The 56,721-nt window shown below is 66.8% G+C and carries 51 protein-coding genes, 3 tRNA genes and 2 riboswitches (1 of these 56 only partly in view); of the genes, 39 read left to right on the forward strand and 15 right to left on the reverse strand.

The window, feature by feature from the left end:
• Together BM372_RS15390 and BM372_RS15395 are read left to right on the forward strand one after the other, a co-directional pair.
• Positions 1-183 (forward strand): IS30 family transposase (locus BM372_RS15390; protein ID WP_143111494.1); only part of this gene is annotated, 183 nt, incomplete at its 5' end.
• A 119-nt stretch (positions 184-302) separates the two neighbouring features.
• Positions 303-2,021 (forward strand): SulP family inorganic anion transporter, encoded by a 1,719-nt coding sequence (locus BM372_RS15395; RefSeq protein ID WP_090956339.1) that lies wholly within the window; start codon positions 303-305, stop codon positions 2,019-2,021.
• 94 nt (positions 2,022-2,115) lie between these two features.
• Here BM372_RS15395 and BM372_RS15400 read toward each other — a convergent pair whose 3' ends face one another.
• Together BM372_RS15400 and BM372_RS15405 are read right to left on the reverse strand one after the other, a co-directional pair.
• Positions 2,116-2,787, reverse strand: coding sequence for a response regulator (locus BM372_RS15400; protein ID WP_090956340.1), 672 nt, complete (start codon positions 2,785-2,787; stop codon positions 2,116-2,118).
• Positions 2,780-4,564, reverse strand: coding sequence for a sensor histidine kinase (locus BM372_RS15405; RefSeq protein WP_256214314.1), 1,785 nt, complete (start codon positions 4,562-4,564; stop codon positions 2,780-2,782). The genes BM372_RS15400 and BM372_RS15405 overlap by 8 nt, the downstream gene beginning before the upstream one ends.
• Positions 4,565-4,734: 170 nt before the next feature.
• Between BM372_RS15405 and BM372_RS15410 the strand changes: the two genes are divergently transcribed.
• The 4 genes from BM372_RS15410 to gatB all read left to right on the forward strand — a co-directional run bounded on the left by BM372_RS15410 (position 4,735) and on the right by gatB (position 9,733).
• Entirely contained in the window at positions 4,735-6,210 is a 1,476-nt protein-coding gene (locus BM372_RS15410; protein ID WP_090956341.1) for a CitMHS family transporter, read from the forward strand.
• Between the two features lie 151 nt (positions 6,211-6,361).
• Positions 6,362-6,658 carry an Asp-tRNA(Asn)/Glu-tRNA(Gln) amidotransferase subunit GatC gene (gene gatC / locus BM372_RS15415; RefSeq protein WP_090956342.1) on the forward strand — a complete coding sequence of 99 codons (297 nt, stop codon included), beginning with the start codon at positions 6,362-6,364 and terminating at the stop codon, positions 6,656-6,658.
• 4 nt (positions 6,659-6,662) lie between these two features.
• The gene (gene gatA / locus BM372_RS15420) at positions 6,663-8,228 is read left to right on the forward strand and encodes an Asp-tRNA(Asn)/Glu-tRNA(Gln) amidotransferase subunit GatA (RefSeq protein ID WP_090956343.1); all 1,566 of its coding nucleotides are present in this window, start codon (positions 6,663-6,665) and stop codon (positions 8,226-8,228) included.
• A complete protein-coding gene (gatB, locus tag BM372_RS15425; protein WP_090956344.1) occupies positions 8,228-9,733 on the forward strand; it encodes an Asp-tRNA(Asn)/Glu-tRNA(Gln) amidotransferase subunit GatB in 1,506 nt (501 codons plus the stop codon). The genes gatA and gatB overlap by 1 nt, the downstream gene beginning before the upstream one ends.
• Positions 9,734-9,743: 10 nt before the next feature.
• Here the strand turns inward: gatB and BM372_RS15430 are convergent, their stop codons facing one another.
• Positions 9,744-10,649 carry a LysR family transcriptional regulator gene (locus BM372_RS15430; RefSeq protein ID WP_090956501.1) on the reverse strand — a complete coding sequence of 302 codons (906 nt, stop codon included), beginning with the start codon at positions 10,647-10,649 and terminating at the stop codon, positions 9,744-9,746.
• A 158-nt stretch (positions 10,650-10,807) separates the two neighbouring features.
• On the opposite strand from BM372_RS15430, the gene tdh reads away from it, so the two are divergent.
• From tdh to BM372_RS15445, 3 genes are all read left to right on the forward strand, one after another.
• On the forward strand, positions 10,808-11,854 hold the full coding sequence (gene tdh, locus BM372_RS15435; RefSeq protein ID WP_090956345.1) for an L-threonine 3-dehydrogenase: 1,047 nt from the start codon (positions 10,808-10,810) through the stop codon (positions 11,852-11,854).
• 68 nt (positions 11,855-11,922) lie between these two features.
• Positions 11,923-13,134, forward strand: a complete 1,212-nt coding sequence (locus BM372_RS15440) for a glycine C-acetyltransferase (RefSeq protein WP_090956346.1) — start codon at positions 11,923-11,925, stop codon at positions 13,132-13,134.
• Between the two features lie 184 nt (positions 13,135-13,318).
• On the forward strand, positions 13,319-13,564 hold the full coding sequence (locus tag BM372_RS15445; RefSeq protein WP_256214317.1) for a PLD nuclease N-terminal domain-containing protein: 246 nt from the start codon (positions 13,319-13,321) through the stop codon (positions 13,562-13,564).
• 55 nt (positions 13,565-13,619) lie between these two features.
• On the opposite strand, the gene BM372_RS15450 is transcribed toward BM372_RS15445, so the two are convergent.
• Positions 13,620-14,060, reverse strand: coding sequence for a hypothetical protein (locus tag BM372_RS15450; RefSeq protein WP_090956348.1), 441 nt, complete (start codon positions 14,058-14,060; stop codon positions 13,620-13,622).
• Between the two features lie 550 nt (positions 14,061-14,610).
• Here BM372_RS15450 and BM372_RS15455 point away from each other — a divergent pair.
• Together BM372_RS15455 and BM372_RS15460 are read left to right on the forward strand one after the other, a co-directional pair.
• A complete protein-coding gene (locus tag BM372_RS15455) occupies positions 14,611-15,705 on the forward strand; it encodes an NAD(P)/FAD-dependent oxidoreductase (RefSeq protein ID WP_090956502.1) in 1,095 nt (364 codons plus the stop codon).
• A gap of 11 nt (positions 15,706-15,716) precedes the next feature.
• Entirely contained in the window at positions 15,717-16,961 is a 1,245-nt protein-coding gene (locus BM372_RS15460) for an amidohydrolase family protein (RefSeq protein WP_090956349.1), read from the forward strand.
• A 72-nt stretch (positions 16,962-17,033) separates the two neighbouring features.
• Here BM372_RS15460 and BM372_RS15465 read toward each other — a convergent pair whose 3' ends face one another.
• Positions 17,034-17,714 carry a histidine phosphatase family protein gene (locus tag BM372_RS15465; RefSeq protein ID WP_090956350.1) on the reverse strand — a complete coding sequence of 227 codons (681 nt, stop codon included), beginning with the start codon at positions 17,712-17,714 and terminating at the stop codon, positions 17,034-17,036.
• Positions 17,715-17,823: 109 nt separating this feature from the next.
• Between BM372_RS15465 and BM372_RS15470 the strand changes: the two genes are divergently transcribed.
• A complete protein-coding gene (locus BM372_RS15470) occupies positions 17,824-18,591 on the forward strand; it encodes a CPBP family intramembrane glutamic endopeptidase (protein ID WP_090956351.1) in 768 nt (255 codons plus the stop codon).
• A 185-nt stretch (positions 18,592-18,776) separates the two neighbouring features.
• Here BM372_RS15470 and BM372_RS15475 read toward each other — a convergent pair whose 3' ends face one another.
• Positions 18,777-19,415, reverse strand: a complete 639-nt coding sequence (locus tag BM372_RS15475; protein WP_090956352.1) for a VOC family protein — start codon at positions 19,413-19,415, stop codon at positions 18,777-18,779.
• A 229-nt stretch (positions 19,416-19,644) separates the two neighbouring features.
• Positions 19,645-19,760: riboswitch (SAM riboswitch) on the forward strand.
• Positions 19,761-19,821: 61 nt separating this feature from the next.
• On the opposite strand from BM372_RS15475, the gene BM372_RS15480 reads away from it, so the two are divergent.
• The 3 genes from BM372_RS15480 (at position 19,822) to BM372_RS15490 (ending at position 24,150) form a co-directional block, all read left to right on the forward strand.
• Positions 19,822-21,138: a bifunctional o-acetylhomoserine/o-acetylserine sulfhydrylase gene (locus BM372_RS15480; RefSeq protein ID WP_090956353.1), complete on the forward strand. Its 1,317-nt coding sequence runs from the start codon at positions 19,822-19,824 to the stop codon at positions 21,136-21,138.
• A 189-nt stretch (positions 21,139-21,327) separates the two neighbouring features.
• A riboswitch (SAM riboswitch) is annotated at positions 21,328-21,443 on the forward strand.
• Between the two features lie 11 nt (positions 21,444-21,454).
• Positions 21,455-22,597, forward strand: coding sequence for a homoserine O-acetyltransferase MetX (locus tag BM372_RS15485; protein WP_090956354.1), 1,143 nt, complete (start codon positions 21,455-21,457; stop codon positions 22,595-22,597).
• Between the two features lie 170 nt (positions 22,598-22,767).
• Entirely contained in the window at positions 22,768-24,150 is a 1,383-nt protein-coding gene (locus BM372_RS15490; RefSeq protein WP_090956355.1) for an MFS transporter, read from the forward strand.
• 91 nt (positions 24,151-24,241) lie between these two features.
• On the opposite strand, the gene BM372_RS15495 is transcribed toward BM372_RS15490, so the two are convergent.
• Positions 24,242-25,141, reverse strand: coding sequence for a LysR family transcriptional regulator (locus tag BM372_RS15495; RefSeq protein ID WP_090956503.1), 900 nt, complete (start codon positions 25,139-25,141; stop codon positions 24,242-24,244).
• A 153-nt stretch (positions 25,142-25,294) separates the two neighbouring features.
• Here BM372_RS15495 and mmsB point away from each other — a divergent pair, with 153 nt between their 5' ends.
• From mmsB to BM372_RS15510, 3 genes are all read left to right on the forward strand, one after another.
• Positions 25,295-26,197, forward strand: a complete 903-nt coding sequence (mmsB, locus tag BM372_RS15500; RefSeq protein WP_090956356.1) for a 3-hydroxyisobutyrate dehydrogenase — start codon at positions 25,295-25,297, stop codon at positions 26,195-26,197.
• Positions 26,198-26,237: 40 nt separating this feature from the next.
• Positions 26,238-27,722, forward strand: coding sequence for a CoA-acylating methylmalonate-semialdehyde dehydrogenase (locus tag BM372_RS15505; protein WP_090956357.1), 1,485 nt, complete (start codon positions 26,238-26,240; stop codon positions 27,720-27,722).
• 154 nt (positions 27,723-27,876) lie between these two features.
• The gene (locus tag BM372_RS15510) at positions 27,877-28,437 is read left to right on the forward strand and encodes an isochorismatase family protein (RefSeq protein ID WP_090956358.1); all 561 of its coding nucleotides are present in this window, start codon (positions 27,877-27,879) and stop codon (positions 28,435-28,437) included.
• Here BM372_RS15510 and BM372_RS15515 read toward each other — a convergent pair.
• Positions 28,424-28,966 (reverse strand): hypothetical protein, encoded by a 543-nt coding sequence (locus tag BM372_RS15515; RefSeq protein ID WP_256214348.1) that lies wholly within the window; start codon positions 28,964-28,966, stop codon positions 28,424-28,426. The two genes, BM372_RS15510 and BM372_RS15515, sit on opposite strands and share 14 nt — an antisense overlap.
• Before the next feature lie 114 nt (positions 28,967-29,080).
• Here BM372_RS15515 and BM372_RS15520 point away from each other — a divergent pair, with 114 nt between their 5' ends.
• A complete protein-coding gene (locus BM372_RS15520) occupies positions 29,081-29,737 on the forward strand; it encodes an alpha/beta hydrolase (protein ID WP_090956360.1) in 657 nt (218 codons plus the stop codon).
• A gap of 55 nt (positions 29,738-29,792) precedes the next feature.
• On the opposite strand, the gene BM372_RS15525 is transcribed toward BM372_RS15520, so the two are convergent.
• A complete protein-coding gene (locus tag BM372_RS15525; protein WP_090956361.1) occupies positions 29,793-30,029 on the reverse strand; it encodes an RNA-binding S4 domain-containing protein in 237 nt (78 codons plus the stop codon).
• A 33-nt stretch (positions 30,030-30,062) separates the two neighbouring features.
• On the opposite strand from BM372_RS15525, the gene BM372_RS15530 reads away from it, so the two are divergent.
• From BM372_RS15530 to BM372_RS15540, 3 genes are all read left to right on the forward strand, one after another.
• Complete coding sequence (locus tag BM372_RS15530; RefSeq protein WP_090956362.1) at positions 30,063-31,028, forward strand: DMT family transporter; 966 nt, start codon at positions 30,063-30,065, stop codon at positions 31,026-31,028.
• A 160-nt stretch (positions 31,029-31,188) separates the two neighbouring features.
• On the forward strand, positions 31,189-32,574 hold the full coding sequence (locus BM372_RS15535) for a glycine--tRNA ligase (protein WP_090956363.1): 1,386 nt from the start codon (positions 31,189-31,191) through the stop codon (positions 32,572-32,574).
• Positions 32,575-32,576: 2 nt separating this feature from the next.
• Complete coding sequence (locus BM372_RS15540) at positions 32,577-33,575, forward strand: GNAT family N-acetyltransferase (protein WP_090956364.1); 999 nt, start codon at positions 32,577-32,579, stop codon at positions 33,573-33,575.
• 84 nt (positions 33,576-33,659) lie between these two features.
• On the opposite strand, the gene BM372_RS15545 is transcribed toward BM372_RS15540, so the two are convergent.
• The 3 genes from BM372_RS15545 to BM372_RS15555 form a co-directional block, all read right to left on the reverse strand.
• Positions 33,660-35,099, reverse strand: a complete 1,440-nt coding sequence (locus BM372_RS15545; RefSeq protein WP_256214321.1) for a short-chain fatty acid transporter — start codon at positions 35,097-35,099, stop codon at positions 33,660-33,662.
• Between the two features lie 69 nt (positions 35,100-35,168).
• Positions 35,169-35,984, reverse strand: coding sequence for a DUF1295 domain-containing protein (locus tag BM372_RS15550; RefSeq protein WP_090956366.1), 816 nt, complete (start codon positions 35,982-35,984; stop codon positions 35,169-35,171).
• Entirely contained in the window at positions 35,984-36,736 is a 753-nt protein-coding gene (locus tag BM372_RS15555) for an alpha/beta hydrolase (protein ID WP_090956504.1), read from the reverse strand. Before BM372_RS15555 ends, BM372_RS15550 begins: the two co-directional genes overlap by 1 nt.
• A gap of 266 nt (positions 36,737-37,002) precedes the next feature.
• Here BM372_RS15555 and BM372_RS15560 point away from each other — a divergent pair, with 266 nt between their 5' ends.
• The 6 genes from BM372_RS15560 to BM372_RS15585 all read left to right on the forward strand — a co-directional run bounded on the left by BM372_RS15560 (position 37,003) and on the right by BM372_RS15585 (position 43,446).
• Entirely contained in the window at positions 37,003-38,523 is a 1,521-nt protein-coding gene (locus BM372_RS15560; RefSeq protein ID WP_090956367.1) for a YibE/F family protein, read from the forward strand.
• Between the two features lie 101 nt (positions 38,524-38,624).
• Positions 38,625-39,803 (forward strand): tRNA dihydrouridine synthase DusB, encoded by a 1,179-nt coding sequence (dusB, locus tag BM372_RS15565; protein WP_090956368.1) that lies wholly within the window; start codon positions 38,625-38,627, stop codon positions 39,801-39,803.
• Positions 39,796-41,085 (forward strand): deoxyguanosinetriphosphate triphosphohydrolase, encoded by a 1,290-nt coding sequence (locus BM372_RS15570; RefSeq protein WP_090956369.1) that lies wholly within the window; start codon positions 39,796-39,798, stop codon positions 41,083-41,085. Before dusB ends, BM372_RS15570 begins: the two co-directional genes overlap by 8 nt.
• A gap of 52 nt (positions 41,086-41,137) precedes the next feature.
• Entirely contained in the window at positions 41,138-43,111 is a 1,974-nt protein-coding gene (gene dnaG, locus BM372_RS15575; RefSeq protein ID WP_090956370.1) for a DNA primase, read from the forward strand.
• Between the two features lie 53 nt (positions 43,112-43,164).
• A tRNA-Asn gene (locus BM372_RS15580) sits at positions 43,165-43,237 on the forward strand.
• 136 nt (positions 43,238-43,373) lie between these two features.
• Positions 43,374-43,446, forward strand: a tRNA-Asn gene (locus BM372_RS15585).
• 164 nt (positions 43,447-43,610) lie between these two features.
• Here BM372_RS15585 and BM372_RS15590 read toward each other — a convergent pair.
• Together BM372_RS15590 and BM372_RS15595 are read right to left on the reverse strand one after the other, a co-directional pair.
• Entirely contained in the window at positions 43,611-44,018 is a 408-nt protein-coding gene (locus tag BM372_RS15590; protein WP_090956371.1) for a hypothetical protein, read from the reverse strand.
• Between the two features lie 519 nt (positions 44,019-44,537).
• Positions 44,538-45,761, reverse strand: coding sequence for a multidrug effflux MFS transporter (locus BM372_RS15595; RefSeq protein WP_090956372.1), 1,224 nt, complete (start codon positions 45,759-45,761; stop codon positions 44,538-44,540).
• A 184-nt stretch (positions 45,762-45,945) separates the two neighbouring features.
• Between BM372_RS15595 and BM372_RS15600 the strand changes: the two genes are divergently transcribed.
• The 6 genes from BM372_RS15600 (at position 45,946) to BM372_RS15625 (ending at position 51,469) form a co-directional block, all read left to right on the forward strand.
• Positions 45,946-46,845 carry a phage holin family protein gene (locus tag BM372_RS15600; protein WP_090956373.1) on the forward strand — a complete coding sequence of 300 codons (900 nt, stop codon included), beginning with the start codon at positions 45,946-45,948 and terminating at the stop codon, positions 46,843-46,845.
• Positions 46,846-46,900: 55 nt separating this feature from the next.
• Complete coding sequence (locus BM372_RS15605) at positions 46,901-47,524, forward strand: CDP-alcohol phosphatidyltransferase family protein (RefSeq protein ID WP_090956374.1); 624 nt, start codon at positions 46,901-46,903, stop codon at positions 47,522-47,524.
• Positions 47,524-48,426 (forward strand): DMT family transporter, encoded by a 903-nt coding sequence (locus BM372_RS15610; RefSeq protein WP_090956375.1) that lies wholly within the window; start codon positions 47,524-47,526, stop codon positions 48,424-48,426. Before BM372_RS15605 ends, BM372_RS15610 begins: the two co-directional genes overlap by 1 nt.
• A gap of 101 nt (positions 48,427-48,527) precedes the next feature.
• Positions 48,528-49,724 carry a glycosyltransferase gene (locus BM372_RS15615; RefSeq protein WP_177236036.1) on the forward strand — a complete coding sequence of 399 codons (1,197 nt, stop codon included), beginning with the start codon at positions 48,528-48,530 and terminating at the stop codon, positions 49,722-49,724.
• 268 nt (positions 49,725-49,992) lie between these two features.
• Positions 49,993-50,066 (forward strand) — tRNA-Ile (locus BM372_RS15620).
• Positions 50,067-50,278: 212 nt separating this feature from the next.
• Positions 50,279-51,469, forward strand: a complete 1,191-nt coding sequence (locus BM372_RS15625) for an acyl-CoA dehydrogenase family protein (protein WP_090956376.1) — start codon at positions 50,279-50,281, stop codon at positions 51,467-51,469.
• 1 nt (position 51,470) lies between these two features.
• Here the strand turns inward: BM372_RS15625 and BM372_RS15630 are convergent, their stop codons facing one another.
• On the reverse strand, positions 51,471-52,028 hold the full coding sequence (locus BM372_RS15630; protein ID WP_090956377.1) for a M23 family metallopeptidase: 558 nt from the start codon (positions 52,026-52,028) through the stop codon (positions 51,471-51,473).
• A gap of 607 nt (positions 52,029-52,635) precedes the next feature.
• Between BM372_RS15630 and rpsB the strand changes: the two genes are divergently transcribed.
• The 5 genes from rpsB to BM372_RS15655 all read left to right on the forward strand — a co-directional run.
• Entirely contained in the window at positions 52,636-53,517 is an 882-nt protein-coding gene (gene rpsB / locus BM372_RS15635; RefSeq protein WP_090956378.1) for a 30S ribosomal protein S2, read from the forward strand.
• Between the two features lie 143 nt (positions 53,518-53,660).
• Complete coding sequence (gene tsf, locus BM372_RS15640; RefSeq protein ID WP_090956379.1) at positions 53,661-54,497, forward strand: translation elongation factor Ts; 837 nt, start codon at positions 53,661-53,663, stop codon at positions 54,495-54,497.
• Between the two features lie 160 nt (positions 54,498-54,657).
• Complete coding sequence (pyrH, locus tag BM372_RS15645; protein ID WP_018774549.1) at positions 54,658-55,395, forward strand: UMP kinase; 738 nt, start codon at positions 54,658-54,660, stop codon at positions 55,393-55,395.
• Positions 55,396-55,540: 145 nt separating this feature from the next.
• Positions 55,541-56,098, forward strand: a complete 558-nt coding sequence (gene frr / locus BM372_RS15650; protein WP_090956380.1) for a ribosome recycling factor — start codon at positions 55,541-55,543, stop codon at positions 56,096-56,098.
• Positions 56,098-56,721, forward strand: the 5' portion of a protein-coding gene (locus BM372_RS15655; protein WP_090956381.1) for a phosphatidate cytidylyltransferase. Its footprint extends 309 nt past the window's final position; 624 of the gene's 933 nt are visible here — the first part of the coding sequence; its start codon is at positions 56,098-56,100; the stop codon falls past the right edge of the window. Before frr ends, BM372_RS15655 begins: the two co-directional genes overlap by 1 nt.

Genomic DNA, 56,721 nt, shown 5'->3' on the forward strand with positions numbered 1-56,721 from the left:
CGCGGCTCGAACGAAAACACGAACGGACTGCTGCGCCAGTACTTCCCCAAAGGCACCGACCTGTCCGCCTACGGGCCAGAGGATCTCGAGCTCGTCGCCCAGAAACTCAACGGCCGCCCACGCAAAACGCTCGACTGGGATACCCCAGCCGAGCGCCTGCGTGATCTACTACTAACGACCTAAGCCGCCAAACGTGTTGCAACGACCACTAGAAACCGCCACTCCTAATGGGCCGTAAGTGACCCCGCGTTGCTCGAACCGGGACTCTGGCGGAACGGCTGGACTTGGAGTATGAAGAGCGCATGACCAAGGCGCAAGGGCAGAGGCCTTCCAGGGTCCCGCTCGTCGGCCAGTTCCGCTCGTACGACCGTGGGTGGCTGCGCGGCGATCTGATCGCCGGGGTAACCGTCGCGGCCCTGATCGTTCCGAAGAATCTGGGCTACGCAGGAATCGCCGGGATACCGCTGCAGAACGGCTTGTATGCCGCGGCCGCCGGCGCCATCGTCTACGCGATCTTCGGCACGTGCCGGCAGATCTCGATGGGGCCGAGCTCGGGCCTGGCGGCGGTGGCCGCGAGTGCCGTGCTCGCGGCAGGCATCATTGGCGAGCAGGATGTCGCCTCGTTCGTTGCCGGAATCACCCTTGCCTCCGGAATCCTGTTCCTGATTCTTGCCGTCTTCAAGATGGGCTGGATTGCGCAGTTCCTCTCGAAGGCCGTGGTCACCGGCTTCCTTTTCGGCGCGGCGATCGACGTCGTCATCGGGGAACTGCCCAAACTCACCGGGACCGAGGTCACCGGCTCCAACCCGATCCAGGAACTGTGGTCCTGGCTGGGAACCCTAGGCGAGGCGCAGCCGGCCACCGTCGTGGTGGGCGTCATCGCGCTTGCCGTTGTCTTCGGGCTGAAAGCCGTCGCTCCCCAAGTCCCGGGCGCCTTGGTCCTGGTGGTGGGCGGGTTGCTGGCTGCGGCGCTGTTCGATCTCGGGGCCAAAGGCGTGGCCCTGGTGGGCGACGTGCCCAGCGGCCTGCCCTCGCTTCAGGTCCCGGACGGCCAGCTGATGTGGGACCATGTGGGCACCGTGGCCCTCGCGGCGGTGGCACTGGTCCTGATCGGCTTCTCCCAAACCGCCGGGGATGCGAGGGCCTTTGCCGCCAAACACCGCTACCAGATCGACATCAACCAGGAATCCATTGCACAGTCGATGGCCAACATTGCGTCAGGACTGTTCAAGGGGATGCCCGTCTCGACGAGTCTGTCAGCGAGCTCGCTGAACGACCACTCCGGGGCGAAGACCGGACTTGCCTCCCTCACGTCGGGGGTCACAGTCTTGCTCACGCTGCTCTTCCTGGCGCCGCTGTTCTCGATCCTGCCGAAGCCGGTGCTGGCGGCGCTGATCATCGAGGCCGTCGTCATGGGCATGATGAACTTTCCGGAGCTGCGGCGGCTGGCGCGGGTGCAGAGGTTCGACTTCTGGATTGCGATCGCAGCGATCATCGGCACCCTCATCTTCGGCGTGCTCGCGGGCGTCGTGATCGGGATCGGCCTCTCGATCTTCTGGCTCGTCCTGGTGGCCACCCATCCGCAGATGCCCTCGCTCGGCCGCGAACCGGGCACCCAGGTCTTCCGTGAGGCCGACGAGCACCCCGGCGACGAGATCGTTCCAGGCGTTGCCGTGATCCGCTTCGACGGTGGCCTCTTCTTCGCCACCGCCGACGCACTGGAGGACCGTCTGCGCGAAGTCATCCAGTCAACGCCGGGGCTCACGGGGATTGTGCTCGACTGCGGCGGGATCAACTTCGTCGACTCCCAGGGTGCAGCGAAGCTGGCGGATATCGTGGTCCTCGCCCGCGAGTCGGACGTCAACCTGCGCCTGACCCGGCTCAAGCCTGCGGTTCGGGCGGTCCTGGAGCGCGACGGCGCGATCGAGCGCATCGGGGCGGACATGATCCACGGCAACATCCACCGGGCCGTTCAGGCGGAGCAGGCGGCGGCCCGGAAAGAGCGTGACGGCACCACCTAGAAGCAACGCGGGGTCACTTACGGCCCATTCCGGCACCCAACATGGGCCGTAAGTGACCCCGCGTTGCCCGTGTCCCGGTGCTGCCCAGCCGGCGCTAGCGGCCGGTTCCTGCGGGGAGCCCGTAACGGTGCTCGGGCCGGCCGGTGGTGCCGTAGCGCAGTTGAATGTCGACGGCGCCGTCATCTGCCAGCGAGGACAGGTACCGCTGGGCGGTGGCCCGGGACACTCCCACCCGGGCGGCGACGTCGGCGGCCGAATACTGTTCGCCGGGAACCAAGGATTCCAGCACCGCGGCCTCGGTGGCGGACCGGGGCCGCGCCGTAACGGCGACGTCGCCCGGGATCAAGGCGCGCTTGGCGCGTTCCACCGTCTCTTGGTTGACCGAGCCCGGCTGCGCCAGGATTCGGCGGTAGCGGGCGTAGGAACGCAGCTGCTGGGAGAGGGATTCGGCCGTGAAGGGCTTGAGCAGGTAGCCCAGGGCGCCCCGGCGGAAGGCGAGCCGGAGCGAGGCCGTGTCCGAGGCTGCGCTCAGGATCACGGTGTCCACGTCCAGCTGGTGCAGCAGGTCCAGTCCCGAAGCGTCCGGCAGGTAAACATCCAGCAGCACCAGGTCCGGGCGCAGGCTGTGGATGGCCTGCAGCGCCTGCGACGCCGAGCCGGCCGGCGGCAGCGCCAGGAAGCCGGCCACTGAATCCACATAGGCGGCGTGCAGCTTCGCGACGTGGAAATCATCGTCGACAATCAGCACCCGTAAATCCTCAGACATCGTTGTCCCTTCCGGTTGGCTCAGTGGTCCCGGGCAGCGTGGTTCTCAGTTCAGTCGTCCCGGGCAGCGTGGTTCTCAGTTCAGTCGTCCCAGGCAGCGTGGTGCCCGGCAGCGTGGCGACGAACACGGCGCCCGGGCCGCCGGGGGAGCCGGGGTCCAGCACCCGCACGTCCCCGCCGCGCCGGCGCGCGAGCTGCCGGGACAACGCCAGCCCCAGGCCCTGCCCGGCGCCCGCCCGCGCCGGCCGTTCCGACGTCGTATAGCCTTCCGCGAAGACCGCCTCCGCGCCCGCGGCGCTGGCGCCGGCGCCCAGGCCGTCGCCGGAATCCGCGACGACGATATGCAGGGTGCCCGGGCCGCCGTCGGCGCCGGGTTCGTCCAGCACTTCCACTTCCACCCAGCGCTCGGCCGCGGAACCGGCGACGGCGGCGTTCACGGCGTTGTCAATCAGGTTGCCCAGGACGGTGGTGACATCCTGCGGCTCGGTGACGTGGCCGCGGACCACGGATTCAGGGCCGAGACGCAGGCTCACACCGCGCTCGTCGGCCTCGACCCCCTTGGCGCCGAGGAAGGCCTGCAGGTAGGGGTCCTGGAGTAATTCGGCCTGGTCCACCGGGAACGCCAGCGGCCCGGTGCCCGCGAGCTTGGCCAGATAGTCCTGGGCCTGCTGCGGCTGGCCGATGCTCATGAACCCGGCGATCGTGTGCAGCTGGTTGGCGAACTCGTGGCGCTGCGCCCGCAGGGCAGCGGACATGGTGCCGACGGCGTCGAGCTGGCGGGTCAGCTGCTGCAGCTCGGTCCGGTCCCGCAGCATCACCACCCAGCCCAGGTCCTCGCGGCCATGCAGGGCCTTGCGGGCACTGACCACCAGGACCCGGCCGCCGGCCACGAGTTCCACCGCGTCGCCCTCCGCCGCGTCGGCCTTGGTCAGGGCCTTCAGCTGGGCCGGGACGGGCGCCGTGCTCCAGGCGGTGCCCGTGAGATCGGGAACGCCGAGCAGCCGCTGGGCGGCGGCGTTGAAGACGCTGATCCTGCCGTCGGCCGCGACGCCGATCACGCCGTCGTCGACGCCCTGCAGCACGGCCACCTGGTCGTGCACCAGGGTGCTGATTTCCTCTGGTTCCAGTCCGAGCGTCAGCCGCTGAAGCCGCCGCCGGAGCAGAAAGGAGGCCAGCACGCCGGCCAGCAGTGCGCCGGCGGCCGTGGCGGCGATGGGGACGATGTCCCGGCCCAGGCTCTGGCTGATGGTTTCGGTGGAGTAGCCCACGCTCACTTCACCCACGATTTTGGTGGAGTCCGGGCCAAAGACAGGGACCTTTGCACCTGCCGAGGGGCCCAGCGTGCCCGTGTTGCGGGTGGTGACCTCCTTGCCGGCGAGGGCCTCGGAGGGGTCGGTGCTGACCTTTTCGCCCAGCCGGTCGGCATCCGGATGTGCCAGCCGGATGCCGGTTTCGTCCGTGATGACGACGAACAAGGCGCCGGTGCGGCTGCGGGCTCCCTCCGCGGCGGCCATCAGCGGCCCGGCCAGGAGTTCGGCGGCCGGAGGAGCGGCAGGAAGGGCGCTGATGGACTGCACGTCCGCCCGGACGGCCGGGTCTGAGGCAACGGTCCGCGCCAGGGTAAGCGCCTGGTTCTCGGCCTCGCGGCCCAGCCGGTCGTAGGTCAGCCAGGCATGGACGGCGCCGCTCAGGAGCACGACGAGCACCACCACACCCAGCTGCAACAGCAGTGTCTGGGTGGAAAAGCGCAGGGCCGGCAGGGCTGTGCGGCGCTTCATCGGGGCTCCTGGCTGGGGTTCGGACGGGTGTGAGCACAATGCGCAAAATGCATCCAATAAGCAGTATGCCAATCAATTGAACCAAAGACCCGGCAGTGACGGACGCCACTCTAATGTCTGTAGTGCGCATCACACCGCAGTGGTGCCATTCAATGAAGAAGGAGCCGGCCGTGCTGGTATTACTCGGATTCGCCATGATCGCGGTATTCATGGTGCTGATCATGACGAAGAAGTTGACGCCTGTGCTGGCGCTCATCATCGTTCCCACAATTTTCGGACTTTTCGCCGGCGCAGGCCTCGGCATCGGCCCCATGGTGATGGATTCCATGAAGTCCATGACCTCCACGGCCGCGCTGCTGATGTTCGCCATCATCTACTTCGGCCTGATGATCGACGTCGGGCTCTTTGACCCGCTGGTCCGGTTCATCCTGCGCAAGCTCGGCAACGACCCCGCCAAGGTGGTCCTGGGCACCGCGATCCTCGCCGCCGCAGTATCCCTGGACGGTGACGGCTCCACCACCTTCATCCTCACCACCGCCGCGATGCTGCCGGTCTACCTTCGGCTGAAGATGAGCCCCGTGGTTCTGACCTGCGTGGCCGGCCTGGCCAACGGCACCATGAACATCCTGCCCTGGGGCGGTCCCACCGCCCGCGCAGCAACCGCACTGAAGATCGACGTCAACGATGTCTTCGTTCCCATGGTCCCGTCCCTCATTGCAGGCCTCATTGTGGTGCTGGTCTTCTCCTGGCTGCTCGGTCTGCAGGAACGCAACCGCCTCCGCGCCGTCGCACCGGAAATCTGGGGCACCCCGGATTCAGCTGCACCGTTCGACGGCGATGTCGACGGCGGCGCAGCCGGCGGCAGCACGGCCGGTGGTTCCGGCCGCGGCCGCAGCGGATTCGGCCCCACCGGGACCTCGCCCGCCGGCGGCGGTTCGGTAGCCGTCCTGGAGCGCACCGAGACCCTCGTTGATGACCGCGACTCCGCCATGGCCGACACCGCCCTTGACCCCAACCGCAAGACCCTCCGCCCCAAGCTGTTCTGGTTCAACCTCGGCCTGACGGTTGCAGTCATGGTGACGCTGGTCGCCAACATCATCCCGCTCCCGTTCGTCTTCATGGTCGGCTCCGCCATCGCCCTGCTGGTCAACTTCCCGAAGGTCAAGGACCAGGGCGCCCAGCTGATCGCCCACGCACCCTCGATCGTCGCCGTCGTCAGCATGGTCATGGCCGCCGCGGTCCTGACCGGTGTCCTCAACGGCACGGGCATGGTCAAGGCCATGTCGGAATGGCTGGTCCAGATCATCCCCGCCGACATGGGGCCGTTCATGGCCATCATCACCGGCGTCCTCAGCATCCCGATGACGTTCTTCATGAGCAACGACGCCTTCTACTTCGGCGTCCTGCCGGTCCTCAGCGAAACGGCCGCCCACTACGGTGTCAGCGCCGCCGACATGGCACGGGCCTCCATCACCGGCCAGCCCTTCCACCTGCAGAGCCCGCTGGTCCCGGCCATCCTGCTCCTTGTCTCCCTCGCCAAGGTGGATCTGGGTGACCACCACAAGAAGGTCCTCTGGCGCACCGCCGTCATCTCCCTGGTCATGCTCGGCGTCGGAGTGGCAACCGGAGCCATCGGCATCGGCTAACCCCACCAACGCAACACCAAGAACAACTGCAAGAAACCAACGCGGGGTCACTACGCGCCCAATCCGGTCCGCCGGATGGGCCGTAAGTGACCCCGCGTTGCTTGTTAGTAGACTGGGACGGAAAATAATCCTTACCTTGCAGGGGAGATCCATGGCTGCGATCAACCGCGACGACGTTGCGCATCTCGCTCGTCTCGCGCACATCGAGATGAGCGCCGAAGAGCTCGACAGGATGGCCGGCGAACTCGCCGTCATTGTCGAATCCGTGAAGTCCGTCAGTGAAGCGGCCGGTGATGACGTCCCGGCCACGTCGCACCCGATCCCGCTGACCAATGTGTTCCGCGAGGATGTTGTGGGACACACATTCACCGCCGAGCAGTCCCTCTCCGGTGCCCCCGACGGGTATGAAGGCCGCTTCAAGGTCCCGGCAATCCTGGATGAGGACTAAGAACATGACTGAGAACAACGAACTGATCCGCCTCTCCGCCGCCGTGCTCGCCGAGAAACTGGCTGCCCGCGAGGTCACCGCCGTCGAGGTCGTCCAGGCCCACCTGGACCGCATTGCCGCCGTCGACGGCAAGGTCCACGCCTTCCTGCACGTCAATGCCGAGGAGGCGCTCGCCGTCGCCGCCGAGGTGGACGCGATCCGCGCCGCCGGCGGCGCCGCCGCCGAGGAACTCCACGTCCTCGCCGGCGTGCCGATTGCCGTCAAGGACCTCATCGTCACCATCGGGCAGCCCACTACGGCCGGCTCGAAAATCCTCGAAGGCTGGCACAGCCCCTACGACGCCACCGTCGTGGAGCGCCTGCGCGCCGCCAAGATGCCGATCCTGGGCAAGACCAACCTCGACGAATTCGCCATGGGCTCCTCCACCGAGCACTCCGCCTACGGTCCCACCCGCAACCCGTGGGACCTGGACCGCATCCCCGGCGGCTCCGGCGGCGGGTCCGCCGCCGCCGTCGCGGCCTTCGAGGCCCCGCTGGCCCTCGGCACCGACACCGGCGGCTCCATCCGCCAGCCCGGCGCCGTCACCGGCACGGTCGGCGTCAAGCCCACCTACGGCGGGGTCTCCCGCTATGGCGCCATCGCCATGGCCTCCTCGCTGGACCAGATCGGCCCGGTCTCCCGCACCGTGCTGGACTCGGCCCTGCTGCACCAGGTCATCGGCGGCCACGATCCCCGCGACTCCACCTCGCTGCCGGACCCGCTTGAGGACCTCGTGGCCGCGGCCCGGACCGGCAACGTCGAGGGCATGAAGATCGGCATCATCAAGGAACTCCACGGCGAGGGCTACCAGGCCGGCGTCGAGAACCGCTTCAACGAGTCCCTCGACCTGCTCAGGAGTGCCGGCGCGGAAATCATCGAGGTCTCCTGCCCCAACTTCAAGTACGCCCTGGGCGCCTACTACCTGATCATGCCCTCGGAGGCCTCCTCCAACCTGGCCAAGTTCGACGGCGTCCGCTACGGCCTGCGGGTCCTGCCCGAAGAGGGACCGCTGACGATCGAACGCGTCATGGGCGCCACCCGCGCCGCCGGCTTCGGCGACGAGGTCAAGCGCCGCATCATCCTGGGCACCTACGCCCTGAGCGCCGGCTACTACGACGCCTACTACGGCTCGGCCCAGAAGGTGCGCACCCTGATCCAGCGCGACTTCGAGGCCGCGTTCGCCCAGGCGGACGTACTGATTTCCCCGACGGCGCCCACGACGGCGTTCAAGCTGGGCGAGAAGCTGAACGACCCGCTGGCGATGTACCTCAACGACGTCGCCACCATCCCCGCCAACATGGCCGGCGTCCCCGGGCTGTCCCTGCCCGGCGGCCTGGCCGACGAGGACGGACTGCCCGTCGGCATCCAGCTGCTGGCCCCGGCCCGCCAGGACGCCCGGCTGTACCGCGTCGGGGCTGTCCTGGAGTCCCTGCTCGAGGCGCAGTGGGGCGGCCCGCTGCTGGAGAAGGCTCCCTCGCTGACGTCCGCTTCGCTCACTGACACTCTCGCGAGCCACGGAGGTTCACACTAATGACTGACGCAACCCTGAGCTTCGACGAGGCCATGGAGAAGTACGATCCCGTCCTGGGGTTCGAGGTCCACGTGGAGCTCAACACCAAGACCAAGATGTTCTCCTCCGCGCCCAACGTGTTCGGCGATGAGCCCAACACGAACGTCAACGAGGTGGATCTGGGCATGCCCGGCGTCCTGCCGGTGGTGAACAAGACCGCGATCGAGTCCTCGATCAAGATCGGCCTCGCGCTGAACTGCAAGATCGCCGAAACCTGTCGCTTCGCCCGGAAGAACTACTTCTACCCGGACACCCCGAAGAACTTCCAGACCTCGCAGTACGACGAGCCCATCGCGTATGACGGGTACCTGGACATCGAGCTCTCCGACGGCGAGGTCTTCCGCGTGGAGATCGAGCGCGCCCACATGGAAGAGGACGCCGGCAAGCTGACCCACATGGGCGGCGCCGCGGGCCGCATCCAGGGCGCGGAGTACTCCCTGGTGGACTACAACCGCTCCGGTGTGCCGCTGGTCGAAATCGTCACCAAGCCCATCCAGGGCGCCGGCAGCCGGGCCCCGGAACTCGCAAAGGCCTATGTGGCCGCCGTCCGCGAGATCGTGAAGAACCTAGGTGTCTCGGACGCCAGGATGGAGCGCGGCAACGTCCGCTGCGACGCCAACGTCTCGCTGCGCCCGCACGGCCGCGAGCGTTTCGGCATCCGTTCCGAGACGAAGAACGTGAACTCGCTGCGCGCCGTCGAACACGCCGTCCGCTACGAGATCCAGCGGCACGCCGCCGTCCTGGATTCCGGCGAGCCGGTCACCCAGGAAACCCGGCACTGGCACGAGGACACCCGGACCACGACGTCGGGCCGGGCCAAGTCCGACGCCGACGACTACCGTTACTTCCCGGAGCCGGACCTCGTCCCGGTGGTCGCCTCACGTGAGTGGGTCGAGGAGCTGCGGGCCACCCTGCCCGAGCCGCCGGCGGCCCGCCGCAAGCGGCTGCAGGCTGACTGGGGCTACTCGGACCTGGAGTTCCGCGACGTCGTCAACGCCGGCGTCCTGGACGAGATTGAGGAAACCATCGCCGCCGGTGCCACCGCCACGGTGGCCCGCAAGTGGTGGATGGGTGAGATCGTGGGACGGGCCAAGAACGCCGACGTCGATCCCGGCCAGCTGGGCGTCCAGCCGGCCACCATCGTGGAACTGAGCAAGATGGTCGAGGATGGCAAGATCAACAACAAGATGGCCTCCGAGGTCCTGGACGGCGTGCTCGCCGGCGAGGGTACGCCCGCGGAGATTGTCCAGAAGCGCGGCCTGGCTGTGGTCTCGGACGACGGCCCCCTGCTCGAAGCCATCGACGCGGCCCTTGCCGCTCAGCCGGGCGTCGCGGACAAGATCCGCGGCGGCAAGGTCCAGGCCATCGGCGCGATCGTGGGTGGCGTCATGAAGGCGACCCGAGGGCAGGCCGACGCCGGCCGTGTCAAGGAGCTGATCCTGGAACGCCTCGGCGTCGAGGCCTAAAGCCCGCGCCTCAGGTGACCAGCTCGGTCATGATGGTCTGCAGTGCTTCGCAGACCATCATGACCGAGGTGCGCTTAAGGTTCTCCGGCCGGGCCAGGACATCGATCCGGCGCCGGGTGCTGATGCCCTCCAGCGGGCGCAGCACAATCTCCGGATTCAACACGGGCCGCGCGGTGTACCGCGGGAGCAGGCCGATCACGCCGCCCGCCGCCACGAGCGCCGCCACCGTCGAATAGTCATTGATCCGGTGCGCGATGTTCAGTTCGCGGCTGGACACCGCTGCGAGGGCGGAGAGCACGTCGGCGGGGGAGTAGCCGGCGCGGCTGGTCACCCACGCTTCGCCGACGACGTCGTCCGCCGTCACCGCGCGCTGGCCGGCGAGCCGGTGCCCCGCCGGCAGCGCCACGTCCAGCGGCTCATGGGCGAGCGGGATCACCGCGACGCGCTCCTTGGGCCACCGCGGGCTGTGATCCATCCGGTGCGCGAGCACCAGGTCATAGCGTGCCGTCAGGGCCGGGAAATCCTGCTGCGCCACGTCCTCGTCGAAGAGCAGGACCCGCGGCTGGCCGGGCGCGTCCAGGAGCCGGGCCAGGGGAGCGAAGAGCGCCTGCCCCGCGCTGTGGAAACCGCTCAGCGTCACCGGCGCCACGGTCGAGCCGTGGTAGGCGCCGATCGCCATCTTCGCGTCCGCCATCGCGCTGACGACGGCGGCGCCGGCGTCCGCCAGCACCTGCCCCGCCTCCGTGAGCACCAGGTTCCGGCCCTCCTTGCGGGTCAGCGGAACCTCCACGGTCTTCTGCAGCGCGGCCAGCTGCTGGGACACGGCCGACGGCGTCACGAGGAGGGTTTCCGCGACGGCCTTGACGCTGCCCAGCGCGCCGAGCTCGCGCAGCATTTCCAGCTGGTGGATTTCCATGCCAGCCATTCTATGCAACAGCTATTCCTAAATCGTCGATTGAGAAGAATTCGGTTGTGCTAATGCTTTGGGGTGGGTCTAATGGGGTGAGTTGTCCTCCGCGGCCGGCGCGGCCGCGTGCAAAACACCGCGAGCAAACCACACAGTGAGGAAGGCCCATGAAGGCTCTCTACAAGGCCGGCGCCCACGCAGGATTCGAACTCGTCGACCGCCCCGAGCCGGAGACCGGCCCGGGCGACGTCAAGATCCGCGTCATGACCACGGGCATTTGCGGCACGGACTTGCACATCCAGTCCTGGGACGCCTGGGCGCAGGGCATGATCAACGCCCCGCTGATCGCCGGCCACGAGTTCTACGGCGAAGTCGTCGAGATCGGCGAGGACGTCCGGGACGCCAAAGTCGGGGACCGGGTCTCGGGCGAAGGCCACATCGTCTGCGGGATCTGCCGCAACTGCCGCGCCGGCCGCCGGCAGATGTGCATCCACACCGTCAGCGTCGGCGTCCAGCGCGACGGCGCCTTCGCCGAGTACGTGGTGATCCCCGAGACCAACGTCTGGGTCCACCAGGACCCCTCCGTCACCCCGGAACTGGGTGCGATCTTCGATCCCTTCGGCAACGCCGTCCACACCGCCCTGAGCTTTCCGCTGGTCGGCGAGGACGTGCTGATCACCGGGGCCGGGCCGATTGGTCTGATGGCGATCGCCGTCGCACGGCACGCCGGTGCCCGCAAGATCGCCATCACCGACGTCTCCGCGCCCCGGCTGGACCTGGCCCGGAAGCTGGGCGTCGACCTCGCGATCGACGTCTCGAAGATGCGGGTCAGGGACGCCCAGCGGGAGCTCGGGATGCGTGAGGGCTTCGACATCGGCATGGAAATGTCGGGACACCCCACCGCCCTGCCTGAGATGATCGACAACATGAACCACGGCGGCCGGATCGCAATGCTGGGACTGCCCAGCCAGTCCATCGACATCGACTGGGGCAAGGTGGTCACGCACATGCTGACCATGAAGGGCATCTACGGCCGCGAAATGTTCGAGACCTGGTACGCGATGAGCGCCATGCTCTCCTCCAATCCGGTCCTGCACGCCAACATCTCGGCCGTGGTCACGGACTCGCTGCCCGCGACGGACTGGGAAAAGGGCTTCGAAGTGGCCCGCGCAGGGGCCGGCGGCAAAGTTGTCCTCGACTGGACCGTCTTCTAGACCGCTCTCCAGAGCACCCCAGACCCCGCCCACTGCCCCGAATCCACCCAGCTGAGGAGCCAACCTAAATGTATTCAGCCATCAAGGACCAGCTGCAGCACGAACTCGACGAGATCCGCAGCGCCGGCCTGTACAAGACCGAGCGGCACATCGACTCCCCGCAGGCCAACCGCATCACCGCCGGCCAGATCGGCGAGTCCGGCGCGGACGTGCTGAACTTCTGCGCCAACAACTACCTCGGCCTCGCCGACCACCCAGACATCATCACCGCCGCCAAAGCCGCCATGGACGAACGCGGCTTCGGCATGGCCAGCGTCCGCTTCATCTGCGGCACCCAGGACCTGCACCTGGCCCTGGAGCAGCGCGTCTCGGCGTTCCTCGGCACCGAGGACACCATCTTGTTCTCCAGCTGCTTCGACGCCAACGGCGGCGTGTTCGAATCCCTCTTCGGCCCGGAAGACGCCGTCATCTCCGACGCCCTGAACCACGCCTCCATCATCGACGGCATCCGGCTGTGCAAGGCCCAGCGCTTCCGCTACGCCAACCAGGACATGGCTGACCTCGAAGCGAAGCTGGTCGAGGCCAGCACGCAGGAGAACCCCGCCCGCCGGATGATCATCGTCACGGACGGCGTCTTCTCGATGGACGGCTTCCTGGCCCCGCTGGAAGCGATCTGCGACCTCGCCGAAAAGTACGACGCCCTGGTCATGGTGGACGACTCGCACGCCGTGGGCTTCATGGGCGCCACCGGTGCCGGCACCCCGGAACACGCCGGCGTCTCGGAGCGCGTGGACATCTACACCGGCACCTTCGGCAAGGCCCTCGGCGGCGCGTCCGGCGGCTACGTCTCCGGCCGCCGCGAAGTGATCGCCATGCTCCGCCAGAAGGCCCGCCCCTACCTGTTCTCCAACTCGCTGGCCCCGGCGATCGTCGCGGCCACGCTCAAGGCCCTGGACCTCGTGGAAAACTCCGGCGAGCTGCGCAGCAAGCTTTTCGCCAATGCCGAGCTCTTCCGCAACCGGATGAGCGAGGAAGGCTTCGAGCTGCTCCCGGGCGAACACGCGATTGTTCCGGTGATGTTCGGTGACGCCGTCATGGCGGCCAAGGTCGCTGACGCCATGCTGCACAACGGGGTCTTCGTCACGGCGTTCAGCTATCCGGTGGTGCCCAAGGGCGCTGCCCGGATCCGCGTCCAGCTCTCCGCCGCGCACAGCTCCGACGACGTCGAGGCCTGCGTCCAGGCGTTCGTCCGCAGCCGCGCGGCCGTGGCCGCAGCCTAGGGCGGATCCCCGAGGCCGGGCCCCACGCATGGGTCCGGCCTCACGGTCGGGATCTTCAAGCGCAACGAGTCGGGCACGCAGGCTGTGACTGTGGTCAGGGCGAGGTCAGTGGTACCGTTTGCGGCAGAACGCGGGCCATGTTTGGGAATCGGGGGAAGAAAAGTTGCTAGCCGGATCCGAGAGCGTGAACCCGATCGTTCCTACTGCCTGGGAAGGCATGGTCATTGTTGCGGGCATCATCTGTGCCGCAATGTTCATTGGTGCGCTGATCGGCATCGCACGGAGCAGGAACCACACGCCTGCCGGCAGAGCGCTCTGGCTATTGATTGTGTTGGCGCTGCCAGTTTTCGGCCCAATGCTCTGGTTCCTCACGGTACGAACGTCGTTCAAGTTCAACAACGATGTCCATTCGGTTGAGCACAGGCATTGAGGCCCTACAGGAGACGCATGAACGACCGTAACTGACGGTAAAAGGGCCGGTCACTTCATCCGCGGAAATCGGGGCCGAGGTTCAACAACCAGGAATTGTCATTCCATCTGAGTGAAAATTTAACCTCCGCAGGGTTTCCGGATGGGTCCGTGGTGTTGACTCGCACGGCAGTGACGTCCGGGGAAAGTTCCGAAGAATAGACTGGGGTGTATCCAGAGTCGTTGACTCCGCCCCACTCCGAAATCATCAACTGGGCGTTAGAGTCCGCAGTTTGCGGGCCGGGCTGTGCAAGCTTGACCAGCTGGTCCTTGTCTTGGGCATTCAGAGCCTGCATAACCGAGGAGACCACCGCATCGCGTTTACCGAGATCGGGTGCCGGTCCGCTCGTGCAGCCGCTAAGTGATGTAGCCGAGAAGAGCAGGACAACGCATGCCATAAAGGTCGTGGCCAGCAAACGGATTTTCATCGTCTCGATCCTGTAGTTCTCAATGCCCACCAGTTCTGCCCTGGATCTGCATCCTACATATTCCCGGATAGATCCTCCATGAACGCGCTGCTGAAATGGGTGAAGACGGCGAGGCCGAGCGGGCGAGCGTTATCCCATCAAAGACGGGACGGGCAGGAGGGCCGGATGGGTCCCTTGCGGGTCCGGCCGCGGCGTCAATAGCGTGGATCGGGACCCGCCCCACGAGCCAAGGACTGAAATGCCCCACCTGCCGTCACGGACCCACGCTCCGCTCCTGCCACCGGCAGCCGGATGCCCCTCCGAACAGTCCTGACCTCCCGGCTCCGCTGGGATCTACCTGTTTCCCTTGTGGTGTTTCTCGTTGCGGTCCGGATTGCGGACCGGCGAGCTGCACCTGAGAGGGCTGTTCTATGACGTTGCCACGGCCCAGGTCCTGCAGGTGATCACCGCCGTCGTCAGCCACCTGGACCCTGTTCCGCGGACCATCGACAACATCGACACACTGATAACACTGTGGAGGCCGCTCGCCCGGGCGCAGGTCACGGCGCGGCCCGACACGACAATCTGCAAGGATGGGACCATGTCAGCTCATTACGATGTCGTAATTGTCGGCGGCGGTATCGCCGGCCTGTCCCTCGCCTCAGCCCTGGCCGGAAAATGCAGCGTGGCGCTGGTCGAAGCGGAGCAAACCCTGGCGTACCACACCTCGGCCCGCTCGGCCCGGCAACTGATCCCCAGCTACGGCCCGCCCGTGGTCCAGGAACTCACGGTGCGGACCCTGGAACTGATCGCCGGCCAGGACGCCGGCCGGCCGGAACCGGTGCTCTCACCGCGCAGCTTTCTGCTGATCGGGGACGAGGCCACCGTCCGGGCCCAAGCAAGCGGCCACATGCGCCGGATCACCCACGCCGAGGCACTTGATCTTTGCCCGGCCCTGGTCCCGGATTCCTTCGCCGCCGCCGGCCTGGACACCGGCTCCTTCGCCTGCAACGCGCCGGTGCTGCTCGAGGACCACCGCCGGCGCGCCGAAGCCGGCGGCGTGGACATCATCACCGGCGCCAGGGTGCACTCGGCCCAGCGCCTCGGCTCCGGCTGGGAACTCGGCGCCGGGCAGGAAGGCTTCCAGGCCGCCGTCGTGGTCAACGCCGCCGGCGCCTGGGCGGACGAACTTGCCGTGCTCAGCGGGGTCGAAAAGGTCCAGCTGCAGCCGTACCGGCGCACCGCGGCGATCGTCGACGTCGAGCATCCCCTCCCGGAAATCTGCCCCATGGTGGCCGCCGCAGACGACAGCTTCTACTTCCGGCGCGACGGCGAACAGGTCCTCATCTCGCCGTCGGAGCACGAACCGAGTGGCCCCGAGGACGCGCAGCCGCACCCCGGGGACATCGAACGGCTCGTCGCCCGGCTCAACACCCTCACCACGCTGGGCATCCGGGGTGTCCGCACATCCTGGACCGGACTGCGGACCGAAGCGGCCGACGGCGTCCCGGTGGTGGGGTTCGACGCCGAAGCCCCCGGCTTCTTCTGGCTCGCCGGCCAGGGCGGATACGGGTTCCAGACGTCCTCCGGCATCGCCGAACTCGCCGCCGGGCTGATCCTGGCCGGGCAGGAGCCCGGTCCGGCATCCCGGACAGCGGAGGCGCTCGCCGCGACCCGCTGGTCCATCCGGCGCTGAAGAATGGATCCATGAGCACCCTCATCACCAATATCGCCGAACTCATGACCCAGGACGCGGACCACCGCGTCCTCCGCGACGCGGCGGTGGTAATCGAGGGCGAGCGGATTTCCTGGCTCGGCTCCGCGGCAGACGCGCCGGCGGCCGACGAGGCCGTGGACGCCGGCGGCCGGGCGCTCCTGCCCGGCTGGGTCGATTCCCACACCCACCTGATCTTCGCGGGGGACCGCACCGCCGAGTTCGAGGCCCGGATGGCGGGGGAGAGCTACAGCGCCGGCGGGATCGCCGTGACCACGGGCGCCACCCGGAGCACGAGCGACTTCGACCTGACCCGGCTGGCGATGGGCCGGGTCGCCGAGGCCGCGGCCCAGGGCACCACCTACCTGGAGACGAAAACGGGCTACGGCCTGGATGTGGAGAACGAGGCCCGCAGCGCCCGGATCGCGTCCACGGTCGCGGACGAGGTCACTTATCTGGGCGCACACTTGGTGCCGGCCGGGACGGACGCGGAAGCCTACACGGACCTGGTGTGCGGGCCGATGCTTGCCGCGGTCCGGCCCTACGTCCGCTGGGCCGACGTCTTTTGCGAACGGGGCGCCTTCAACGAAGACCAGTCCCGCCGCGTGCTGAAGGCCTGCAAGGACGCCGGGCTGGGGCTGCGCGTCCACGGCAACCAGCTCGGCGAGGGACCCGGCGTCCGGCTGGCCGTGGAATTCGGCGCCGCCAGCGTGGACCACGTGAACTACCTGTCAGCCGGGGATATCGACGCGCTCGCCGGCAGCTGGTCCGGCTGGGAGAACGGCGCCCGCACTGGCGCCGGTGACGGCCCTGGGGCAGCCGGACAGCGCGGCACGGTCGCTACCTGCCTGCCGGCCTGCGACCTCTCCACCCGGCAGCCGCTTGCCCCCGGCCGGGAACTGCTCGACGCCGGCGTCCAGTTGGCGCTGGCCTCCAACTGCAACCCCGGCACCTCCTACACCAGCTCCATGGCGTTTTGCGTCACCACGGCCGTGCTGCAAATGCGGCTCAGCGTCCATGAAGCGGTGCGCGCCGCGACCTACGGCGGCGCGCTGGCCCTGGGGCGGGAGTCCGGGAACGACGTCGACGGCGAACGCGCGGTGGGGTCAATCGCCGTCGGACACCGGGCGGATCTGCACCTGCTCAACGCGCCCTCGGCCACGCACCTGGCCTACCGGCCCGGCATCCCCTTGACGCACGCCGTCTGGCGGGCCGGAGTCGCCCAGCCCGTGCGCTAGGTGACCGTGCGCGAGGCGGCGCTGGATCGGCACCGGAAGCAGGCGCTGGGACCGGCACCGGAGTGGCTGGGCTTAGAAGATCATGGGCGGGGCGTCGAGGACGGTTTCGTCCACCCGCTTCGTTTCCCACTGCGTGAAGGGCTTGTCGAGCTCGTACTTGCCGCGCGCGGTGCGCAGCAGGGTGCGGACCTCGGCGTTCTCCGGGTTGTTCAACGACTCGAAATACTCCACGGACCAGTGGAACCAGCGCATGCAGAACAGTCGCATCGTCAGGCCGTGCGTCACGAACAGCGCATTCGGGGCGTAGCCGGGCTTCGACCAATGCCGGTGCAGGGTCTCCATGAACGAGGAGATCCTGTCGTACACGTCCGAGCCGGACTCGCCCTCGCGGAAGCGGTAGAAGAAGTGGCCGTAGGCGTTCCTGAGCTCCTTCTGGTCCTCGATGTCGCCGGCGATCTGAAAGTTCGCCCAGTCCTGCTCCCGCAGCCGCGGTTCCTCGATGACCCGTTCCACCAGCGGGCCGAGGTTGAGCGCCTCAAGCGTCTGGTAGGCGCGCAGGTAGGGGGAGACGTACACGCACACCGGCCGGCCGTCGAGCTGGCGGCGGACATCTTCCCCGGCGGCCGTCGCCTGCTGCAGTCCTAGGGGCGTCAGCGGAATCCGGTAGTCCGGAACGCGGTTGTAGATCGAGGTGTCGGCATTGGCGGCGGACTGCCTGTGCCGGATCATGATGATTTTCCGGGGCGCACTCATAAACCCCAAGCTTAGGGCTCCGCATAAACCGGTGCCGCCGGGCGGACGGGGACGCCGGAGACCGCCGGGACACCAGCAAACTATCGGCAACTGAAGGCAAGATAGGAACATGCTGGTTCCCTCCCGCCGTCGGCTGCGGTTTGAAGTCTTGATTGTCCTGGGGCTGTCCCTGGGGCAGTCCGCGGTGTACTCCGTGGTGCAGTTGCTGGACAAGATGACCAGGGCGCCGCTGGCCCAGGGCACGTCCACGCTGAACCGGTCACAAAGCACGCGGGAATACTTCGACCTCACCTACCAGCTGCTGGACATTCTCTTCGCCCTGGTGCCCGTGGTCCTGGTGATCTACTTCCTCACCGAGCACTGGCCCACGGGAGAGCGCGGCACCTCGGCGTTCCGAAGGATCGGTTTCGACTTCGCCCGGCCCGGCAAAGACCTCCTGCAGGGCCTGGGACTCGCCGCGGCCATCGGCATCCCGTCCCTGGGACTCTACGCCGCCGGCCGGGCGCTGGGCATCACGACGTCGATCATCCCCAGCGCACTGGACGCGTACTGGTGGACGGTGCCGGTGCTCGTCCTGTCCGCGATCCGGCACGGGATCGTGGAGGAAGTGATCGTGGTGGGCTACCTGCTGGACCGGCTCGGAAAACTCGGATGGAGCACCCCGGCGGCCATCGCGGCCAGCGCCGTGCTCCGCGGCAGTTACCACCTCTACCAGGGATTCGGGCCGTTCATAGGCAACGCCGTGATGGGCGTTGTCTTCGCCCTCGTCTACACCCGGACCAGGCGGATCATGCCGCTCGTGATCGCCCACGCCACCTTGGATACAGTTGCGTTCGTGGGATTCAGCCTGTTCGGCAAGGCAGTGGGCCTGGGCTGACGCGGCTGGGCTGACGGGGCTGGGCTGACGGGCCTGGGCTGACGGGGCTGGGCCGACGGCGCTGGGCTACGGGCCCGCACGGCTAAGGGACCCGCGGGGGCCTTAAAATAATTCGGCCGCCATCTTGCGGGTGACATCATTGGCACCCGCAAGATGGCGGCCGAAGTTTGGGGCAGGTTGGTGCTTTAGATCGTGACCGCTCCGGTGGCGGTCTCGAAGGTGACGGAGAGGATTCCAGGCGTGCCGTGCGGCGCGATCCAGTGCACGGCGACGTCGTCCAGCGGTTTCTCCACGGGCTCGCCCAGCCATTCCGTCACGCGCTCGGCCGAGCCGGCAATGGTCAGTGCAGACATCTTGACCTCGCTCGGGTAGGCGTTGGAGGGGTGAAGCTCCGGGTCGCCTTCCCACTTGAGCATGTACGGCACCTGGGGGTCGGCGATGAGCCCCAGGATCCCGATCTGCTTCCAGACCAGTTCGCGGCCGTCAGGGAACTTCCGGTTGCCGTTCACGGCCAAACGGCCAAGCCGATCCTCGAAGGGGGCGAGGTCGTCAACTTCGACGCACCAGCCCATCCAGCCGCCGCCGGCTTCCGAGCGTGCCCGGACAGCCTGGCCGAAGGGCGCCTTGTCCGACGCCGGGTGGTTCAGGACCTCGACGACTTCCAGGTACTTATGTCCCGCGAGCGGGATAATCATGTTGCGGGTCCCGAAACGGGGGTGGACTCCACCCTTCACGGCTTCGACGCCGAGGGCGGATGCAATACGTTCAGTGGTGGCTGCCAAGCCATCGTGTTCACAGGCGTAAGAGACGTGATCCATGCGCATGACCTCATCTTGGCATTTTGTGATGGACCTCTCAGCTTAGGCTCGCCTTCCCAACGTGGGATGTCCGGGCGGCGCCGTCGGCCCAGGTGGCCAAAGCCGCGCCAGTCCGCGGATTTGCGGCCCGGCATCCCAAGTGCAGACGCCGCCGCGGAGGGGGAGAAGGCCGTCATCTTCATCTTTGTCACAAACCTATTCACCGACCTGCCGCCGTTCCTACACTGATAGCCAAGGTCATGAGTGCCAGCGCACAGCCCCGGCTTGCTGGCCGGCAACCCTCGTATCGCGGTGGGGTGCCCCGGGTGAAGACCCGGCCGTCCGGCGTCCGCCGGAGGGCAAGCGCGGCGCCTGCGCCGGTCCGGGCCGATGGCCCCGGACGGTGCTGTGCCCAGTTCCTTGAGGAGCGTTCATGTCCACTGCCTGGTCCTTTGAAACCCGCCAGATCCACGCCGGCCAGGAGGCGGACTCCGCCACGGGCGCGCGGTCCCTCCCGATCTACCAGACGACGTCGTTCGTCTTCCCCAGCGCCGAGAGCGCCGCGAACCGCTTCGCGCTCGCCGAAATCGCCCCGATCTACACCCGGATCGGCAACCCCACCCAGGACGCCGTGGAACAACGCGTGGCCAGTCTGGAAGGTGGTCTCGCGGCCCTGCTGCTCAGCTCCGGCCAGGCCGCCGAGACCTTCGCGATCCTCAACGTCGCCGAAGCCGGGGACCACGTGGTGGCCAGCCCGAGTCTCTACGGCGGAACCTACAACCTGCTCGCCCACACGCTGAAGAAGTTCGGCATCTCCGTAACGTTCGTCGCGGACCCCGACAACCTGGACCAGTGGCGGGACGCCGTCCAGCCGAACACCAAACTGTTCTTCAGCGAAGTGGTCTCCAACCCGCGGCAGGACGTGCTGGACATCGAAGGCGTCTCCGAGGTGGCCCACGAGGCCGGTGTGCCGCTGATCGTTGACAACACACTCTCCACCCCCTACCTGATCCGTCCCATCGAATGGGGCGCAGACATTGTGGTCCATTCCGCCACCAAGTACCTCGGCGGACACGGCGCGGCGATCGCCGGTGTGATCGTCGATTCCGGCAACTTCGACTTTGGCAAGGACCCTGACCGGTTCCCCGGTTTCAACACCCCGGACCCCACCTACAACGGCCTGGTCTACGCCCGGGACCTCGGCGCGGACGGTGCGCTGGGCGCCAACCTCTCCTACATCCTCAAGGCCCGGGTCCAGCTCCTGCGCGACCTCGGCTCGGCCGTGTCCCCGTTCAATGCCTTCCTCATCGCCCAGGGCATCGAGACGCTGAGCCTGCGGGTCGAGCGCCATGTGGCCAACGCCACCAAGGTTGCGCAGTGGCTCGAGGAACGGGACGACGTCGAATCGGTCGCCTACACCGGGCTGCCGTCCAGTCCCTGGTACGAGCGTGGCCGCAAATACGGCCCGCGGGGAACCGGCGCCGTCGTCGGGTTCAACATCGCCGGCGGAGCCGAGGCGGGCAAGCGGTTTGTCGATGCCCTCGAGCTGCACTCGCACGTCGCCAACATCGGTGACGTCCGATCCCTGGTGATCCACCCGGCGTCGACCACCCACAGCCAGCTCTCGGCTGCTCAGCAGGCCGTGGCCGGTGTGACCCCGGGGCTGGTGCGGCTCTCCGTCGGCCTGGAACACATCGACGACATCCTCGCGGACCTCGACGCCGGATTCCGGGCGGCCAAGGGCGCGTAGCCGGGCGCGGGGCGGAGCCGCGGAATTCGCTGAGTTCGCCGGAACCCGTCGAGTTCGCCGGTGCCTTCCGGCGTTTTCGGAGGCTTCCGGCGAACTCGGCGAGGCGGGTGCAGGTGCCGGCCGCCGGGCTGTCACACGGAAGTCACAATCTTGGTCTTTTCCGCACCCTCTTTCGTACACTCGTACAAAGGTCATGAGTGCCAGCGACAGCCCCGGCTTGCTGGCCGGCAACCCTCCTTTTGCGGCGGGGTGCCCCGGGTGAAGACCTGGCCTGCCGGTCTGCTGACGGCGGGCAAGCGCGAAGTTAGGTCCTCATATGACGATTGCCCTCACCCGCACGGGTGTTCCCCAAATCAAACCGTCCCGCAACCGCGCGCCGGACGGAATCGTCCAGTACGTTCGGATCGGCGATCTGCAGCTTGAATCCGGTGCCACATTGCCGGACGTGGTCCTCGCTTTCGAGACGTGGGGGACACTGAACGCCGACGCCTCCAACGCCGTCCTGATTGAGCATGCGCTGACGGGCGACACCCACGTGACCCGCGGTGCCAGCGAGGAACCCGGCTGGTGGGAACAGCTGGCAGGTCCCGGCGCCCCGGTGGACACCGACAAGTACTTCGTCGTGTCGATCAACATCCTGGGCGGCTGCTCGGGCTCCACGGGCCCCTCCTCGCCGGCCCCGGACGGGCGGCCGTGGGGATCGAGGTTCCCCCTCGTCACACTGCGGGACACCACCGCGGCCGAGGCACGGGCGGCCGATGCCCTGGGCGTCGATTGCTGGTACGCCGTGTTGGGCGGCTCGCTGGGAGGTGCCCGCGCCCTGGAATGGGCCCTTACGTACCCCGAACGGGTCCGGCGCTGCGCCGTGATTTCCGTCGGGGCGAGCAGCACCGCCGAACAGATTGCCTTCGCGCAGGCCCAGACCCTGGCCATCCGCCAGGACCCGCACTACAACGGCGGGGACTACTACGGCGGTCCGGAGCCCGAGTCGGGACTCGCGCTCGCGCGCCGCATCGCACACATCACGTACCGCTCCGCGGCCGAGCTCGAGGGCCGGTTCGGTCGGAACGCCCAAGGGTCCGAGGCGCCGCTGGCCGCCGGACCGCTGGCCGGCCGCGGCCGTTATCAGGTGGAAAGCTACTTGGACCACCAGGGCAACAAACTCGCCCGGCGTTTCGATGCCAACAGCTACATCGCTATTACCGAAGCGCTCATGAGCCACGACGTCTGCCGCGGGCGCGGAAGCCTGCGGGAGTCCCTGTCCGGTGCCACAGCCGAGTTCCTGGTGGCGGCCGTTGACTCGGACCGCCTGTACTTCCCGGCCCAGTCCCGTGCGCTCGCCGAGGCGCTTCCCGGCGGCCCGGATCTGCACATCATCGAGGCGCCGATCGGCCACGATGGCTTCCTGACCGAGATCGGCCAGCTCAGCAGCCAGTTGCGGGAATCCTTCTTCGGCTAGGCGCGGTGCGGCACGTGTGCATTTTTGCAGACAGGCTCTGCGGTAATGGCCGTTGAGACTCCGGGCGGGAGCGGTCATACTCGTGGGTAACGACGCCATGTGCTAAAAATCACACGCGTCCTGAGCCCAATGGTCCACAGGGTGTCGATGACGACACCGAAGGAGTCACAATGAGTACGGAAAACGCCGCCGCGAGGGGCGAAGAAACGGTCGACGTTAAAGCGTCCGGCCTAAAGAAGGTAGTGGCCGCCTCAATGGCCGGGACCGTGGTGGAGTGGTATGAGTTTTTCCTCTACGCCTCCGCCGCCACCCTTGTATTCGGCAAGTTGTTCTTCCCGAATACGGGTTCGGAACTTGACGGCATCCTTGCCGCTTTCCTCACCTACGCGGTCGGCTTCATTGCCCGCCCCATCGGGGGCATCGTCTTCGGCCACTTCGGGGACAAGTTCGGCCGCAAGCAGCTGCTGCAGCTGAGCATCATCCTGGTCGGAGTTGCCACTTTCGCGATGGGCTGCCTCCCGACCTTCCAGCAGATCGGCTACTGGGCTCCGGCCCTGCTGGTCCTCCTGCGCTTCGTGCAGGGCTTCGCCGTCGGCGGTGAATGGGGCGGCGCAGTCCTACTCGTCGCCGAGCACAGCCCGAACAAGTCCCGCGGCTTCTGGTCCAGCTGGCCGCAGTCCGCTGTCCCGATGGGCAACCTGCTCGCCACCGCCGTGCTGTTCATCCTGTCCTCGGTGTTGTCGTCCGCTGACTTCCTGAGCTGGGGCTGGCGCGTGGCATTCTGGCTCTCCGCCGTGATCGTGCTCATCGGTTACTACATCCGCACCAAGGTCCAGGACGCCCCCATCTTCCTGGAGGCCCGCAAGGAGGTCGAGTCCGGCCACAAGGGCTACGGCGTCGCCGAGGTTTTCCGCCGCTACCCGCGCGGTGTCTTCACCGCCATGGGTCTGCGCTTTGCGGAAAACATCCTCTACTACCTTGTTGTGACCTTCTCCATCACCTACCTGAAGGTCATAGTCCAGACGGACACCTCGCGGATCCTGCTCCTGCTGCTCGTGGCGCACCTGATCCACTTCGCAGTGATCCCGATGGTCGGCAAGCTCTCCGACAACGTCGGCCGCAAACCGGTCTACATGGCCGGCGCTGTCCTCGGCGGCACCTGGGGCTTCTTCGCCTTCCCGATGATGGACACCAAGAACGATCTCATCATCCTCGCGGCGATCACCATCGGCCTGCTGTTCCACGCCCTGATGTATGCCGGCCAGCCGGCGCTCATGGCCGAGATGTTCCCGACCCGGATGCGCTACTCCGGTGTCTCCCTGGGCTACCAGGTGACCTCGATCGTGGCCGGCTCGCTGGCTCCGATCATCGCCGTTGCCCTGCTGAGCCAGTACAAGTCCTCCGTGCCGGTGGCGGTTTACCTCCTCGGCGCCTGCGTGGTCACGGTGGTGGCTGTGATCTTCCTCAAGGAAACCCGCGGGATCTCGCTGCGCGACGTCGATGCTGCCGACGCCCGCGGCACCGCGGATCTCCTCGCCGCCTCCAAGAAGTAGGCAAGAAGTAAAGTCGAATCCTCAACGGCAACAGCCCGGGTCCCCGCAGTGCGGGACCCGGGCTGTTGCCGTTGGCGGGCCGGATGAGCCGTCAGCCCGCCAGGACGTCCTGCCGTTCCTTGACCTCCGTGCGGATCGCGCCCAGCACCGCCTGTACCGGTGCGGATCGCAGCGACTCCGCGCGGGCAACCGCCCAGATCGGGAGCTGGCGCTGGAAATCATCCGGCAGCACGGCAACGAAACCGGGCTTCCCGACAACCATGAAATTGGGTAGCAGCCCGATCCCGGCACCACGGCGCACGGCCTCGAGCTGGGCGAAGATGCTCGTGGCCTGGAAGCTGGACCGCGGCACGGGCAGCCGGGTGGAACGATGGCCGAGTTCTGCCACCTGCAGGGCCGACTCCACATAGGACACAAACCCGTGCTGCCGGACGTCATCGAGCGTTGCCGGAAGCCCGCGCCCCTGCGCATATTCCGGGCTCGCGTACAGCCGCAGAAAGTAGTTGCTCAGGAAGATGGCTTCCGCGTGGGCGACCTCCAGGTTGCCGACCACCACCTCGAGGTCCACTCCGGAGCGGTTTTGGCTGGCCTTGCGGGTGGCGCTGAGCAGCTCCACGTTGAGCAGCGGGCTGTCGCGCTGAAGCCGCACCAGGGCCGGCGCGAGGAACTCGGCACCGAACCCGTCTGGCGTGCTGATCCGGACCAGGCCGGAGAGCGCGTCGCCGTCCCGGGCAAGAGTGCCCGAGAGGGCGCCCAGGGTTCCTTCGATGGCCTCCGCCGCGGCGACGGCCTGGCTGCCGAGTTCGGTCAGTTCCCAGCCGTGCGGGCTCCTTTCCAGCGTCCGGCCGCCCAGCTGTTTGTCCAGGGCCAGGATCCGGCGGGAAATGGTGGTGTGCGTGGTGCCCAGCGTCTCCGCCACCGCATTGAACCGGCCCAGCCGCGCAACGGTCAGCAGGATCAGCAGGTCATCCGGGCTGGGAAGCCGCCGCAGGTCCACTAGAACTCCTCCGCTTCACCGTGTGCATCTGTGCACATGGCATCTTTAGTTTTTTACCTTGATTGCACTCTACCAGTGTGTGATCGTTGTCACTGAAGCCGGTCATGGGGCCGGCATATGCGCAAACCAAGCAAAGGAGCTTATGCCATGGCAGTAATCGCCTGGATCGGACTGGGGAACATGGGCGGATCCATGTCGGTCAACCTCGCCAAGGCCGGACACGAGGTCCGCGGCTTCGACCTTAGCCCGGAGGCGGTCGCCGCCGCCGCGGCCGGGGGAGTCAAGCCCGCGGGCAGCATCGCCGAGGCCGTGGCCGGCGCGGACGTCGTCTTCACCATGCTTCCCAAGGGGGAGCACGCCCGCACCGTGTACCTTGGCGCGGACGGCGTCCTGGCCCACGCCGACACCCGGACGCTGCTGGTGGATTCCTCCACGATCGACATCGCCTCCGCCCAGGCCCTGCACGACGGCGCTGCTGCCGCGGGGTTCCGCTTCGTCGACGCCCCCGTCTCCGGCGGCATGAGCGGCGCGAAAGCAGCAACGCTGACCTTCATGATCGGCGGTGAGGCCGGCGCCGTCGCCGAGGCCACGGAGTACATCCGTCCGATGGCCGCGAACATCATCCCGACCGGCGGACCCACCACCGGTCAGGCCGCCAAGATCTGCAACAACCTCATGCTCTTCATCAACCTGGCCTCGACAGCCGAGGGAGCCGTCCTGGCCGACCGCCTCGGACTGGACAAGCAGGTCTTCTGGGACATCGCCTCCGTCTCCTCCGGCGACAGCTGGGCCCTGCGCACTTGGTATCCCGTCCCCGGCGTCGTCCCGACCGCCGCCTCCAACAATGACTTTGCCCCGACGTTCACCACCGAGTTGGCGAACAAGGACATCGGGCTGGCCATTAGCGCGGCCCGCGATACGGGCACCCCGCTGGAAATCGGCGAGCATGTCCAGCAGCTGTTCCAGCGCCTCATCGACTCGGGCGAGTCCGGCAAGGACTGCTCGATGATCATCAAGCTTGTCGACGGCTCGCTCGAGTCCGCCAACTAGCCGCCCCTCACCGCCTGCACCACACGAAAGAGACCCACCCATGGAACGCATCCCGCACGTCATCAACGGCGCCCTGATTTCCGACGCCGAGCGCTTCGGACCCGTCTTCAACCCGGCCACCGGCGAGCAGGAGAAGGAGGTCGCCCTGGCCTCCGCCGCCCGCGTCGAGGAGGCCATCGCGGCTGCCCGGGCCGCCCTGCCGGGATGGCGGGCAACCAGCCTGGCCAAGCGCACCGGCATCTTCTTCAAGGTCCGTGAACTGCTCATGCAGCGCCGGCCGGAATTGGCAGCGCTCCTGACCAGCGAACACGGCAAGGTGCTCTCCGACGCCGAAGGCGAAATCACGCGCGGCCTGGAAAACATCGAGTTCGCCACCGGACTGTCCCACATGCTCAAGGGCGAGCGCTCCGAACAGGTCTCCGGCGGCGTAGACGTCCACTCGGTCCGCCAGCCGGTCGGCGTCGTCGCCTGCATCACGCCGTTCAACTTCCCGGCCATGGTGCCCCTCTGGATGATCGGCAGCGCCCTGGCCTGCGGCAACACCGTGCTTTTGAAGCCGAGCGAAAAGGACCCGTCCTCGGCAGTCTTCATCGCGCAGGTGTTCGCCGAGGCAGGCCTGCCGCCCGGCGTCCTCAACGTGGTCCACGGCGACAAGGAAGCCGTCGACGTGCTCCTGGAACACCCGGACGTCAAGGCCGTCAGCTTCGTCGGTTCCACCCCGATCGCGCAGTCCATCTACAAGCGCGCCGCCGACCACGGCAAACGCGTCCAGGCCCTTGGCGGCGCCAAGAACCACATGGTGGTCCTGCCGGATGCGGACCTGAACATGGCCGCCGACGCCGCCGTCTCCGCCGCCTACGGTTCTGCGGGGGAGCGCTGCATGGCCGTCAGCGTCCTGGTCGCCGTCGGCAACATCGCTGACGAGCTCGTGGACGCCATCACCACCCGGATGGCCACGCTCAAGATCGGCCCGGGCACGGATCCGTCGTCACAGATGGGTCCGCTCATCACCGCCGACCACCGCAACAAAGTTGCCTCCTACGTGGCCGGCGCCGCCGACGAGGGCGCCACCGTGGTGGTCGACGGCCGCGACCAGGAATTTGACTCCAACGGCTTCTTCCTCGGCGTCAGCCTGATCGACCACGTCAAGCCGGGTATGAAGGTCTACGACGACGAGATCTTCGGCCCCGTGCTTTCGGTGGTCCGCGTGGCGACCTACGCCGACGCCGTCAAGCTCGTCAACGACAACGAGTTCGGGAACGGGGTGGCCATCTTTACCCGCGACGGCGGCGCCGCCCGGCAGTTCGAGTTCGACGTCGAGGCCGGCATGGTGGGCGTCAACGTGCCGATCCCGGTGCCGGTGGGCACCTTCTCCTTCGGCGGCTGGAAGAGCTCGCTCTTCGGCGACACCCACATGTACGGCCCGGAGAGCATCCGCTTCTACACCCGCGGCAAGGTTGTCACCACCCGCTGGCCGGACCCCTCCACCTCCGTAATCGACCTCGGCTTCCCCCAGGTGGACTGACCGGACGGCGCCACCGGCCAACGCGGCCAGCTACCAACGCGGGGTCACTTCGCGCCCAATCCGGCACCGGAATTGGGCCGTAAGTGACCCCGCGTTGCTTTGTGGCCGTGGGGTTAGAGTGGGCAGACAGGGACGCCAGGATCCGGGAGGAATTGTGACCACGCTCGCCAACCGCCCCAACACCGCGTTGCTCGTCGTCGACATGCAGGTCGCCGTCGTTGCGCAGGCCTATCGTCGGAACGGCGTCGTCGCGACCGTCGCCGCCCTCGTGGACAGGGCCCGGAACGCCGGTGTTGACGTCGTCTGGGTGCAGCACCAGGGCGAGGAACTCCCGCGCGGCAGCGACGGCTGGCAGTATGTGCCCGAGCTCGCACGCCGCGACGCCGAGCCGCTCGTGCCCAAAGAGTACAGCGACGCCTTCGAGGGCACCGACCTCGAGGCCGTGCTCGCCGATCGCGGCATCGGCCGGTTTTTCCTGGCCGGTGCGCAGACTGACGAGTGCATCCGCTCGACGCTCCACGGCGCGATCACCCGGGGCTACGACGTCACGCTGGTCGCAGATGCCCATACCACCGAGGACCTTACAGATTTTGGCGCGCCGCCGCCCGAGCTCGTGGTGGCCCACACCAATTTGTACTGGCAGTACCACAAGGCGCCGGGACGGACGGCGGGAACGGTCAACGCGGCCGACGTCGACTTCGCTAGCCCTTCATGATCTCCGCGCGCCGGGCCATGTAGTCCTCCATGGACAGCTTGCCGTCACTGTATTGCTGGTCGAGTTCGGCCAGCTTGCGTGCCCGGTAACCCTTCGGCGCCGACGGGTCCTGCGGCACCTGCGGCTGTGCCGTTTCCTGTCCTGTTCCTTGTCCTGTTCCTTGTCCCGTTCCGGGCTGCTGGGGATGCTGGTTGTTCAGGTACTCGGGGCTGTCCTCATAGGGAACGGGAGGCTGGTAGCCTGCCGGGCCCGGGTACTGCTGGCCGGGATATGGATCGTTCGGGAACGGCTGGTTGGGGAACCTGGGTCCGGGCTGCTTGGGAGCGCCCAGCTGGCCGAAGCCGCCAAAATAGTCCTGCTGCGTGTAGCCGTCCCGCGGCTGCTTGTTCTGGTTTCCGGAACTGTTCTGGTTTCCGGGGAACTGGCCGAACTGGCCGGGCGTGCCCTGGTTACGGCCCCGGACGGACCTGCGGTAAAGGCGTACTGCCATTGGGATCACGAATGACAACACAATGATCCAGAAGAACATGCTGCTCACGGTAGGGGCCTTTCATCTGCCGGACCGGGGAGTGTTCCTTCAGTTTAGGCCCCGCAGCTTCAGGACAGTGCAGGATCAGGGCACCGCAACTGTAAGAATGGTGCCATGACTCACGCTGATGCCTTCCCCGCCCCTGTCGTCGAATGGTCCCAGCCGGAACAGGAGCGTGCGGGCAAGCCGCTGCTGGTCCTGTTGCACGGCTATGGCGCCAACGAACAGGATCTGCTCAGCCTGGCGGAGATGCTCCCGCAAGACTTCGCGGTGGCCTCCGTGCGCGCCCCCATTGCCATGGGCCCGGGATTCACGTGGTTCCCGCTCACCGCTTCCATCGACTATTCGCTCGACGCCGTCAAGGACGCCGCCGGCTACGTCCTGGACTGGCTCGACGGCATCAAGGCAGACCACGCGTCGGTGACGCTGCTCGGGTTCTCGATGGGCATGGCCATGGCGACCACCATGCTGCGGCAGCGTCCGGCGGACTTCGCCGCCGTCGTCGGCCTGTCAGGGTTCGTCGTCGACGCCGGCGCCGACCCCAGTTTCCGCGACGGAGACCTGGACGGAACCCTGCCGCTGTTCTGGGGCCGGGACCAGCAGGATCCCGTGATCACCGAGGACAAGATTGAGTACACCATGGGCTGGGTCCGCAAGCACGTGAAGCTCACCAAGGTCCTCTACACGGGCATGTGGCACGGCATCAACCAGCAGGAAATCGGCCACGTTTCGGAGTTCCTCACGCACGAGGTCCTTAACTCCAGGAAGTGACGGCCGGGACGTAAGGCACCGTGAAGCGCCCGCCAGGATGCAGCGGTGCTGGCCGCTAAGAGGCTGCCCGCGCGCTGATCCGAACGGTGCGGCCGTTCGCGGTGACGGTGTCGCCGTCGTGCAACTGGCGGCCCCGGCGCTCCTCGATTTCGCCGTTGACCAAGACCCGCCCGTTTTTGATCAGTTCCGCGGCCTCCACACCGTCCTCGACCAGGTCCGCGAGCTTCAGCAGCTGGCCCAGCCGGATCATGTCGTCGCGGATGGTGATGGTTTCCAATTCCGAATCGCTCATATAGGCAATGATGCCTGACCAAAGGTGGCACTCATGACCCACACACCCCGGCTCCCGCTCATCGCGGGGCTGCCCATGGCCGTCGCGGCGGGGTTGTTCATACCGTTCCAAGGCCGGATCAACGGTGCACTCGGGGCGGCGCTCGACGACGGAATCGCCGCCGCCGTCGTCAGCTTCAGCACCGGCCTGGTGGTGATGGCCGTCATTTCCGTGGTGCTGCCCAAGGGCCGGGCCGGGGTGGCACGGATCCTGCCGGTCCTGCGTGAACGGCAGTTTCCGCCCTACTACGTGCTGGCCGGCTGCATCGGGGCCCTGTTCGTCTTCGCCCAGTCCTTCACCGTCGGGCTTCTCGGCGTTGCCCTCTTTACCGTGGCCGCCGTGACGGGGCAGACGCTCAGCGGACTGCTGGTGGACCGGATCGGCATAGGACCGGCGGGGAAGAGGCCCATCACCGGCATCCGGGTGGTGGGCAGTGTGCTGACCGTTGCCGCCGTCGCGTGGGCCGTGTCACCCAAGTTCAGCGCCGGGGAATCCGGGCTGCAGCTGCTTGTGCCCCTGCTGCTGCCGGTCCTGGCCGGCTTCCTGATGAGTTTCCAGCAGGCCATGAACGGCACAGCCACCGTTCACTACGGGTCCCCGATCGCCGCAACGGCCGTGAACTTCGTTGCCGGCGGGACCCTGCTGTGGGCGGCCTGGCTGGTCAAGCTGGCCGTGGCCGGGGCCGGCAACCCGCTTCCCGCCCAGTGGTGGTATTACCTTGGCGGGCCGCTCGGCTGCATCTTCATCGGCGTCGGCGCCCTCCTGGTCCGCAGCCTGGGGGTGCTGGTCACCGGCCTCGGGATGATCGCCGGGCAACTGCTGGGGTCCCTCGGACTGGACCTCATGCTGCCGGTCCCGGGCACCGTCGTCGCACTTCCCACAGTCCTTGGCTCGCTACTGACACTCGGGGCGATCATCCTGGCCACCCTGCCGTGGCCGCGGGGCGCGCTGAAGCGGTAGCGTGCCGGTAGGCTTGGAGATTGCATCGCACAGTTCGCGTCGCATTGGTATCGCACAGTTCGCACTGCACTGTTCGTTTCACCCCGTCCGGCAACCAGCCGGTGACCCGGGGCTGACACCGCGGACCGCACCCAGCGGCCCTGTAGAAATTGGAGTTCCCATGGCAGCAAAATCCGTCCTCGACCAGATCATCTCCCTCGCCAAGCGCCGGGGATTCGTTTTCCAGGCCGGTGAAATCTATGGTGGCTCCCGTTCTGCCTGGGACTACGGGCCGCTCGGCGCCGAACTCAAGGAAAATATCAAGCGCCAGTGGTGGCAGTCCGTGGTCCGCGGCCGCGAAGACGTCGTGGGCCTCGATTCATCCGTCATCCTGCCCCGCCAGGTGTGGGAGGCCTCCGGTCACGTCGAGGTCTTCTCCGACCCGCTGGTTGAGTGCCTGTCCTGCCACAAGCGCTACCGCGCCGACCACCTCGAGGAAGAGTACGAGGAGAAGAAAGGTCGTCCTGCCGAGAACGGCCTCAAGGACATCGCCTGTGCCAACTGCGGTACCCGCGGCCAGTGGACCGAGCCCCAGGAATTCTCCGGCCTGCTCAAGACCTACCTCGGCCCCGTCGCCAGCGATGAAGGCCTGCACTACCTGCGGCCTGAAACGGCCCAGGGCATCTTCGTGAACTTCAGCAACGTACTGACCACATCGCGGAAGAAGCCGCCGTTCGGCATCGGCCAGATCGGCAAGTCGTTCCGCAACGAGATCACGCCGGGCAACTTCATCTTCCGCACCCGCGAGTTCGAGCAGATGGAGATGGAATTCTTCGTCGAGCCCGGCACCGACGAGCAGTGGCACGAATACTGGATGAAGGAACGCATGTCCTGGTACACCGGCCTGGGCATCCGGGAAGAAAACCTGCGCTTCTTCGAGCACCCGCTGGACAAGCTCAGCCACTACTCCAAGGGCACCACGGACATCGAATACCGCTTCGGCTTCCAGGGCTCGGAATGGGGCGAGCTGGAAGGCATCGCCAACCGCACCGACTTTGACCTCTCGACCCACGCCAAAGCCTCCGGCGCGGACCTGAGCTACTTCAACCAGGCCACCAACGAACGCTACACGCCGTACGTGATTGAGCCCGCCGCCGGCCTGACCCGTTCGTTCATGGCCTTCATGATCGATGCCTACACCGAGGACGAGGCCCCCAACGCCAAGGGCGGCGTCGACGTCCGCACCGTGCTCAAGCTCGATCCACGCCTGGCCCCGGTGAAGGCCGCGGTTTTGCCGTTGAGCCGCAACGAGGACCTGTCCCCGAAAGCCAAGGACCTCGCCGCCCAGTTGCGCAAGAACTGGAACATCGACTTCGACGACGCCGGCGCCATCGGCCGCCGCTACCGCCGCCAGGACGAGATCGGCACCCCGTTCTGCATTACCGTGGACTTCGACACGCTTGAGGACCAGGCCGTCACCATCCGCGAACGCGACACCATGAGCCAGGACCGCGTCTCCCTGGACAAGGTGGAAGGCTACCTGGCCGCGCGGCTGATCGGCGCCTGATCATGGCCATCGAATACCGGGAATGGCGGGAGGGCGACGACCTCGCGCTGCTGGAAATCTGGGGCGGCCCTGAGACCGTACAGGCCGGGCAGTTCCGCGGCACGCTGGCGCCGTCAGGCAATGCCCCCTGGCGCCGCTGCATCGTGGCCGAGGACGTCGTGGACGGAGTCCCCATTCCCGTGGCGGCCGCCGTGGTCCACGAGGCCTCGCTGCACCCGGAACGGCTCTGGGCGTACATCGAAGTGGCCCGGGACCACCGCCGCGCCGGCGTCGGGTCCACCCTGCTGACCATGCTCCGGCACGAGGCCGCCCGGGCGCCGTCGGCAGTGTCCAAGCTCCGCTGCAAGGTGGAGCCCGGCACCCCGGGGGCGGCGTTCGCCGAGGCCGCGGGCATGGCCCCCATCCAGCGCTCCCGCCTCGTCGTCGTGGACCCGGCGCCGCTCAAGCTGCCAGTGTTCGGTGACGGTTCCGAGTCGGCAGCCACTGACCAGGTCGAGGACCTGGCCACGGGGTCGGTGGAGCTCAGCGACGTCGTCGGCCGCTATTACACCGCCGTGCACCACTGGGACAGCCCGGGGGATTTGAGCGTCGCCATGGTGCAGCGTTTGTTCCTGGACGACCTCAGCGGCGCGCACGGCGCGATCGTGCTGCGGGCGCCCAAGGCCAGTGCCTTCGGGCACGGCATCGCGGCCAGCCGGAAGGGCCGGCTGGAGGGGTTCGCCATCAGCTATGCCGAGGGAGCCCCGGCTGCCGGCACCGACAGTGCCGGCGGCGTCGCGGTGCCCAGCGAAGTCTTCCTCGGACACGAGCCGAAGCTCGGCGCGGAGGAGGCCCGGGCTGCGGTGCGGGACCTGCTGGCCCTGATTGCCTACCAGCACCCGGTGATGCTGGAACTGGACGACGCGATGACCGCGCTGCGCGCCGTCGTCGAACCGCTGCTCGAGAACGGCAAGGCCCGTGTCCAGGGCTCCGAAACACTCGTCGTGGCCGACCCGGCGTAGGCCTTAAAGCGACTGACCCGCCACTGTGGCCGTTATGAGAAGTCATAACGGCCACAGCTGCGGGTCAGTTGGCGTTAAGCCCTGTTACTTGGGCATCACGGGCGGGACGAAGTCAAAGGTCATCCCCAGCAGCCACACGAGCAGCAGTACCACGGGGAGGTGGAAAATGAACTGCAGGAACGTGAAGCCCACCAGGTCCCGGGCGCGCAACCTCAGCACGGCCAGCAGCGGCAGCATGAAGAAGGGGTTGACCAGGTTCGGCAGCGCCTCGGCGATGTTGTAGATCTGCACGGTCCAGCCAAGGTTCATCTGGACGTCGGTGGCGGACTGCATCACGTAGGGCGCCTCCACCAGCCATTTGCCGCCCCCGGAGGGGACCAGGATTCCCAGGACCGCCGTGTAGAGGGCAATAACGACGGCGAAGCCGCCGCCGCTGCCGATGTCGGAGAAGAACGCGGCCAGGTGGGTGGAGAGCGTCATCCCCCCGCTTCCCGTGGCCTTGGTCAGAATGGCCGCCATCGCGGCGTAAAGCGGGAACTGCACGAGGATGCCTGCGGTGGCCGGGACTGCCTTCGTGACGGCCTGCAGGAAGTTCCGCGGCGTCCCGTGCAGGACCAGGCCCAGGATGAGGAAGACCAACAAGTAGCCGTTGAGGCTGCTGACCACGCTGAGGAACGGCTTGGTGAGGAACTGCGAGACGAGCCACCCGAGCGTGAGGACGCTGGCCAGGATCGGCAGGACCTTGCTGTATTCGAGCCATTCACCCGGCCGGGACCGCGGCGCGGGCTCGCTCGGTTCATCATCCAGGTCCACTCCCAGATCCTCGGCGGTGCGGATCGAGCCGCCCTGAGGTGCCGAGAAGTGCGCGATCACGGTGGTGAGTGCCATCAGGATGGCCAGCGTCAGCAGCGACTGCCAGGTGAAGATTGTGGTGCCGAAGTCCAGGACGCCGGTGATCTTCAGCAGCGCCGGAGGCAGCGACGCCGCCGTGGCCTGCAGCTGCGCGGCAGAGGAGGACAGGCCCAGCGCCCAGACAGCGCCGAGGCCCATGAACGCCGCCGCGCCGAGGGCCCGGTAGTCCACTGTCAGGTCCTTGCGGCGGGCGATGGCCCGGGCCAGGAGCCCGCCGAAGATCAGGCTGAGTCCCCAGTTGAGGAAGGACACGGACATCGAGAGCATGGCCACGAAGCTCACCGCCGTCCGCGCGGTCGAGGGCACGAGGGCAAGCTTGTTGATCAGCCTCGCCACCGGTGGTGACGTGGCCACGACGTAGCCGGTCAGGACCACCATGGCCATCTGCAGGGTGAAGGCGGTCAGGTCCCAGAAGCCGTTGCCGAAGGAATCAGCGATCGCCTGCGGCGAGGCGCCGATGGCCAGTGCGGCCACGGCGATAATGACGACGCCGGCGAGGGCGAAGATGTAGGCGTCAGGGAACCACTTCTCGGTCCAGGCCGCCATGCGCTGGGCTATCCGTGCCAGGCCCCGTTCTTCGATTCCGTCCTTGGTCACGACTGTGCTTGCCACAGGTGTCCTCTCCATTGAGTGCGATTTGTACCCGTTGGAGTTTAGTCAAGATGATTGCGGAAGCCGGGCTTATCGGTGCCTGGTCCGCGCGCGCCGCGGCGGCAACGGCAGGAAGCCGGAGGTGGCGTCGAGGTATTCCTTGTAACCGGGCCGCGCGGACATCGCCTTTTCCGTCAGCGGCTTCCCCGTCTTACCGGCGAGCGTCCAGATCATCACGGCGGGGGAGAGGACGGTCAGGACGCCGGGCCACGAATCGGCGGCCACGAGGAAGAGACCCGCCCAGACGGCGGCGTCGCCGAAGTAGTTCGGGTGGCGGGTGTAACGCCACAGCCCGGTGTTGAGGACGGTGCCGCGACGGGCGGGATCGGCCTTGAACTGCGTGAGTTGCCAGTCCCCGACTGTCTCGAACACAAACCCCAGGATCCACACCAGGACGCCGAAGAACGCCAGCCAGCCCAGGTTTGCGGTGGCAAACATGCCGACCTGGATGGTGAGCGAAACGAAGAACATCACCACGCCCTGCGGTAGGTAGACCCGCCGCAGGGCGTAGGCGTTACGTGATCCGGGTGCCGTGGCGAGCATGTCCACATAGCGCGGATCCTCGTGGCCACCGCGGGCGCGGACACCAATGTGGACCGCGAGGCGGACGCCCCACACCGCGACGAGGACCAACAGCAGCAGCCGGCGGGCGGCGTCGCCGTATCCGGCCGAAAGCGCCCACGAGACGACGGCGACCACCACGAAGCCGAGGCCCCAGACGGTGTCAATGACCGAGTGCCGGTGCTGCCGCACGGCCACCGCGAAAGTCAGCGCCAGCAGCGCCACAATGCCTGCAATGACCCACGGCAGGCTGGCGAGGAAGGCTTCCAGGGGGAACGGCGGCATCACAACACCACCGGCATGCGTGTTCCCGCCGCGGGCAGGATGCGGTGCAAGGTCTTCGTGGCGGCGGCGACGTCGGCTCCTGTGGCCTCGCCGAAGGCGTTCAGGATGAAGCCCGTGGTCAGCGCATTCCACAACGGAACACGGCGGATCATGAAGTGGCCGGCACCCTTGAGGGAAACGTAGTCCACGGAGGCGGCGATACCCGTGGCCCGGCGGGCGTACCCGAGCGAGTTGCGCGGACTGGTCCAGCGATCTTCGGAACCGTGGACGATCAGGAGCCGGCGGCCCGCGACGGGTTCCACCGGCGTCCCGGCGCTGAGCCAGGGAGCAAGGGCGACGACGGCGTTGACCTGGGGATCGTCGGCGACGGACAGTGCCGTCAGGCCGCCCATCGAGTGGCCCAGCAGGTACACAGGCACCCCGGGATGATCACGGCGGATATGGGCGAGCGCCCAGCGGGCGTCCTGAACGGGGGACTTGTCCTTCCCGTTCCACCCCCGGTATCTGTTCCGCAGGGTCCAGACGGCCAGGCCCTGCCGGCCGCCCTGGTTCTTCAGCGCCTGGGCAAAGAGCAGCATCCGGGCGGGGCTCAGGTGGCGGCCGCGGACAGGATCGTAGCTGTCCGCCCGTCCGCCGTGCAGGATGAGTGCGACGCCGCGGGTCTGCCCGGTCGCCTTCGCTACGGTCAGCACGGCCTTGGCGGCAGGTCCTGAACGGCCGTGGTCCGGTTCGCGGTCGTCTGGTTTGTGCATGGCCACTCGTGTTCCTGTCCATCGTCTGTCTACCACCAACACTAGGTCGCGGCCCCTGCCCGTCAAGGCGGGTGCTGCCTAGTGTGGATTCGGAGCCGGCGCCCCGGCGGATGTGCGCCCTCCGGGGTAACCTCCGGGCGGACATTCCCCGCCTGCTCCAGGCCCCAGCGACGCCTTTGTGCTCGTGGGCGTCTTCATCTGCGTGGACTCTGCACGGACGGGCCCCGCCCACGACGTAAAGTCTTCCGCATGAGGTTGAACTGCTGATGGGCGCCGGACACTCGCATTCCCATACCGAAAATCCGGAGCCGACACCGCGGATGCTCGCGGCGCGGAAGAAGGCCAACTGGATCCTGGCCGCCGTCCTCATCCCGCTGACGCTGTTGACCTTGGCGGCTATGGCCTTCCTGTGGCCGTCGGGAAGCAAGGAAGGCCTTACGCTAGCCAGCCCCTACGCGGCGGCCCCGGGCGTGACGTTCGACACCGGCAAGATCCAGCGGGTCGTCGTCGGCAGCTGCTCGGATGCCTCGGCGAGCGGCGACCCCGCGCAGCAGGGCGCATCCGGTGCCGACGCCGCAGCGCCACCCCCGCAGGACGGCTCGCAATGTACCTTCGCCTACACCGAACCGGACAAGGGCGGCAACCCGGTGAAGGTGGTCATCAACCCTGACGTTGCGAAATCCCACGGGGTGAAACCGGGGGACAATATCCGCTATCTGAACCTCTCCAAGGCCCAGGGCGCGTCCGCCGACCAGGGGGCGCCGGCCTATGTCTTTGTCGACTTTGTCCGGACGCTGCCAATAATCTTTTTGGCCGTGCTCTACGCCGTTGTGGTGATCGCGGTGGCGCGCTGGCGCGGCCTGCGGGCCCTGATCGGGCTGGTCGGGGCCTACGTCGTGCTGGTCTCGTTCATGCTGCCCGGGCTCGTCGAAGGAAAACCGCCCCTGCTCCTGGCGCTCGTGGGGTCCACCGTGATCATGATCGGGGTGCTCTATTTTGCCCACGGCTTCTCAGCCCGGACCTCGACAGCGCTGCTGGGGACGATGTTCGGCCTCGCCATCACGGCTCTGCTGGCGGCCTGGGCCACCGACGCGGCCAACCTCGCCGGGGTGGGCAGCCACGACGCCGCCACGCTTTCCAACATTTCAGACCACATCTCGATCTCCGGCATCATCCTGTGCGGACTGATCATTTCCGGGCTTGGCGTGCTGAACGACGTCACGATCACGCAGTCGTCTGCGGTCTGGGAACTGTGGGAACTCGCCCCCGAGACCAGCGCCCGGCAGCTCTTCGCGTCCGCGATGCGGATCGGCCGGGACCATATTGCCTCCACTGTTTACACCATCGCTTTTGCCTATGCCGGTGCGGCCCTGCCCGTCCTGATCCTGGTCATGCTCTACGAACGGCCGCTCGGTGACGCCCTCACCAGCGCCGAACTCTCCGAGGAGGTCATCCGCACGCTTGTTGGTTCCGTGGGGCTCGTCCTCGCCGTTCCTGTTACAACCCTCGTCGCCGTGCTCGTGGTCAAAGCCACCGGGGTCAAGGGCGCCGGAACCGAGGGCCGCGGGGTCAAGGGCGCCGGAACCGAGGTCCGCGCGCTGGGCCCGGGTGCGGCGGCGCTCGCAGGTGCAATGGCCCGGGGTGGGCGGTCCGAGGACGGCGCCGCCTCCCCGGCCAGCGCATCCGTGGACGGGGACTCGGCGGACGGCACCGCCTGGGCAGGGCGGGACGACGCCGGTGCAGAGGCCGCCACGCGCCGCGGGCGGCGGGCAGCGCTGCGCGGCTGACGCAGCATCCGGCAGGGGCCGAATGTTTCCGCATAACCGCATGTTTCCACATAGCCGGAGCGGGATCGGGACGATTTGCCCGTCTTTGAGACAATGGTCGGGTGACTGTTGTAGCAACGCCTCCCGCCCCCAAGCTGGAACTCCCGCCCCTGAAGCTGGGTCCGATCACCGTGGACACCCCGGTGATCCTGGCCCCCATGGCGGGAATCACCAACTCCGCCTTCCGCAGGCTGTGCCGTGAATACGGCGGCGGCTTGTATGTGGCGGAGATGGTCACTTCGCGCGCGCTCGTGGAACGCACGCCGGAGTCGCTGCGCATTATTTCCCACGACGACGACGAGAAAGTCCGTTCCGTCCAGCTCTACGGTGTGGACCCCGTGACCGTCGGTCAGGCCGTCCGGATGCTGGTCGAGGAAGACCACGCGGACCACATTGACCTTAACTTCGGCTGCCCCGTCCCCAAGGTCACCCGGCGCGGCGGCGGCTCGGCGCTGCCGTGGAAGATCGACCTCTTTACCTCGATCGTCCAGACGGCCGTCAAGGAAGCCTCCAAGGGCAACATTCCGCTGACCATCAAGATGCGCAAGGGCATCGACGATGACCATTTGACGTACCTCGACGCCGGCCGGATCGCCCGCGATTCCGGGGTCGCCGCCGTCGCCCTTCACGGCCGCACGGCGGCACAGTTCTATTCCGGCCAGGCCGACTGGTCCGCCATCGCCCGGCTGCGTGAGGCGCTTCCGGACATCCCCGTCCTCGGCAACGGTGACATCTGGTCCGCCGAAGACGCGGTCCGGATGGTGCGCGAAACGGGTGTGGACGGCGTCGTCGTCGGGCGCGGCTGCCAGGGCCGGCCGTGGCTGTTCGGGGATCTCATGGCCGCGTTCGAAGGCAGCGAGCAGCGGTACCGGCCGGATCTGCGCCAGGTGGCCGAAAGCGTGTACCGTCACGCTGAGCTCATGGTCGAGACTTTCGGGGACGAGGGCAAGGCCCTGCGCGAAATCCGCAAGCACATGGCCTGGTACTTCAAGGGCTACGTGGTGGGAAGCGAGCTGCGCCACCAGCTGGCCCTGGTCACCAGCCTGGAAGTGCTGCGCGGGACCCTTGACCAGCTCGACCTCGACTCGCCCTACCCCGGGGTCGACGCCGAGGGCCCGCGCGGCCGCGCCGGCTCGCCCAAGAAGCCGGCACTGCCCAAGGACTGGCTGCTGAACCGCACCCTGGATGCCGAGCAGACGCGCGACATCTCCTTCGCCGAGCTGGACGTCTCCGGTGGCTGAGACCCGGACCACCGCGCCCGTCCTGGGCGGCTACACCTTCCGGGACTCCGCCCGGTGGGTCGAAGAGCCGGCCAAGAGCACCTACCGTTCGGACTTCGAGCGGGACCGTGCGAGGGTCCTGCACTCCTCGGCGTTGCGCCGGCTCGGCGCAAAGACCCAGGTGGTCGCCCCGGATACTGACGACTTCGTCCGGACCCGGCTCACCCACAGCCTTGAAGTGGCCCAGGTGGGCCGCGAACTCGGCCGGATGCTCGGCTGCGACCCCGACGTCGTGGACACCGCCTGCCTCAGCCATGACCTGGGCCACCCGCCCTTCGGCCACAACGGCGAAGCGGCCCTCAACGAGGTGGCCCACGGAATCGGCGGCTTCGAAGGCAACGCCCAGACGCTGCGGCTGCTGACCCGGCTGGAGCCAAAGGTCCTGGCCCCTGACGGCCGCCCGGCCGGGCTGAACCTGACCCGCGCGAGTCTCGACGCCGCCGCCAAGTACCCGTGGTCGGCCGTGAACGCGCCCGTCATCCACGGGGAGCGGACCAGCAAGTTCGGCGCCTACGAAGACGACCTCCCCATCTTCGAATGGATCCGCGACGGTGCCCCGGAGCGCCGGTCCTGCCTGGAAGCGCAGGTCATGGACCTGGCGGATGACATCTCCTACTCGGTGCACGACGTCGAGGACGCGATCGTGGCAGGCCATTTCCAGCTGCGCTGGATGGACAACCCCGACCACCGTGCCCGCGTCGTCGGTTACGCCAAACAGTGGTACCTGCCGCACAACGACCCCGCCGCGATCGACGCCGCCCTGGCCCGGCTCGAGGCTACGAGCGTCTGGGTGCGGGAGGCCGACGGCAGCCGGAAGGCCATGGCGGCGCTCAAGGACATGACCAGCCAGCTCATCGGCAGGTTCTGCCAGAGTGCACTGGAGGCCACCCGTGCTGTCTACGGGCCGGCAAACCTCACCCGCTACCACGCCGAGCTGATCGTCCCGGATGAGACCGTCATGGAAATCGCGGTGATGAAGGGCCTCGCCACCACGTTCGTCATGACCACCGAGCACCGCCAGCCCGTCTACGAGCGCCAGCGGGAGGTCCTGCATGCCCTGGTCACGGCGCTCAGCGCTTCGGGGGACCGCCACCTGGAACCGATGTTCGCGGCCGACTGGCTCGACGCGGCGGACGACGCCGCGCGGCTGCGGGTGGTGATCGACCAGGTCGCGTCGCTGACCGACGGCTCCGCGCTGGCCATGTACGAGCGGCTCGTGGGCAGCCTGCCGTCGCTGTGGTGACGGACACCATAGCCGCCCGGCCGGCGTCGTACCCGGGGCTTAGGATGGCACTGTGGCCGGCCTGATCAAACGCGAAGACATCGACGAAGTACGCCAGCGCACCGACATCAAGGAAGTCGTCGACGGCTACGTGACGCTCAAGGGAGCCGGGCTGGGGTCCTACAAAGGCCTGTGCCCCTTTCACGACGAGCGTTCGCCCTCCTTCACCGTGCGTCCCCAGGTTGGCCGGTACCACTGTTTCGGCTGCGGCGAGGACGGCGACGTCATCTCCTTCGTTCAAAAGCTGGACCACATTTCCTTCCACGAGGCAGTGGAAAAGCTGGCCCATCGGATCGCCTTCGAGCTCCACTATGAGGACGGCGGTTCCGGACCCAACCGGGAGGACATCGGCCGGCGTCAGCGGCTGCTGGACGCCCACAAGGTGGCCGACGAGTTCTTCCGTGCCCAACTGCTGACCCCGGGCGCGGCGGAGGGCCGCAACTTTCTCTACGGCCGGGGTTTTGACCGGGCGGCTGCGGAACAGTTCGGGGTGGGCTATGCCCCGCAGGGCTGGGACGCGCTGCTCAAGCACCTGCGTGGCCGCGGCTATACGGATGCCGAACTCAAGCTCACGGGCATGTTCTCCGAAGGTGGCCGGGGGATCTACGACCGTTTCCGCGGCCGGCTGATCTGGCCCATCCGCGACATCGCCGGCGACACCATCGGTTTTGGCGCCCGCAAGCTCTACGAGGACGACCAGGGCCCGAAGTACCTGAATACCCCCGAGACGGCGCTGTACAAGAAGTCGCAGGTCCTCTACGGGATTGATCTCGCCAAGCGAAACATCGCCAAGGACCGCCAGCTGGTGGTGGTGGAAGGCTACACCGACGTCATGGCCTGCCACCTGGCCGGGGTCCCGACGGCGGTAGCCACGTGCGGCACCGCCTTCGCCGCCGATCACATCAAAATCGCCCGCCGGCTGCTGTCCGATGACGGCAGCGGGGGAGAGGTAATCTTCACCTTCGACGGCGACGCCGCCGGCCAGAAGGCGGCGCTGCGCGCCTTCGAAGAGGACCAGCGCTTCGTCGCCCAAACCTTTGTGGCGGTGGAGCCAACCGGTGCAGACCCTTGTGAGCTCCGCCAGTCCAAGGGCGACTCCGCGGTCCGGGATCTTATCTCCAGCCGCCGCCCGCTGTTCGAGTTCGCCATCCGTGCCACGCTCAAACGGCACAACCTGGACACCGTCGAGGGCCGGATCGCGGCCTTGCGCGAATCAGCGCCGGTGGTGGCGCAGATCCGTGACGCCGGCATCCGGCCGGCGTACGCCCGAGAGTTGGCTGGCTGGCTGGGAATGCCGGTAGAGGAAGTCAGCAGGGCTGTCGGGGTGGCCACCAAGCGTGCCGCGCAGGCTTCAGCGGGCGGTCCGGGCGGCAGCCAGGGGAGCGGCCAGGGCGCCGGGCAGGGCCGGGGACCGGGGAGCGGCCAGGGGTTCGCCGCATCCGGCCGCGGCTACGCGGGGCCTGGGCCCGGCGTTGCCCCCCTGCCGCCGTCGGCCGTTCTTCCGTCCTATAACCGGCCCGACCCGCGCGACCCCGTTGCGGCGATGGAGCGCCAGGCCCTCGAAGTGGTGCTGCAGGAACCGCGCATGCTGGAGGGCGAGACGTGGCAGCGTTTCTCGGAATCGCGGCTTTCCACGCCTGCCTACCTCGCCATCCACGAGGCCATCCGCGCCACCGGACTCGAGGCCACCGGGGACCCGGTACGCTGGGTGGAGCAACTGCTGCAGGAGGTTCCGGAACCGCTGCGGCCGCTCGTGTCCGAACTCGCCGTGGTGCCGCTGCCTGCCAGCACGCCCGAGGGTGCCCAGCGCTACTGCAGGGACATCCTGGCCCGCCTTTTCGAGCTCCAGATCACCCGGGTGAAGGCCGAGAAGATGGGCCAGCTGCAGCGCCTGGATGCCTCGGCCGATCCCGAGGAGTTCCAGCGGCTGAACCGCGAACTCATGCAGCTGGAGATGCAGCGGAGGTCCCTGCGTTCGGACGCCTGAGCCGCCGATTTCATTTCCAGGGCCGGTGTTTGCTAGGCTTATACCCGCTTCATTCCTCCTTAGCTCAATTGGCAGAGCATTCGACTGTTAATCGAAGGGTTGCTGGTTCAAGTCCAGCAGGAGGAGCGCGCAGTCCCCGTTCCGGGCCTCCGGAACGGGGACTTTTTTATACCCGGAGGGGGTATCCGCCCCGGGGCCGGACCTGGTTCCGCGGCCGATTTCCCTACCGGCAAAACCTTTGCTAATGTCATACCTGCTTCATTCCTCCTTAGCTCAATTGGCAGAGCATTCGACTGTTAATCGAAGGGTTGCTGGTTCAAGTCCAGCAGGAGGAGCGGACAGGTCCCGCGGCCGGTGAAAACCAGCCGCGGGACCTTTTTTGTTGGGTCTCATCTTTTGTTGGGTCTCGTCGGGTCTCCCGTTGGGTTCGTTAACCCTGGAGGGGCTCAGCCAGCGTCGGAAGGTCCGCGGAACGGCGCGGGGTCCGGGCCGCCCGGGCTCAAACGAAGTACATTTCCACCTGCAAGAAGCGTTGGGCCTCGGCGACGGCGGCCTCGAACGCCTCCTGTTCGGTGGGCGACTTCCGCGGCTCGCGCGGATGCCATTCGTGCGGCGCCGAATGCACCTGGGTGAACCCGGCGCCCGGGGGTGCATAGAAGATGCCGAAGCGTTGCACCGGCCATTCCGGGGAGGTCTCCGGCGCCACCAGGAGGGCCGAGTCGGAGCCCGGGTTGTACCACTGGGCAATCGGGCGGCGGCGGTCCTCAGTGAACAGGCCGGCGGCGTACATGGCCGCCGACTGTGGGCTGGTCTGACTGCACAAGCGGTCCCACCACAGGGGCAGGATTCCGGTGTCGCACCGCTGCCACGTGGCGGGTAGGGGCTGAGGTTCCTGCCGGTGGGGCATGAAACAACTTTATCTCCCGCCGTGGACGTCCAACAGGGTGCGCATGTGCCAGGGTGCGGCCCGAGCGGTCGAGGCGGTTGTGCGGCACCCAGCTGGACATGCCCACTGCTGGGCCTTGCCGGTGGACATAGTCCCTTTGCGCCCACCCCAGGGCGCGAGGAATGGACATGTCCGAACCTAGTTGGCGCGAGGGGTGGACATCTCCCACCCAAGCGGCGAGGGATGGACATATCCGAACCTAGTTGGCGTGAGGGATGGACATGTCCAACCTAGTTGGCGCGAGGGACGGAGATCTCCCACCCAAACGGCGAGCGATGGACATGTCCCCACGGTGGCTCCGCGCGCCTGGTGGCCGGAGGACATGCTCAGCGCTGGACTTGGCCCGTGGACATAGCGCCAATATGCCCGGTCGTGGGCACGAGGAATGGACATGTCCGAACGTAGTTCGCGCGAGGAATGGACATGTCCCGACGGGGCGGGCGCGAGGAAAGGACATGTCCCTGCGGAGGCGCCGGGCACCTACTGGATCGGCGGGACTGTCCTGGGCTGGACGACGAGCCAGAGCGCGGCGGCTGCCAGCAGAATGCAGACGGCCTGGACCGCGCCCATGGGGGTTGCGGATTCGACGCCGAGCCAGCCGACCACCGGCGAGATCAGGCCTGCCATGAGGAATGTCGCGGCACCGAGCAGGGATGCGGCTGTTCCGGCTTGGGCGCCGTGTTTGGCCAGCGCCAGCACCTGAACCGTGGGGAAGGTGAAGCCCGCGCCGAGAATGTAAAACCACAGGGGCACCAGGACACCCCACAGCCCGAATCCCAGCTGGTCAAAGACGACAATCAGCACGGCCATGAGGAACATCCAGGCGGTGGAGCAGGCCAGAATCCATTGCGGCGGCACCCGCTTGACGAGCCGCGCACTGGTCTGGACGCCGGCCACGATGCCGAGGGAGTTGATGCCGAACAGCAGGCCGTACTGCTGGGGCGTGAAGCCGTAGACGTTCTGGAACAGGAATGGTGACGCGGAGAGATAGGTGAAGAGGCCCGCGAAGTTCATGCCGCCCACCAGGAGCAGGCCCACGAAGATCCGATCGGCGAACAGTACCTTGTAGCGCTGGCGCGCGGTCAGTCCGGTCTTTCCGCGCAGTTCCCGGGGCAGCGTTTCCCTGATCACGAACACGGCTGCAATGATGACGCACGTCCCGTAGGCCGCCAGGAACAAAAAGATGCCGGGCCACGGCACCAGCAGCAACAGTTGGGAGCCGATGACGGGGGCGAGGATCGGAGCCAGGCCGTTGACTAGGGCCATGCGCGAATACATACGCACCATCGCGTAGCCGCTGAAGAGGTCGCGGACCATGGCCATGGCAACAACACCGCCACCCGCGGCGCCAATGCCCATGAGGACGCGGAAGAAGCCCAGCGCAGCGATATCAGTGGACTGGGCTGCGCCCAGGGAGGCCGTGATGTGAACCGCCGTCGCCAGGATCAGTGGCAGCCGCCGGCCGAACTTATCGCTCAGCGGTCCCACTACCAGCTGTCCCAGCGCGAAACCCACGGTGGTCCCGGTCAACGTCAGCTGCACTGCGGCCTCGGAAACGCCCAGGCTCTCTTCCAGCGACGGGAATGCGGGGAGGTAGAGATCCACCGTGAATGGCCCAAGGGCAGTCAAAGCGCCGAGCGTCAAGATGTAGAGAAATTTACGACGGCGGCTCAGGGAATCACCGGGATTGGGGGGTGTAGTCACAGAGGTCCATCCTAGGGCCCGCCGGGGCGGCCGGAGGGCGGCGGCGCGGGCGCGCCACACCTTGTCCCAAAGGTGCTCCCAACAGCCGAAATGGTAGTTTTGACACCGGGGTCTGTGCGAAGCTGTCCAGACCCGGCAAGCCCGCGGAAGCGGAACGACGGATGGCACCAGTTAGGCGGGACCGATGAGCGGACGTCACAGCGGCGGGACAGGCAGCAGGTTGCGCATTTCGGCGCTGCCGAAGACCCTGAAGACGATCTCCAAGCTGGCGCCCCGGCAGCTCGCTGACGAGATTGCCCTGGCCAAGGCCGAGATCAAGCGCAAGGGGACCCAGCTCGGCGTCGCCGGTGCCTTCTTTGCCGTCGCACTGGTCTTCATTTTGTTCCTGGTGATCGGGCTGGTCGTGGCCGCGATCATGGGTCTGGCCACCATCATGCCGGCATGGCTCGCCGCGTTGCTGGTCTGTGGCGTGTGCCTGATCATCGCCGCAATCGGCGCTCTCATTGGGCGGAACAAGCTCATGAAGGTCATGCCGCTGGTCCCCGAGGAGACGATCCGGGGACTCAAGTACGATTTCGGCATCGCCAAGGAGGGCTCCGCGTTCGACCCGGCCGTCCTGGACCCGAACTCCGACCAGTACAAGGCCGCGAAGGCTGCCAAGGAAGCCGCAGCCGCCAAGGCGAAGGCGGAAAAAGAAGCCAAGGCTGCCGCCCAGCCCGACTTCGGGCCGCCCCCCACTGAGGCTGAACTCCTGTATCGGCTCGCTCAGCGGCGTACGCATCTTACCGGCGTGCGTGAGGACCTCGGCCGCGAACTCGACATCAAGACCCAGGCCCGGGTCCTGCTGGCCGCCGCCCAGGCACGGCTGCAGGACGTTATCGAGCAGCTCAACGGAGCCGTGGAGCGGCTTAAGGCGAAGACTGCGGGCTTCCGATCGGCCCTCGCGGCCCGCTCCTCGCAGTTGCCAAGCGTCGACGGGCAGGTCCTGGCCGGCCAGGTCAAGGAGCGCTGGAAGCCTCTTGCGGTGCTGGCAGCGTCGGGGGCCGCCCTTGCGGTTCTCCTGCGCAGGCTCCTCAAGGGCTAGGCAGACCCCTGAACCCAAACACCAAACCGTTGCTGTCTGCGGAAAGGGGTAATCGATGAAGTTCATCGGTGCTGGTGCCCGCCCCGGGCAGCCCCTGGTCCACCGCGATGCGGTCTTTACGGTTCCCAATATCTTGACCGTGGTGCGCTTTCTCGGCGTTCCCGTGTTCATTTGGCTCGTCCTTGCGGAGCGCCAGTACGGTGCTGGTGCGCTCGTGCTCGCCATCATGGCCGGCACCGACTGGGTGGACGGCTATATTGCCCGCCGCTTCAACCAGATGTCCAAACTGGGCCGGGTAATGGACCCCATTGCCGACAGGCTTTCGTTGATCGCCGTGGCCGTGACCCTGGTGATCGCCGGCGTCGTGGAGTGGTGGTATCTCGTCGCGTTACTGGTCCCGGACGCCGTCCTGCTGGGATTATCGCTGTTCTACTTCCACGGCCACCCGGACCTGCCGGTGAGCCGCGTCGGAAAGGTCCGGACCGGCCTGCTGCTAGTGGGTACGCCGCTGCTGGTGTTGTCCAAACTTCCGGTGCCCGCCGCGGACGTTTACCTGACGTTCGCGTGGATCTTCCTGGGCCTGGGACTGGTGGGGCACTGGATTGCGGCCTACAACTACGTCTGGGCCATCATCGGCAAGGGCAGGCAGCTTCGGGCGCACGACGGCGGCTCCCGCTAATGGTCTGGCTTGCGGTCTTGCTGGCGGTACTTGGTGCCTTTTGCCTGGCCTTCGGCGCGCAGCGCCAAGGCAGTGCGGTCAAAGCCGATACCGGCGGGCTGGCCCTGAACACGCACGGACTGCTTCGGCTCGCGCGTAATCCGCGCTGGGTATTCGGGCTCCTGCTGCTCTGCGTCGGGATGGCGATGAACGCCGTGGCCCTTGTCATGGCCCCCTTGACGGTGGTGCAGCCGATCGGCGCGATTGCCCTGGTCATCACCACGGTGGTCAACACCAAGGACCAAGGCCTGAGCATGAACCGGGCGACAGTGGTGGCGATCTCGGCGTGCGTGACCGGATCGGCCTTGTTCGTGGTGCTGGCCGTCAACGTGACCCAGGAGAACCACAATGTCAGTGCCTCCGACGAGCTGACAATCGTCCTTCTCCTGGCCCTGGCGGTGGGGCTCTTCGGCACGCTCGCCCTCCTGTTCCGGCACCGCATGAGCGCCTTCGTCTACATCCTGGGCGCCGGGGTTCTGTTCGGCTTTGTGGCGGTCCTGACCCGTATCATCGGCAGGCACCTCCTGGACTCGAACGGGCTGTTCCTGCTGAATGTGCCGTGGTACAGCGTGGTGGCGATCGCGGCTGCGGGCGTCTTGGGATCGTGGTTTGTGCAGAACGCGTACTCCAATGGACCGCCGGATCTCGTGATTGCCGGATTGACGGTGATCGATCCCATTGTGGGCATCGCGATCGGCATCGTGATTCTGGGAGAACTGCGTCCCGATGTCCAAGCTGTCATGGCCATAGCCATGGGGACCGCCGCATCCCTTGCTATCGTGGGAGTGATAGCCCTTTCCAGGCACCACCCGGAAGTTACCAAGCGCAAGAAGGATGCGCGCAAGGCCGTGGGCAGGTCCTAGGGCGTCAGTCCAGACTTCCGCTATCGGCCCGGCGCGCCTGCGCCGAGGGTCGGCCGCCTTCGATCCAGCTGTTCGCACAGTGACCACCAGGAGCTCCTCACGTGACCATGTCCGACACCCAGCCCCCGCTGACCGTCCTGATTGCCGCTGACACCTACCCGCCCCACGTCAACGGAGCCGCCCAGTTCGGTTACCGATTGGCAAAGGGGATGACTGCCCGCGGCCACAACGTGCACGTCGTGGCGTGCCGTCCGGGCAAGGGCCCCAGCTTCAGCGAGTTCAGCGACGAGGCCACTGTGCACCGCCTGCGCTCCCATTCCGTGCCCACCCACGAGTACTTCCGGGTCACCTTCCCCTGGGAGATCAAAAAGGAAATCGGGCTGTTGTTCGACCGCGTCCAACCCGACGTCGTGCACATCCAGAGCCACTATATGATCGGCGAGCACGTCCTCTACGAGGCCGTGAAGCGCGGCATCCGGGTGGTGGCCACGAACCACTTCATGCCGGAAAACCTGAACCCGTTCCTTCCGTTCCCGCAGTGGTTAAAAGACATCATCGGCCGGATCTCCTGGAAGGACATGGGCAAGGTCATGGGCCAGGCCGACGTCGTGACCACTCCGACGCCGCTCGCCGCCAAGGCCATGCACCAGCACGCCTTCCTTCGCAAGGTGCTGCCCCTCTCCAATGGCATTGACGCTGCCGCCTACGAGCTGCGTCCGGACGAAACCGTGGAACCCCACGACAGCCCGACTGTCCTTTTCGCCGGCCGGCTGGCCGAGGAAAAGCATGTGGACGTGCTGATCGACGCCGTCGCCAAGACGCCCAAGGACCTAGACATCCACCTGGAAATCGTCGGCGGCGGGGAAGTCCGTCCGGCCCTTGATGCCCAGGTTGCCCGGCTCGGATTGACGGACAGAGTCCGTTTCCTCGGCCTGGCCAGCGACGCCGAGCTACGCCAGGCCTACATCGCGGCGGATGTGTTCTGCATGCCGGGCACGGCAGAACTCCAGTCCCTCGTGACCCTGGAGGCCATGTCTGCCTCGACGCCGGTGCTGTTGGCCGACGCCATGGCACTGCCCCACCTGGTGCGAGACGGGGAGAACGGCTACCTCTTCACGCCCAACGACAGCGATGACCTTGCCGACAAGCTGACACGTGTGTTCTCGCTACCCGACGACGAACGCCTTGCAATGGGGAAGACCAGCCGCGAAATGGTGGAGATCCACAGCCTTAAGCGCACGCTGCAGACCTTTGAGGACATTTACCGCGGGGCCAGCTACGACGACCTCGTCGTCTAGCCGGCCAGCATCCGGTCCGCCTTCAGCTTCGCCGCTGCTGTGCTGGCCACCAGCTCACACCACTTGTGCAGGCCGCCAGCTCACGCCACCTGTGCAGGCCACCGCGCAGGCCAGTGCTGTACAGGTCGGGGCCGTACAGGCCGGCGCCAACGCCTGAAACTGCGCGCGGCCGGGGCCGCCTGCACGCGGGATGCGTCTACTATTGCTAGAGTGTTTTTGCCCGGAATCAGTCCGGCCCGCCGTGGGCCAGGTCTGGCTCCGCGCGCAGGGGGCTATAGCTCAGCTGGTTAGAGCGCGGGACTCATAATCCTAAGGTCCTCGGTTCAAGTCCGAGTAGCCCTACATTTCTTTGCGATCCTCCTCTCGGGGGGGTGCACCCACGGGAGCCGTGGCTGACGAGCGACGTCGGCCGCGGCTCCCTTTTCGTGGGCGCGCTTTTTCGTGCGTGCCGGTGCTTGCAGGGCCCCGGAACGTGCGATATGTTACTGATCAGTAACATATCTAGGCGCGAAGCCCCCGTCCTTTGGTCGCCGCTGATCGAGTGGAGGAACACCATGTCCAGAGCCGCAATCGACATCCAGAACCTGCCGTACGCCGACGGCGACTTCTTCGCGTTCGAACAGCTTCTCAGTGCCAAGGAACAGGACAGGCTGGCCGAAGTCCGCGAGTTCCTTGCCCGCGAGGTCAGGCCGATCGCCGTCGACTGCTGGAACCGCGCCGAATTCCCGATGGAGCTGCTCCCGAAGCTCGCCGACATTGACCTGGTCAGCCCGGTCAGGAGGCAGGGCTACTCGAACCTCTTCGCGGGAATCCTGCATGCCGAGGCCACCCGGGCGGATACGTCAATCGCCACATTCATGGGCGTCCACGACGGGCTCTTCACGGGCTCCATCGAAGCGCTGGCCTCGCAGGAGCAGCAGGACGCGTGGCTCCCGGACATCTACTCCCTCAAAAAGATCGGCGCCTTCGGCCTGACAGAACCCCTCGGTGGCTCCGACGTCGCCGGCGGCACGCGTACCACGGCACGCCGCGACGGCGGAAACTGGATCCTCAACGGAGCCAAGCGCTGGATCGGCAACGCCACCTTCTCCGACTGGGTGGTCATCTACGCCCGCGACGTCGACGACAACCAGGTCAAGGGATTCCTCGTCGACACCAAAACCGAGGGGTACAGCGCCTCGAAGATCGAGAACAAGATTTCGCTGCGCACTGTTCAGAATGCCGACATAACGCTAGAGAACGTGGTGGTGCCGGACTTCTTCAAGCTCGCCAACGCCAACAGCTTCCGCGACACCAACAAGGTCCTTAAGGTGACCCGCCTCGCTGTGGCCTGGCAGGCGGTTGGCCAACAGCTCGCTGCCTTCGATGTCGCCCGGCGCTACGCCGTTGAGCGCAGCCAGTTCGGCCGCCCGATCGCCTCCTTCCAGCTGATCCAAAGCCAGCTCGTGCAGATTCTTGGGAACGTGGTCAGCTCCATGGGCATGATGGTGCGGCTTTCCCAGCTGGAGGATGCCGGCCAGGCCAAGGACGAGCAGTCCGCCTTGGCCAAGGCGTTTACCACTGCGCGGATGCGCGAAAGCGTGGCCCTGGGCCGGAGCATCCTCGGCGGCAACGGCATCGTCACGGATTTTGAGATGGCGAAGGTGTTTGCCGATGCCGAAGCCATCTACTCCTACGAGGGCACCCATGAAATCAACACCCTCGTGACCGGCCGGGCCATCACGGGAGTTTCTGCGATCGTCTAATTCACCCCCTCATATTCGTCTCCAGTGGAGGCAGTAGGACTGAGGGTCGCAGATCCATCACGAACGCCAGCGGGTTCACGTATTCGTCCCCGCGGCGCACGCCCCAATGGAGACAGGGAGGCGCGCGGCCGCAGTGGCCCGGCTGCACCTGCCCCACGACGTCGCCCTCGGCCACAGCGGACCCCACTGTCAAGGCGCTGGCCACCGGCTCGAAACTGCTGCGCAAACCATTGCCGTGATCGATCGTGAGAACTGGCCGGTCCACCACGACACCGACAAAGCTCACCCTCCCGGCCGACGGCGCGAGGAGTGCGGCGCCGTCGCTGGCTGCTTCCAGATCGACACCGCGGTGACCGCTGAGCCATGGCTTGGCCGGGGGATCGAACGTGCGCAAGACCGCCGGCCGGGGGTCCAGCGGCCAGCTCCAAGTGGGTGCCGGGACTGGCCCGGCCTCTGCGGCGGGCACTGCCTTGGCGGCCGGCGTCGATACGGGCACGGAAGCGGGGGCGGTGGGGGATAGGGCCAGGAGTAATGCGGCCAGGCAGGTGGGGATCTTCATGACTCCAGACTGCCGCGGCCGTACGTCGGCCGGAACCACCCACGAAGGCTATGTGGATAAGCCTCCGTCGCGGCTCCGGGCGTCGGGGAAGGCGCTGAACCAGCCCGAAGCAGTCCCGGTTGCCTGCCAACCGGCCCGGGAAAGCTGTCCCGAATTCCTGCCCCGACGCCCGGAAAAGCAGTCCCGGTTCCTGCCCTGCAGCCCGGAGGAACGGTCCCGGATTCCTGCCCCGCGGCCCGGTGAAACCGGTCCTTCGGGACAGGGCCGCTGTAGTACACTTGGTGGAGCAGTTTGCTGTGCCCTCACGCTTGTTCATCAACGTGCATGCATGTTCATTCTCGTGATTTGCCAAGCCGGCACGCCTCATTCAGGGGTGCGGGGGAGCAGCGGCTGACTACGCGTATCCAGCCCTCCTTATCAGAAGCCTTGAAACTTCGGTGCGGAGGACTGCGCCTCCTGCGGTCCGCGCCAATTGGCGAGGATGGGAAGCGCAGTGGATGCCAGGAGCAGTGCCCGCCCCGGGTGATTGCTAAACAACCGTCAACTATTGGCAGGGTAAGAGCGCCATGGGCTCTCTCATGAATGACCTGCCGGAAGGAGCGTCGGCATGCCCGTCGTAACTATGCGCCAGCTGCTTGACAGCGGCGTCCACTTTGGACACCAGACCCGCCGTTGGAACCCGAAGATGAAGCGCTTCATCTTCACGGAGCGCAACGGTATCTACATCATCGACCTGCAGCAGTCGCTGTCCTACATCGACCGTGCCTACGAGTTCGTGAAGGCCACCGTTGCACACGGCGGCACCGTTCTCTTCGTCGGCACCAAGAAGCAGGCGCAGGAAGCCATCGCTGAGCAGGCCACACGCGTTGGCCAGCCGTACGTCAACCAGCGTTGGCTCGGCGGTATGCTGACCAACTTCCAGACCGTCTCCAAGCGCATCCAGCGCATGAAGGAACTGGAAGAGATCGACTTCGACGACGTCGCCGGTTCCGCTTACACCAAGAAGGAACTGCTGCTCCTTCGCCGCGAACTGACCAAGCTGGAAACCAACCTCGGTGGTATCCGCAACCTGACCAAGGCGCCGTCCGCGCTGTGGATCGTTGACACCAAGAAGGAACACCTTGCTGTCGACGAAGCCAAGAAGCTGAACATCCCGGTTGTGGCCATCCTGGACACCAACTGCGATCCTGACGAAGTCGACTTCCCGATCCCGGGTAACGACGACGCCATCCGCTCCGTCAACCTGCTGACCCGCGTTGTCGCCGACGCCGTTGCTGAGGGCCTCATCGCCCGTAACCAGCGCGCCACCGGGACCACGGAAGCTCCGGAAGAGCCCCTGGCTGAGTGGGAGCGCGAGCTCCTCGAAGGCAACAAGGCCGAAGCTGCTGCAGCTCCCGCCGCTGAGGCTGCTCCGGCCGCTGAAGAAGCACCCGCCGCTGAGGCTGCTCCGGCTGCCGACGAAGCTCCGGCTGCTGACGAAGCCAAGTAGGCAGACAAGTAAATCTGGATCTCCCCTCATGCTGCATGCACCTGCCTGCGGCGCAGGGGGTACCGACAGGATGGCCGCTCACTCGGTGAGCAGCCGTCCTGTCGGTCCGTACACCACATAAATTTCTAGACAGAGGGGTTCACATGGCGAACTACACTGCCGCTGATATCAAGGCTCTGCGCGAGCGCACTGGCGCCGGCATGATGGATGTCAAGAAGGCTCTTGACGAAGCCAACGGTGACGCCGAGAAGGCCATCGAGATCATCCGCATCAAGGGCCTGAAGGGCGCCACCAAGCGCGAAGGCCGCTCCACCGCTGAAGGCCTGGTTGCTGCCAAGGTCGCCAACGGCGTCGGCGTGATGATCGAAGTCAACTGCGAGACCGACTTCGTCGCCAAGGCTGACAAGTTCATCCAGCTGGCCGACAAGGTTCTGGCCGTGGCCGTCGAGTCCGGCGCTGCCGACCTCGAGACCCTGCTGGCCACCGACGTCGACGGCAAGCCGCTGTCCGAGGTCGTCGTCGAAGAGGGCGCCGTTCTGGGCGAAAAGGTCGTTGTCCGCCGCATTTCCCGCATCGAGGGCGCTACGGTCGACGCATACCTGCACAAGACCTCCAAGGACCTCCCGGCCCAGGTCGGCGTCCTGTTCGCTGTCGACGGTGAGGGCGAAGCAGCTGCCACCGCCGCCCACGATGTTGCCGTCCACGTCGCCGCCATGGCTCCGAACTACCTCTCCCGTGAGGACGTTCCGGCCGAGCTCGTTGAGTCCGAGCGCCGCATCGCCGAGGAAACCGCAAAGGCCGAGGGCAAGCCCGAAGCTGCGATGACCAAGATCGTGGAAGGCCGCGTTACGGGCTTCTACAAGGGCGAGGTCCTCGTTGACCAGGCGTTCGCCAAGGATGCCAAGAAGTCTGTGGCGCAGGTCCTCGAAGAGGCCGGCGTCAAGGGAACCGCCTTCGCGCGTTTCCGCGTCGGTTCCTAATCGGACACCGGTCAGACAATAGTCAGACACGCTGAGGGGGTGGTCACCACGGTGGCCACCCCTTTTGCGTGCACGCACGAGGCGGCCAGGTCACGGCCGAAATGCCGCCTCGGGCCCTAGCACGATAACCTAACTCAGAGTTCACCAACGGGAAGGCACCATGGAAACCGTCACCACTTCAGCCCAGCCAAAGAAGAACAGGCGCCGCGTCCTCTTGAAGCTCTCCGGCGAGGTCTTCGGCGGCGGGAAGCTGGGCGTTGACCCCGATACCGTCCGTGGCGTGGCCAAGCAGATCGCGGCCGCGGTCCCCGACGTCGAGGTCGCAATCGTCGTCGGCGGAGGCAATTTCTTCCGCGGCGCCGAACTGTCCCAGAGCGGCATGGACCGTTCCCGGGCCGATTACATGGGCATGCTCGGCACCGTCATGAACTGCCTCGCGCTCCAGGACTTCCTGGAGCAGGCCGGAGTGGAAACCCGCGTGCAGAGTGCCATCACCATGGGCCAGGTCGCCGAGGCCTACATTCCCCGCCGTGCGATCCGCCACATGGAAAAGGGCCGGGTTGTCATCTTCGGCGCCGGCGCCGGCCTGCCCTACTTTTCCACGGACACCGTAGCGGCCCAGCGCGCCATGGAAGTCCACGCCGACGTCGTCCTGATGGCCAAGAGCGGCGTCGACGGCGTCTACACCGCCGACCCCAAGAAGGACCCGACGGCGGAGAAGCTGCACCGCCTCAGCTACGACGACGCCCTCCGCCGCGATATCCGCGTGATGGACCAGACCGCGATGACCATGTGCAAAGACAACAACCTCACCATGGTGGTCTTCGGCATGGAAGGCGAGGGCAACGTCACCCGTGCCATCCGCGGTGAAGACCTGGGCACCGTAGTTACCCCCTAGCGCTGTCATCCCCTGGCTACGGCTAGGATGTTTTCAGGACCTTCCACCGCCAGGTGGAAGACGCAGGCGCCAGGCGGAAGACACAGGCGCACAAGATCGTGCCGCGCCCCGGCCGCCGAGGTGCACAAATTTTGGAGGAGAGACCGTGATCGAAGAAACCTTGCTCGAAGCCGGGGACAAGATGGACAAGGCAGTTGAGGTAGCCAAGGAAGACTTCGCCTCGATCCGGACCGGCCGCGCGACGCCTGGCCTGTACAACAAAGTCATTGTCGAGTACTACGGCACCCCGACGCCGCTGCAGCAGCTGGCCTCCTTCGCGGTCCCGGATGCCCGCACCATCCTTGTCACCCCGTATGACAAGTCGGCGCTGCGCGACATTGAGCGCGCCCTGAGCGACTCCGAGGTGGGCGCCAACCCCTCCAACGACGGAAACGTCATCCGGATCACCATTCCCGAGCTGACCAGCGAACGGCGCAAGGAATACGTCAAGATCGTCAAGTCCAAGGGCGAGGACGCGAAGGTGTCCATCCGCAACATCCGCCGCAAGGCGAAGGAGACCCTGGACAAGCTCGTCAAGGACGGCGAAGCCGGCGAAGATGAGGGCGCCCGCGGTGAAAAGGAACTGGACGCCATCACTAAGGCCCACGTGGACGGCATCGACGAGCTGCTCAAGCGCAAGGAAGCTGAGCTGCTCGAGGTCTGATGAATCAGGCACAGGAAGCCTCCGGGCCGCGCGCCCGGAGGCGGGGGACGCAACGAGAAAACCCGACACCGAAAGCGGGCCGGAATCTGCCCGCTGCCACCGTGGTGGGGCTTGGCATGCTCGTGGCGGTCCTCGGCGGACTGCTGTTTCTCCCGCTCGGCTTCATCCTGGTGACCACGGCCTTCGCGGTCTTCGGCGTCTGGGAAATCTTCCGTGCGCTGGAGGCCGCAGGCACCCGTCTGCCCATTGTCCCGGTGATGGTCGGCACGTTGGCGATGCCGCTCGCCGCCTATTTTGGCGGCCTCGAGAGCCTGCTTTTTGTCATGCTGATCAGCAGCGTGGCCGTGTTGTTGTGGCGAACGATTGAAGGCGCCGCCGGATCGGCGCGCAGCATTTTCGCCGGGGTCTTCACCCTGTCCTGGGTGCCGTTCCTGATCAGCTTCGCCGGGCTGCTGCTGCATACGCCCGAGGGCGAGACACCGATCGGGCTGTGGCCCGACGGCGTAATTCCGCCGGGCGCCTGGCAGATCGCAACGCTGTTGCTGCTGGTGGTGGCCAATGACACCTTCGGCTACCTTGTGGGCGCATCCCTCGGCAAGCATCCGATGGCACCCAAGATCAGT

Source organism: Arthrobacter sp. ov118 (assembly GCF_900116495.1).
GTDB lineage: Bacteria > Actinomycetota > Actinomycetes > Actinomycetales > Micrococcaceae > Arthrobacter.

What these genes read in the sequence shown, in the direction of transcription:
- BM372_RS15465 (WP_090956350.1), bottom strand. Translation starts at nt 17,714, where the DNA reads ATGAGTGCGCCCCGGAAAATCATCATGATCCGGCACAGGCAGTCCGCC.
- BM372_RS15525 (WP_090956361.1), bottom strand. Translation starts at nt 30,029, where the DNA reads ATGAGCGATTCGGAATTGGAAACCATCACCATCCGCGACGACATGATC.
- BM372_RS15550 (WP_090956366.1), bottom strand. Translation starts at nt 35,984, where the DNA reads ATGCCGCCGTTCCCCCTGGAAGCCTTCCTCGCCAGCCTGCCGTGGGTC.
- BM372_RS15540 (WP_090956364.1), top strand. Translation starts at nt 32,577, where the DNA reads ATGGCCATCGAATACCGGGAATGGCGGGAGGGCGACGACCTCGCGCTG.
- BM372_RS15515 (WP_256214348.1), bottom strand. Translation starts at nt 28,966, where the DNA reads ATGTTCTTCTGGATCATTGTGTTGTCATTCGTGATCCCAATGGCAGTA.
- gatA (WP_090956343.1), top strand. Translation starts at nt 6,663, where the DNA reads ATGACTGAGAACAACGAACTGATCCGCCTCTCCGCCGCCGTGCTCGCC.
- BM372_RS15560 (WP_090956367.1), top strand. Translation starts at nt 37,003, where the DNA reads ATGGGCGCCGGACACTCGCATTCCCATACCGAAAATCCGGAGCCGACA.
- BM372_RS15405 (WP_256214314.1), bottom strand. Translation starts at nt 4,564, where the DNA reads ATGAAGCGCCGCACAGCCCTGCCGGCCCTGCGCTTTTCCACCCAGACA.
- BM372_RS15530 (WP_090956362.1), top strand. Translation starts at nt 30,063, where the DNA reads ATGACCCACACACCCCGGCTCCCGCTCATCGCGGGGCTGCCCATGGCC.
- rpsB (WP_090956378.1), top strand. Translation starts at nt 52,636, where the DNA reads ATGCCCGTCGTAACTATGCGCCAGCTGCTTGACAGCGGCGTCCACTTT.
- tdh (WP_090956345.1), top strand. Translation starts at nt 10,808, where the DNA reads ATGAAGGCTCTCTACAAGGCCGGCGCCCACGCAGGATTCGAACTCGTC.
- BM372_RS15555 (WP_090956504.1), bottom strand. Translation starts at nt 36,736, where the DNA reads ATGCACAAACCAGACGACCGCGAACCGGACCACGGCCGTTCAGGACCT.
- BM372_RS15520 (WP_090956360.1), top strand. Translation starts at nt 29,081, where the DNA reads ATGACTCACGCTGATGCCTTCCCCGCCCCTGTCGTCGAATGGTCCCAG.
- BM372_RS15630 (WP_090956377.1), bottom strand. Translation starts at nt 52,028, where the DNA reads ATGAAGATCCCCACCTGCCTGGCCGCATTACTCCTGGCCCTATCCCCC.
- BM372_RS15400 (WP_090956340.1), bottom strand. Translation starts at nt 2,787, where the DNA reads ATGTCTGAGGATTTACGGGTGCTGATTGTCGACGATGATTTCCACGTC.
- BM372_RS15475 (WP_090956352.1), bottom strand. Translation starts at nt 19,415, where the DNA reads ATGCGCATGGATCACGTCTCTTACGCCTGTGAACACGATGGCTTGGCA.
- BM372_RS15610 (WP_090956375.1), top strand. Translation starts at nt 47,524, where the DNA reads ATGGTCTGGCTTGCGGTCTTGCTGGCGGTACTTGGTGCCTTTTGCCTG.
- pyrH (WP_018774549.1), top strand. Translation starts at nt 54,658, where the DNA reads ATGGAAACCGTCACCACTTCAGCCCAGCCAAAGAAGAACAGGCGCCGC.
- BM372_RS15455 (WP_090956502.1), top strand. Translation starts at nt 14,611, where the DNA reads ATGTCAGCTCATTACGATGTCGTAATTGTCGGCGGCGGTATCGCCGGC.
- BM372_RS15535 (WP_090956363.1), top strand. Translation starts at nt 31,189, where the DNA reads ATGGCAGCAAAATCCGTCCTCGACCAGATCATCTCCCTCGCCAAGCGC.
- BM372_RS15430 (WP_090956501.1), bottom strand. Translation starts at nt 10,649, where the DNA reads ATGGAAATCCACCAGCTGGAAATGCTGCGCGAGCTCGGCGCGCTGGGC.
- BM372_RS15625 (WP_090956376.1), top strand. Translation starts at nt 50,279, where the DNA reads ATGTCCAGAGCCGCAATCGACATCCAGAACCTGCCGTACGCCGACGGC.
- tsf (WP_090956379.1), top strand. Translation starts at nt 53,661, where the DNA reads ATGGCGAACTACACTGCCGCTGATATCAAGGCTCTGCGCGAGCGCACT.
- BM372_RS15505 (WP_090956357.1), top strand. Translation starts at nt 26,238, where the DNA reads ATGGAACGCATCCCGCACGTCATCAACGGCGCCCTGATTTCCGACGCC.
- BM372_RS15600 (WP_090956373.1), top strand. Translation starts at nt 45,946, where the DNA reads ATGAGCGGACGTCACAGCGGCGGGACAGGCAGCAGGTTGCGCATTTCG.
- BM372_RS15490 (WP_090956355.1), top strand. Translation starts at nt 22,768, where the DNA reads ATGAGTACGGAAAACGCCGCCGCGAGGGGCGAAGAAACGGTCGACGTT.
- BM372_RS15480 (WP_090956353.1), top strand. Translation starts at nt 19,822, where the DNA reads ATGTCCACTGCCTGGTCCTTTGAAACCCGCCAGATCCACGCCGGCCAG.
- BM372_RS15485 (WP_090956354.1), top strand. Translation starts at nt 21,455, where the DNA reads ATGACGATTGCCCTCACCCGCACGGGTGTTCCCCAAATCAAACCGTCC.
- BM372_RS15470 (WP_090956351.1), top strand. Translation starts at nt 17,824, where the DNA reads ATGCTGGTTCCCTCCCGCCGTCGGCTGCGGTTTGAAGTCTTGATTGTC.
- gatB (WP_090956344.1), top strand. Translation starts at nt 8,228, where the DNA reads ATGACTGACGCAACCCTGAGCTTCGACGAGGCCATGGAGAAGTACGAT.
- BM372_RS15590 (WP_090956371.1), bottom strand. Translation starts at nt 44,018, where the DNA reads ATGCCCCACCGGCAGGAACCTCAGCCCCTACCCGCCACGTGGCAGCGG.
- mmsB (WP_090956356.1), top strand. Translation starts at nt 25,295, where the DNA reads ATGGCAGTAATCGCCTGGATCGGACTGGGGAACATGGGCGGATCCATG.
- BM372_RS15605 (WP_090956374.1), top strand. Translation starts at nt 46,901, where the DNA reads ATGAAGTTCATCGGTGCTGGTGCCCGCCCCGGGCAGCCCCTGGTCCAC.
- gatC (WP_090956342.1), top strand. Translation starts at nt 6,362, where the DNA reads ATGGCTGCGATCAACCGCGACGACGTTGCGCATCTCGCTCGTCTCGCG.
- BM372_RS15395 (WP_090956339.1), top strand. Translation starts at nt 303, where the DNA reads ATGACCAAGGCGCAAGGGCAGAGGCCTTCCAGGGTCCCGCTCGTCGGC.
- BM372_RS15440 (WP_090956346.1), top strand. Translation starts at nt 11,923, where the DNA reads ATGTATTCAGCCATCAAGGACCAGCTGCAGCACGAACTCGACGAGATC.
- BM372_RS15460 (WP_090956349.1), top strand. Translation starts at nt 15,717, where the DNA reads ATGAGCACCCTCATCACCAATATCGCCGAACTCATGACCCAGGACGCG.